The sequence below is a fragment of the Shewanella sp. 10N.286.48.B5 genome, from assembly GCF_002874355.2.
GTDB lineage: Bacteria > Pseudomonadota > Gammaproteobacteria > Enterobacterales > Shewanellaceae > Shewanella.
Genome location: NZ_MCVG02000004.1, coordinates 1 through 57,671 on the forward strand (window position 1 = coordinate 1; position 57,671 = coordinate 57,671).

The 57,671-nt window shown below is 44.1% G+C and carries 45 protein-coding genes, 1 tRNA gene and 5 rRNA genes (1 of these 51 running past the window's edge); 12 read left to right on the forward strand and 39 right to left on the reverse strand.

Features of this window, described 5'->3' with window-relative positions:
• The 9 genes from BCU57_RS18950 to BCU57_RS18990 form a co-directional block, all read right to left on the reverse strand.
• Positions 1-800: ribosomal RNA gene (locus tag BCU57_RS18950) — 16S ribosomal RNA — on the reverse strand; the annotation flags it as partial.
• A 1,179-nt stretch (positions 801-1,979) separates the two neighbouring features.
• The gene (locus BCU57_RS18955; protein WP_133149381.1) at positions 1,980-2,171 is read right to left on the reverse strand and encodes a hypothetical protein; all 192 of its coding nucleotides are present in this window, start codon (positions 2,169-2,171) and stop codon (positions 1,980-1,982) included.
• Positions 2,172-2,318: 147 nt separating this feature from the next.
• A 5S ribosomal RNA gene (rrf, locus tag BCU57_RS18960) occupies positions 2,319-2,434 on the reverse strand.
• Between the two features lie 17 nt (positions 2,435-2,451).
• Positions 2,452-2,527: transfer RNA gene (locus tag BCU57_RS18965), tRNA-Thr, on the reverse strand.
• A 43-nt stretch (positions 2,528-2,570) separates the two neighbouring features.
• Positions 2,571-2,686 (reverse strand): 5S ribosomal RNA (gene rrf, locus BCU57_RS18970).
• Between the two features lie 155 nt (positions 2,687-2,841).
• Positions 2,842-5,733, reverse strand: a 23S ribosomal RNA gene (locus tag BCU57_RS18975).
• A gap of 377 nt (positions 5,734-6,110) precedes the next feature.
• Positions 6,111-7,653: ribosomal RNA gene (locus BCU57_RS18980) — 16S ribosomal RNA — on the reverse strand.
• Positions 7,654-8,281: 628 nt separating this feature from the next.
• A complete protein-coding gene (gene secA, locus BCU57_RS18985) occupies positions 8,282-11,002 on the reverse strand; it encodes a preprotein translocase subunit SecA (RefSeq protein WP_102440221.1) in 2,721 nt (906 codons plus the stop codon).
• Between the two features lie 58 nt (positions 11,003-11,060).
• A complete protein-coding gene (locus BCU57_RS18990; protein WP_102440220.1) occupies positions 11,061-11,960 on the reverse strand; it encodes a M23 family metallopeptidase in 900 nt (299 codons plus the stop codon).
• Between the two features lie 27 nt (positions 11,961-11,987).
• On the opposite strand from BCU57_RS18990, the gene BCU57_RS18995 reads away from it, so the two are divergent.
• On the forward strand, positions 11,988-12,440 hold the full coding sequence (locus BCU57_RS18995; protein ID WP_076537966.1) for a DUF721 domain-containing protein: 453 nt from the start codon (positions 11,988-11,990) through the stop codon (positions 12,438-12,440).
• A 5-nt stretch (positions 12,441-12,445) separates the two neighbouring features.
• On the opposite strand, the gene lpxC is transcribed toward BCU57_RS18995, so the two are convergent.
• The 15 genes from lpxC to mraZ form a co-directional block, all read right to left on the reverse strand.
• The gene (lpxC, locus tag BCU57_RS19000; protein WP_076537968.1) at positions 12,446-13,366 is read right to left on the reverse strand and encodes a UDP-3-O-acyl-N-acetylglucosamine deacetylase; all 921 of its coding nucleotides are present in this window, start codon (positions 13,364-13,366) and stop codon (positions 12,446-12,448) included.
• A gap of 210 nt (positions 13,367-13,576) precedes the next feature.
• Positions 13,577-14,755 carry a cell division protein FtsZ gene (gene ftsZ / locus BCU57_RS19005; RefSeq protein WP_102440219.1) on the reverse strand — a complete coding sequence of 393 codons (1,179 nt, stop codon included), beginning with the start codon at positions 14,753-14,755 and terminating at the stop codon, positions 13,577-13,579.
• 26 nt (positions 14,756-14,781) lie between these two features.
• Positions 14,782-16,017, reverse strand: a complete 1,236-nt coding sequence (ftsA, locus tag BCU57_RS19010) for a cell division protein FtsA (protein ID WP_076537973.1) — start codon at positions 16,015-16,017, stop codon at positions 14,782-14,784.
• Positions 16,017-16,745, reverse strand: a complete 729-nt coding sequence (locus BCU57_RS19015) for a cell division protein FtsQ/DivIB (RefSeq protein ID WP_076538400.1) — start codon at positions 16,743-16,745, stop codon at positions 16,017-16,019. Before BCU57_RS19015 ends, ftsA begins: the two co-directional genes overlap by 1 nt.
• Positions 16,746-16,897: 152 nt before the next feature.
• Positions 16,898-18,364, reverse strand: a complete 1,467-nt coding sequence (murC, locus tag BCU57_RS19020) for a UDP-N-acetylmuramate--L-alanine ligase (protein ID WP_102440217.1) — start codon at positions 18,362-18,364, stop codon at positions 16,898-16,900.
• 1 nt (position 18,365) lies between these two features.
• Positions 18,366-19,454: an undecaprenyldiphospho-muramoylpentapeptide beta-N-acetylglucosaminyltransferase gene (gene murG / locus BCU57_RS19025; protein ID WP_102440225.1), complete on the reverse strand. Its 1,089-nt coding sequence runs from the start codon at positions 19,452-19,454 to the stop codon at positions 18,366-18,368.
• A gap of 8 nt (positions 19,455-19,462) precedes the next feature.
• A complete protein-coding gene (ftsW, locus tag BCU57_RS19030) occupies positions 19,463-20,677 on the reverse strand; it encodes a cell division protein FtsW (protein ID WP_102440216.1) in 1,215 nt (404 codons plus the stop codon).
• Entirely contained in the window at positions 20,664-21,989 is a 1,326-nt protein-coding gene (murD, locus tag BCU57_RS19035) for a UDP-N-acetylmuramoyl-L-alanine--D-glutamate ligase (RefSeq protein ID WP_102440215.1), read from the reverse strand. Before murD ends, ftsW begins: the two co-directional genes overlap by 14 nt.
• Positions 21,990-21,995: 6 nt before the next feature.
• Positions 21,996-23,078 (reverse strand): phospho-N-acetylmuramoyl-pentapeptide-transferase, encoded by a 1,083-nt coding sequence (gene mraY, locus BCU57_RS19040; protein WP_102440214.1) that lies wholly within the window; start codon positions 23,076-23,078, stop codon positions 21,996-21,998.
• On the reverse strand, positions 23,079-24,452 hold the full coding sequence (locus BCU57_RS19045; RefSeq protein WP_102440213.1) for a UDP-N-acetylmuramoyl-tripeptide--D-alanyl-D-alanine ligase: 1,374 nt from the start codon (positions 24,450-24,452) through the stop codon (positions 23,079-23,081).
• On the reverse strand, positions 24,449-25,984 hold the full coding sequence (murE, locus tag BCU57_RS19050) for a UDP-N-acetylmuramoyl-L-alanyl-D-glutamate--2,6-diaminopimelate ligase (protein ID WP_102440212.1): 1,536 nt from the start codon (positions 25,982-25,984) through the stop codon (positions 24,449-24,451). The genes BCU57_RS19045 and murE overlap by 4 nt, the downstream gene beginning before the upstream one ends.
• The gene (locus BCU57_RS19055) at positions 25,981-27,717 is read right to left on the reverse strand and encodes a peptidoglycan D,D-transpeptidase FtsI family protein (protein ID WP_102440211.1); all 1,737 of its coding nucleotides are present in this window, start codon (positions 27,715-27,717) and stop codon (positions 25,981-25,983) included. Before BCU57_RS19055 ends, murE begins: the two co-directional genes overlap by 4 nt.
• 10 nt (positions 27,718-27,727) lie before the next feature.
• On the reverse strand, positions 27,728-28,042 hold the full coding sequence (ftsL, locus tag BCU57_RS19060; RefSeq protein WP_102440210.1) for a cell division protein FtsL: 315 nt from the start codon (positions 28,040-28,042) through the stop codon (positions 27,728-27,730).
• Between the two features lie 14 nt (positions 28,043-28,056).
• Positions 28,057-28,998 carry a 16S rRNA (cytosine(1402)-N(4))-methyltransferase RsmH gene (gene rsmH / locus BCU57_RS19065; protein ID WP_102440209.1) on the reverse strand — a complete coding sequence of 314 codons (942 nt, stop codon included), beginning with the start codon at positions 28,996-28,998 and terminating at the stop codon, positions 28,057-28,059.
• Between the two features lie 22 nt (positions 28,999-29,020).
• Entirely contained in the window at positions 29,021-29,479 is a 459-nt protein-coding gene (mraZ, locus tag BCU57_RS19070) for a division/cell wall cluster transcriptional repressor MraZ (protein ID WP_102440224.1), read from the reverse strand.
• Between the two features lie 543 nt (positions 29,480-30,022).
• Here mraZ and BCU57_RS19075 point away from each other — a divergent pair.
• Positions 30,023-30,268 carry a hypothetical protein gene (locus tag BCU57_RS19075; RefSeq protein ID WP_102440208.1) on the forward strand — a complete coding sequence of 82 codons (246 nt, stop codon included), beginning with the start codon at positions 30,023-30,025 and terminating at the stop codon, positions 30,266-30,268.
• A gap of 28 nt (positions 30,269-30,296) precedes the next feature.
• Here the strand turns inward: BCU57_RS19075 and glpK are convergent, their stop codons facing one another.
• The 7 genes from glpK to recQ all read right to left on the reverse strand — a co-directional run bounded on the left by glpK (position 30,297) and on the right by recQ (position 41,321).
• Positions 30,297-31,778, reverse strand: a complete 1,482-nt coding sequence (gene glpK, locus BCU57_RS19080) for a glycerol kinase GlpK (protein WP_102440207.1) — start codon at positions 31,776-31,778, stop codon at positions 30,297-30,299.
• A 325-nt stretch (positions 31,779-32,103) separates the two neighbouring features.
• Positions 32,104-33,462 carry an outer membrane protein transport protein gene (locus tag BCU57_RS19085; protein WP_102440206.1) on the reverse strand — a complete coding sequence of 453 codons (1,359 nt, stop codon included), beginning with the start codon at positions 33,460-33,462 and terminating at the stop codon, positions 32,104-32,106.
• A 531-nt stretch (positions 33,463-33,993) separates the two neighbouring features.
• Positions 33,994-34,599: a 3-isopropylmalate dehydratase small subunit gene (gene leuD, locus BCU57_RS19090; protein ID WP_102440205.1), complete on the reverse strand. Its 606-nt coding sequence runs from the start codon at positions 34,597-34,599 to the stop codon at positions 33,994-33,996.
• A gap of 24 nt (positions 34,600-34,623) precedes the next feature.
• The gene (leuC, locus tag BCU57_RS19095; protein WP_102440204.1) at positions 34,624-36,027 is read right to left on the reverse strand and encodes a 3-isopropylmalate dehydratase large subunit; all 1,404 of its coding nucleotides are present in this window, start codon (positions 36,025-36,027) and stop codon (positions 34,624-34,626) included.
• Positions 36,027-37,121 (reverse strand): 3-isopropylmalate dehydrogenase, encoded by a 1,095-nt coding sequence (gene leuB / locus BCU57_RS19100; protein ID WP_102440203.1) that lies wholly within the window; start codon positions 37,119-37,121, stop codon positions 36,027-36,029. The genes leuC and leuB overlap by 1 nt, the downstream gene beginning before the upstream one ends.
• Positions 37,118-38,686, reverse strand: a complete 1,569-nt coding sequence (gene leuA / locus BCU57_RS19105; protein WP_102440202.1) for a 2-isopropylmalate synthase — start codon at positions 38,684-38,686, stop codon at positions 37,118-37,120. The genes leuB and leuA overlap by 4 nt, the downstream gene beginning before the upstream one ends.
• A 763-nt stretch (positions 38,687-39,449) precedes the next feature.
• The gene (recQ, locus tag BCU57_RS19110) at positions 39,450-41,321 is read right to left on the reverse strand and encodes a DNA helicase RecQ (protein WP_102440201.1); all 1,872 of its coding nucleotides are present in this window, start codon (positions 41,319-41,321) and stop codon (positions 39,450-39,452) included.
• 156 nt (positions 41,322-41,477) lie between these two features.
• Here recQ and BCU57_RS19115 point away from each other — a divergent pair, with 156 nt between their 5' ends.
• Both BCU57_RS19115 and rarD read left to right on the forward strand, forming a co-directional pair.
• Entirely contained in the window at positions 41,478-41,942 is a 465-nt protein-coding gene (locus BCU57_RS19115) for a thioesterase family protein (protein ID WP_102440200.1), read from the forward strand.
• Between the two features lie 194 nt (positions 41,943-42,136).
• Positions 42,137-43,033, forward strand: coding sequence for an EamA family transporter RarD (gene rarD / locus BCU57_RS19120; RefSeq protein WP_102440199.1), 897 nt, complete (start codon positions 42,137-42,139; stop codon positions 43,031-43,033).
• Between the two features lie 14 nt (positions 43,034-43,047).
• Here the strand turns inward: rarD and BCU57_RS19125 are convergent, their stop codons facing one another.
• From BCU57_RS19125 to radC, 5 genes are all read right to left on the reverse strand, one after another.
• Positions 43,048-43,572, reverse strand: coding sequence for a PH domain-containing protein (locus BCU57_RS19125; RefSeq protein WP_102440198.1), 525 nt, complete (start codon positions 43,570-43,572; stop codon positions 43,048-43,050).
• A 218-nt stretch (positions 43,573-43,790) separates the two neighbouring features.
• The gene (gene argA, locus BCU57_RS19130; RefSeq protein ID WP_102440197.1) at positions 43,791-45,116 is read right to left on the reverse strand and encodes an amino-acid N-acetyltransferase; all 1,326 of its coding nucleotides are present in this window, start codon (positions 45,114-45,116) and stop codon (positions 43,791-43,793) included.
• Positions 45,117-45,510: 394 nt separating this feature from the next.
• Positions 45,511-45,684 carry a 50S ribosomal protein L33 gene (gene rpmG / locus BCU57_RS19135; protein WP_011494790.1) on the reverse strand — a complete coding sequence of 58 codons (174 nt, stop codon included), beginning with the start codon at positions 45,682-45,684 and terminating at the stop codon, positions 45,511-45,513.
• A gap of 6 nt (positions 45,685-45,690) precedes the next feature.
• Positions 45,691-45,927, reverse strand: a complete 237-nt coding sequence (gene rpmB, locus BCU57_RS19140; RefSeq protein WP_055025225.1) for a 50S ribosomal protein L28 — start codon at positions 45,925-45,927, stop codon at positions 45,691-45,693.
• 122 nt (positions 45,928-46,049) lie between these two features.
• Positions 46,050-46,727 (reverse strand): RadC family protein, encoded by a 678-nt coding sequence (radC, locus tag BCU57_RS19145; RefSeq protein WP_102440196.1) that lies wholly within the window; start codon positions 46,725-46,727, stop codon positions 46,050-46,052.
• A gap of 226 nt (positions 46,728-46,953) precedes the next feature.
• Here radC and coaBC point away from each other — a divergent pair, with 226 nt between their 5' ends.
• The 5 genes from coaBC (at position 46,954) to folE (ending at position 52,235) form a co-directional block, all read left to right on the forward strand.
• On the forward strand, positions 46,954-48,153 hold the full coding sequence (gene coaBC, locus BCU57_RS19150; protein WP_102440223.1) for a bifunctional phosphopantothenoylcysteine decarboxylase/phosphopantothenate--cysteine ligase CoaBC: 1,200 nt from the start codon (positions 46,954-46,956) through the stop codon (positions 48,151-48,153).
• Complete coding sequence (gene dut / locus BCU57_RS19155) at positions 48,150-48,608, forward strand: dUTP diphosphatase (RefSeq protein ID WP_076538029.1); 459 nt, start codon at positions 48,150-48,152, stop codon at positions 48,606-48,608. The genes coaBC and dut overlap by 4 nt, the downstream gene beginning before the upstream one ends.
• A 34-nt stretch (positions 48,609-48,642) precedes the next feature.
• Entirely contained in the window at positions 48,643-49,236 is a 594-nt protein-coding gene (slmA, locus tag BCU57_RS19160; protein ID WP_076538032.1) for a nucleoid occlusion factor SlmA, read from the forward strand.
• A 191-nt stretch (positions 49,237-49,427) separates the two neighbouring features.
• On the forward strand, positions 49,428-51,392 hold the full coding sequence (locus BCU57_RS19165) for an alpha/beta hydrolase family protein (protein WP_413211468.1): 1,965 nt from the start codon (positions 49,428-49,430) through the stop codon (positions 51,390-51,392).
• Positions 51,393-51,581: 189 nt separating this feature from the next.
• Positions 51,582-52,235 (forward strand): GTP cyclohydrolase I FolE, encoded by a 654-nt coding sequence (gene folE / locus BCU57_RS19170; protein ID WP_102440194.1) that lies wholly within the window; start codon positions 51,582-51,584, stop codon positions 52,233-52,235.
• A 100-nt stretch (positions 52,236-52,335) separates the two neighbouring features.
• Here the strand turns inward: folE and pyrE are convergent, their stop codons facing one another.
• Positions 52,336-52,977 carry an orotate phosphoribosyltransferase gene (pyrE, locus tag BCU57_RS19175; protein WP_102440193.1) on the reverse strand — a complete coding sequence of 214 codons (642 nt, stop codon included), beginning with the start codon at positions 52,975-52,977 and terminating at the stop codon, positions 52,336-52,338.
• An 83-nt stretch (positions 52,978-53,060) separates the two neighbouring features.
• Positions 53,061-53,774 carry a ribonuclease PH gene (gene rph, locus BCU57_RS19180; RefSeq protein WP_102440192.1) on the reverse strand — a complete coding sequence of 238 codons (714 nt, stop codon included), beginning with the start codon at positions 53,772-53,774 and terminating at the stop codon, positions 53,061-53,063.
• 156 nt (positions 53,775-53,930) lie between these two features.
• Here rph and BCU57_RS19185 point away from each other — a divergent pair, with 156 nt between their 5' ends.
• The gene (locus BCU57_RS19185; RefSeq protein ID WP_102440191.1) at positions 53,931-54,995 is read left to right on the forward strand and encodes a 2-dehydropantoate 2-reductase; all 1,065 of its coding nucleotides are present in this window, start codon (positions 53,931-53,933) and stop codon (positions 54,993-54,995) included.
• 165 nt (positions 54,996-55,160) lie between these two features.
• Here BCU57_RS19185 and lgt read toward each other — a convergent pair whose 3' ends face one another.
• Entirely contained in the window at positions 55,161-55,943 is a 783-nt protein-coding gene (gene lgt, locus BCU57_RS19190; protein ID WP_102440190.1) for a prolipoprotein diacylglyceryl transferase, read from the reverse strand.
• Positions 55,944-56,246: 303 nt separating this feature from the next.
• On the opposite strand from lgt, the gene BCU57_RS19195 reads away from it, so the two are divergent.
• Complete coding sequence (locus BCU57_RS19195) at positions 56,247-57,110, forward strand: YicC/YloC family endoribonuclease (RefSeq protein ID WP_102440189.1); 864 nt, start codon at positions 56,247-56,249, stop codon at positions 57,108-57,110.
• 199 nt (positions 57,111-57,309) lie between these two features.
• Positions 57,310-57,671: the beginning of a tyrosine-type recombinase/integrase gene (locus BCU57_RS19200; RefSeq protein ID WP_102440188.1), read on the forward strand. 862 nt of this gene lie beyond the right edge of the window; 362 of the gene's 1,224 nt are visible here — the first part of the coding sequence; the start codon lies at positions 57,310-57,312; its stop codon lies beyond the right edge, outside the window.

Sequence of the window (57,671 nt, forward strand, 5' to 3'; positions counted from 1 at the left end):
ACGGGGTATCTAATCCTGTTTGCTCCCCACGCTTTCGTACATGAGCGTCAGTCTTTGTCCAGGGGGCCGCCTTCGCCACCGGTATTCCTTCAGATCTCTACGCATTTCACCGCTACACCTGAAATTCTACCCCCCTCTACAAGACTCTAGTTCACCAGTTCCAAATGCAATTCCCAGGTTGAGCCCGGGGATTTCACATCTGGCTTAATGAACCGCCTGCGTACGCTTTACGCCCAGTAATTCCGATTAACGCTTGGACCCCTCGTATTACCGCGGCTGCTGGCACGAAGTTAGCCGGTCCTTCTTCTGTAGGTAACGTCACAGCTAACGGTTATTAACCGTTAACCTTTCCTCCCTACTGAAAGTGCTTTACAACCCGAAGGCCTTCTTCACACACGCGGCATGGCTGCATCAGGCTTTCGCCCATTGTGCAATATTCCCCACTGCTGCCTCCCGTAGGAGTCTGGGCCGTGTCTCAGTCCCAGTGTGGCTGATCATCCTCTCAGAACAGCTAGGGATCGTCGCCTTGGTGAGCCATTACCTCACCAACTAGCTAATCCCACCTAGGTTCATCCAATCGCGAAAGGCCCGAAGGTCCCCTCCTTTCCCCCGTAGGGCGTATGCGGTATTAGCAGTCGTTTCCAACTGTTATCCCCCTCGACTGGGCAGATCCCTAGGCATTACTCACCCGTCCGCCGCTCGTCAGCGAATTAGCAAGCTAATTCCTGTTACCGCTCGACTTGCATGTGTTAGGCCTGCCGCCAGCGTTCAATCTGAGCCATGATCAAACTCTTCAATTAAAGTTTTGTTGAAACATTCGAAAATGTTTCGGCTCAATGAATTCTGATTTCATTTTAAAGACTCGGAAGAATCTCTAAAACGTTTGTTACATATTGCTATGAACACTCATCGTTACATTGATAATAATTTTGATTGCTTCACTCTTTACGAGAAAGAATGAGCAATTTCGATTAACTCAACACCTGTGAGTGTCCACACAGATTTCTTGTTTGATTTGTTAAAGAGCGTTGCTAATTATGTAAGAAATAATCTTTCATATCAGCAGCCATTTGACGCTAGGTCGTTGGCTTAGGGATGCGTATTCTACACTTCCCTTTGTTGGCGTCAAGTCATTTTTAAAATTAATTTAAAATGCTTTTCAACCGGTTAATTATGAAGCTTTAAAAGCGTCTTAATTAACGCTAACACCTTGAGGCTATTGGCCTGTCGCCGTGTCAGTGGATGCGCATTATAGGCAAGTTAAGATTTAGCGCAAGGGCTTTTATGCATAAAAATGAAGTTTTTAATCATTAATTGCTTAAGTACAGGATACACACTTATTACCCCCAAGGTTATCCACACAGCGAGCCAAAAAGTGGCACTCTAGGGATAATATACCAACCGCTTAAATTGTGTTAAGCCCAGTAATAGAAAAGGATAACATTCATTTTTGTGCTGGTGCCATGTAACGCTTAACTCAAAACACGGCAATGACTACCGTAAAACTATGAGCTGTGAATTTTCGAGCTTTCTAAAAGGTCATAATTTATCCGCATAAGTTCCAATGCGGCATTCAATTCTAGTTCAACATGAGGAAATTAGCATAAAAAACAATATTATTTTAAACACTGCAGCCTCAATGTTAATAGCATTACTCCCCAGCCACAGAAATAGTCATGTTAGTGCTGCTAACAGGCCAATCCAGGTAATCGTTGTTGATTAAAGTTTTTTAGCAAAGAATGTCGTTCGTAAAGAGACTATCCAGTAAGTAGAAGAGCTGAAGAGTTCTTCAGTAATAGAACACAAACACTGCACGTTGTAAGAAGATATTTTCAATGCAATAGCCTTAATTAACCGTTATATAAAAGATAAAAGCTTCAATTAATTCACCAAACCAGATCTGCTAATATTAGCTCTACTGATCTATTCCAGTTTTATTAAAACCATTAACGCAAAAAGCCCGCTACACAGTGACGGGCTTAATATTGATTAGACGATTGGCGATGACCCCATTTCACATAGACATGTCGTCCACACTGATTACCAGCAAGTTTTACTAAACATAACACCAAATAGGGATTATTCGTATTAGGCGCTTGGCGATGTTCAGCTGCGGATAAATCCTCCGCGCTCCATGTCTGCATAAAGCGTTGCTTTATAAACACAGACATTGCACCCTACTTTCACATGGCCATGTCGTCCACACTGATTTCGAGTAGGCTATTAACTAAACCTAACACCAAAAGGACTTATTTATTTTAAAATCCTAAACGAAAAAAATCCCTGACTCATAGAGTCAGGGATTATTCTAATTTAGCGTCTGGAAATGACCTACTTTCACATGGGGAGACCCCACACTATCATCGGCGCGATTGCGTTTCACTACTGAGTTCGGGATGGGATCAGGTGGTACCACAATGCTATTGTCTCCAGACAAATCTGGTTTGAAGATGGTGCTGATACCCAGAATCGAACTGGGGACCTCATCCTTACCAAGGATGCGCTCTACCGACTGAGCCATATCAGCATTATCTTGTTTCTTTTCACTAATTGAGTGAAATTAATTAGGCGCTTGGCGATGACCTACTTTCACATGGGGAGACCCCACACTATCATCGGCGCGATTGCGTTTCACTACTGAGTTCGGGATGGGATCAGGTGGTACCACAATGCTATTGTCACCAAGCAAATTCTTGCTTTATCTACCGCTATTGCAGTAAATAATAATTCGGAAATCTGATAACTCTTTCGAGATTTTTTTGAGTTCGCACTTCATTAAGCGCTATATATTCTTTCACTAAGTCTGTAACACAGCTTGTATACAAAACCCATTAGGGTTGTATGGTTAAGCCTCACGAGTCATTAGTACAGGTTAGCTCAACGCCTCACAACGCTTACACACCCTGCCTATCAACGTCCTAGTCTCGAACGGCTCTTTAGAGAGATTAAATCTCTAGGGATGACTCATCTTAGGACTCGCTTCCCGCTTAGATGCTTTCAGCGGTTATCGATTCCGAACGTAGCTACCGGGCAATGCTATTGGCATAACAACCCGAACACCAGCGGTTCGTCCACTCCGGTCCTCTCGTACTAGGAGCAGCTTCCTTCAATCATCCAACGCCCACGGCAGATAGGGACCGAACTGTCTCACGACGTTCTGAACCCAGCTCGCGTACCACTTTAAATGGCGAACAGCCATACCCTTGGGACCGACTTCAGCCCCAGGATGTGATGAGCCGACATCGAGGTGCCAAACACCGCCGTCGATATGAACTCTTGGGCGGTATCAGCCTGTTATCCCCGGAGTACCTTTTATCCGTTGAGCGATGGCCCTTCCATACAGAACCACCGGATCACTATGACCTACTTTCGTACCTGCTCGACGTGTATGTCTCGCAGTTAAGCTGGCTTATGCCATTGCACTAACCGTACGATGTCCGACCGTACTTAGCCAACCTTCGTGCTCCTCCGTTACTCTTTGGGAGGAGACCGCCCCAGTCAAACTACCCACCAGGCACTGTCCCGAACCCCGATAAGGGGCCGCGGTTAGAACATCAAAACTACAAGGGTGGTATTTCAAGATTGACTCCACTCCATCTAGCGACGAAGCTTCAAAGTCTCCCACCTATCCTACACATGTAGGTTCAATGTTCAGTGCCAAGCTATAGTAAAGGTTCACGGGGTCTTTCCGTCTAGCCGCGGGTATACGGCATCTTCACCGCAATTTCAACTTCACTGAGTCTCGGCTGGAGACAGCGTGGCCATCATTACGCCATTCGTGCAGGTCGGAACTTACCCGACAAGGAATTTCGCTACCTTAGGACCGTTATAGTTACGGCCGCCGTTTACTTGGGCTTCGATCATGAGCTTCTCCGAAGATAACCCAATCAATTAACCTTCAAGCACCGGGCAGGCGTCATACCGTATACGTCATCTTGCGATTTTGCACAGTACTGTGTTTTTGATAAACAGTTGCAGCCACCTGGTATCTGCGACTGCCGTCAGCTTAGGGAGCAAGTCCCATCACCAACAGCAGCGTACCTTCTCCCGAAGTTACGGTACCATTTTGCCTAGTTCCTTCAGCCGAGTTCTCTCAAGCGCCTTGGTATTCTCTACCCGACCACCTGTGTCGGTTTGGGGTACGATTCCTACTAACCTGAAGCTTAGAAGATTTTCCTGGAAGCATGGCATCAACTACTTCATCACCTTAGTGACTCGTCATCAGCTCTCAGCCTAATGTAAACCCGGATTTGCCTAAGTTTACAGCCTACAACCTTAAACGCGGACTACCAACGCCGCGCTAGCCTAGCCTTCTCCGTCTCTCCATCGCAGTTAGCAGAAGTACGGGAATATTGACCCGTTTCCCATCGACTACGCCTTTCGGCCTCGCCTTAGGGGTCGACTCACCCTGCCCCGATTAACGTTGGACAGGAACCCTTGGTCTTTCGGCGAGGGAGTTTTTCACTCCCTTTATCGTTACTCATGTCAGCATTCGCACTTCTGATACGTCCAGTGTGGGTTACCCCTTCACCTTCAACCGCTTACAGAACGCTCCTCTACCGCTTGCTCATAAGAGCAAACCCATAGCTTCGGTGTATTGCTTAGCCCCGTTAAATCTTCCGCGCAGGCCGACTCGACTAGTGAGCTATTACGCTTTCTTTAAATGATGGCTGCTTCTAAGCCAACATCCTAGCTGTCTAAGCCTTCCCACATCGTTTCCCACTTAGCAATAACTTTGGGACCTTAGCTGATGGTCTGGGTTGTTTCCCTTTTGACGACGGACGTTAGCACCCGCCGTCTGTCTCCCGAGTAGTACTCACTGGTATTCGGAGTTTGCAAAGGGTTGGTAAGTCGGGATGACCCCCTAGCCTTAACAGTGCTCTACCCCCAGTGGTATTCGCTCGAGGCGCTACCTAAATAGCTTTCGAGGAGAACCAGATATCTCCGAGTTTGATTGGCCTTTCACCCCCAGCCACAAGTCATCCGCTAATTTTTCAACATTAGTCGGTTCGGTCCTCCAGTTGATGTTACTCAACCTTCAACCTGCCCATGGCTAGATCACTCGGTTTCGGGTCTACGCCTTGCAACTAAACGCGCAGTTAACACTCGGTTTCCCTACGGCTCCGCTATTCGCTTAACCTCGCTACAAAACGTAAGTCGCTGACCCATTATACAAAAGGTACGCAGTCACGGTCTCAAGAACCGCTCCCACTGCTTGTACGTACACGGTTTCAGGTTCTATTTCACTCCCCTCACAGGGGTTCTTTTCGCCTTTCCCTCACGGTACTGGTTCACTATCGGTCAGTCAGGAGTATTTAGCCTTGGAGGATGGTCCCCCCATATTCAAACAGGATGTCACGTGTCCCGCCTTACTCGTTTTCATCTATGGTTAGTTTTCATGTACGGGACTATCACCCTGTACCGTTGAGCTTTCCAACTCATTCCACTAACACCCCATAGACTTAAGGGCTAATCCCCGTTCGCTCGCCGCTACTAGGGGAATCTCGGTTGATTTCTTTTCCTCTGGGTACTTAGATGTTTCAGTTCCCCAGGTTCGCCTCATAACGCTATGTATTCACGTTATGATGACCACTTATGTGGCCGGGTTTCCCCATTCGGACATCGTTAGCTCAAATGCTTGTTACTAGCTCGCCAACGCTTTTCGCAAGTTACTACGTCCTTCATCGCCTCTGACTGCCAAGGCATCCACCGTATACGCTTAGTCACTTAACCATACAACCCAAATGAGTTTCACAAGGAAACTTAATCGTTGTTAGAGCGGGTAGCCCTAACAGCTGTATCGTAACTAGCTGGTTTATTACATAATTTGCATCTCTTGCGAGTACACAAATTCGCCTTAGTTTTTAGAATATTCAAGACACTTAATAAAGTGTTTTGAGAACTCAATGTATTATCAGAAAAGGATTAATTTCCCAATAATACGATTTGTAATTAATACAACGACAGACATCATCGTATTAAATACTATCAGCTTTCCAAATTGTTAAAGAACAATGCTAACCGGCCAGCGGCGCATTTCGCTCAACTTCCGAAGAAGTTAACAAGCAATCTGTGTGAACACTCAACAAACATTAAGTTAGTCGTATAGGTAAGGAGGTGATCCAGCCCCAGGTTCCCCTAGGGCTACCTTGTTACGACTTCACCCCAGTCATGAACCACACCGTGGTAAACGTCCTCCCGAAGGTTAGACTATCTACTTCTGGTGCAGCCCACTCCCATGGTGTGACGGGCGGTGTGTACAAGGCCCGGGAACGTATTCACCGTAGCATTCTGATCTACGATTACTAGCGATTCCGACTTCATGGAGTCGAGTTGCAGACTCCAATCCGGACTACGACGTACTTTGTGAGATTAGCTAGACCTTGCGGCTTTGCAACCCTCTGTATACGCCATTGTAGCACGTGTGTAGCCCTACTCGTAAGGGCCATGATGACTTGACGTCGTCCCCACCTTCCTCCGGTTTATCACCGGCAGTCTCCCTAGAGTTCCCGCCATTACGCGCTGGCAAATAAGGATAGGGGTTGCGCTCGTTGCGGGACTTAACCCAACATTTCACAACACGAGCTGACGACAGCCATGCAGCACCTGTCTCAGAGTTCCCGAAGGCACTAAGCTATCTCTAGCGAATTCTCTGGATGTCAAGAGTAGGTAAGGTTCTTCGCGTTGCATCGAATTAAACCACATGCTCCACCGCTTGTGCGGGCCCCCGTCAATTCATTTGAGTTTTAACCTTGCGGCCGTACTCCCCAGGCGGTCTACTTAATGCGTTAGCTTGGGAGCCCAGTGCTCAAGGCACCAAACTCCGAGTAGACATCGTTTACGGCGTGGACTACCAGGGTATCTAATCCTGTTTGCTCCCCACGCTTTCGTACATGAGCGTCAGTCTTTGTCCAGGGGGCCGCCTTCGCCACCGGTATTCCTTCAGATCTCTACGCATTTCACCGCTACACCTGAAATTCTACCCCCCTCTACAAGACTCTAGTTCACCAGTTCCAAATGCAATTCCCAGGTTGAGCCCGGGGATTTCACATCTGGCTTAATGAACCGCCTGCGTACGCTTTACGCCCAGTAATTCCGATTAACGCTTGGACCCCTCGTATTACCGCGGCTGCTGGCACGAAGTTAGCCGGTCCTTCTTCTGTAGGTAACGTCACAGCTAACGGTTATTAACCGTTAACCTTTCCTCCCTACTGAAAGTGCTTTACAACCCGAAGGCCTTCTTCACACACGCGGCATGGCTGCATCAGGCTTTCGCCCATTGTGCAATATTCCCCACTGCTGCCTCCCGTAGGAGTCTGGGCCGTGTCTCAGTCCCAGTGTGGCTGATCATCCTCTCAGAACAGCTAGGGATCGTCGCCTTGGTGAGCCATTACCTCACCAACTAGCTAATCCCACCTAGGTTCATCCAATCGCGAAAGGCCCGAAGGTCCCCTCCTTTCCCCCGTAGGGCGTATGCGGTATTAGCAGTCGTTTCCAACTGTTATCCCCCTCGACTGGGCAGATCCCTAGGCATTACTCACCCGTCCGCCGCTCGTCAGCAAATTAGCAAGCTAATTTCTGTTACCGCTCGACTTGCATGTGTTAGGCCTGCCGCCAGCGTTCAATCTGAGCCATGATCAAACTCTTCAATTAAAGTTTTGTTGAAACATTCGAAAATGTTTCGGCTCAATGAATTCTGATTTCGATTTAAAGACTCGGAAGAATCTCTAAAACGTTTGTTACATATTGCTATGAACACTCATCGTTACATTGAGTAATAATTTTGATTGCTTCACTCTTTACGAGAAAGAATGAGCAATTTCGATTAACTCAATACCTGTGAGTGTCCACACAGATTACTTGATAAATTGTTAAAGAGCGTGGAATCAATTTTTCAGACTCCGCCGTTAGACGCTAGGTCGTTGGCTTGGGATGCGTATTTTACGCAATTCCTTTTTCGCGTCAAGTCATTTTTAAACTTATTTAAAAACAATTTTCAGCGTCACTTTACAGTGAACTGATTTGGCGTGTAACCCATGCTAGTGCGTGGTTTGCCGTGTCAGTGGATGCGCATTATAGGCAGATTCTGAATTGGTGCAAGGGCTTTTTAAAAGTTTTTCGCATTATTTGCGATCTTTATTATTAATCACACGTTACCCAGATTTTACCCCCAGTGTTATCCACAAAAACACTTGAGGCGACTGTTTTTTATACTATTTATTAGGTACAAAAAAGGCAGCTAAAAATAGCTGCCTTTTAAATTATTAAATATTGCGGTGTTTTAGGTCAGTTTACCGTGACACTGCTTGTACTTCTTACCTGAGCCACATGGACAAGGGTCATTACGGCCAACTTTCTCACCGTCTCTAATCACAGTTCTTGGCGTTGCTGCTTCAGCTTCTTTATTCTCTGTTAGCGATTCTGATGCTGCATGCTGGTATTCGCGTTGGATCTTGGCTTCTTCGTCACGACGACGCTGCTCCATATCATCAACATCTGATTGTGCTTGAACCTGTACCTTAGAGAGTACACTGATGACATCGTGTTTTAGTGACTCCAACATTTGTTGGAATAACTCAAATGATTCACGTTTATACTCTTGCTTTGGATTCTTTTGTGCGTAACCACGTAAATGAATACCTTGTCGCAAGTGATCCATTGCTGCTAAATGCTCTTTCCACAGACCATCTAATGTTTGTAGCATGACTGCTTTTTCGAACTGACGTAGCACTTGCTCACCAACCATCTGCTCTTTAGCTTTATATGCTTCGCTCCAGCTTGATACAATACGCTCACGTAAAGTTTCTTCGTGAAGGTCATCTTCTGTATCTAACCATTGTTGAATGGTTAGTTGAAGACCAAACTCTTGGGCAAGACGCTGCTCTAGACCTGGTACGTCCCACAACTCTTCTACAGACTGCTGTGGAATATATTGATCAATCACACCACTAACGACATCTTGTTCAATATTTGAAATGGTGTCTTCAATGCTTTCTGCGTCCATTAACTCATTGCGCTGAGAATAAACAACTTGGCGTTGATCGTTAGCGACATCATCATATTCAAGTAATTGCTTACGAATATCGAAGTTACGCGCTTCTACTTTACGTTGCGCATTTTCAATTGCACGAGATACCCAAGGATGTTCGATGGCTTCGCCTTCTTCCATACCCAGTTTTTTCATCATGCCAGATACTTTTTCAGATGCGAAGATACGCATTAAGCTATCTTCCATTGAAAGATAAAAGCGCGATGAACCCGCATCACCTTGACGGCCTGCACGACCACGAAGCTGATTATCGATACGACGTGACTCGTGACGCTCGGTGCCTAAAATGTGTAAACCACCCGAAGCAATAACTGCATCATGACGAACTTGCCATTCTGCTTTAATGCGAGCGATTTGATCTTCAGTTGGATCCTTTAATGCATCAACTTCAACTTTCCAGTTGCCACCTAACACGATATCGGTACCACGACCGGCCATGTTAGTTGCGATAGTCACTACTCCAGCGCTACCTGCTTGAGCAACAATGTCTGCTTCTTTTTCATGGAACTTGGCGTTCAATACTGAATGTGGGATCTTAGCTTGCTTTAATAAGGTCGCTAATAATTCTGATTGCTCGATTGATACCGTACCCACAAGCACAGGCTGACCACGTTCGCGACAACCTTTAATGTCTTCAATGATGGCATTGTATTTTTCTGTTGCTGTAAGATAAACCAAATCAGGCATATCATTACGTACCATTGGCTTATTAGTTGGTACCACGACGGTATCAAGTCCATAAATATGTTGGAACTCGAATGCTTCAGTGTCAGCTGTACCTGTCATCCCTGCTAGCTTCTCATATTGACGGAAGTAGTTCTGGAATGTGATTGACGCTAATGTTTGGTTTTCATTTTGAATGTTGACTGCTTCTTTTGCTTCAACAGCTTGATGTAAACCTTCTGACCAGCGACGACCTGGCATGGTACGGCCAGTATGTTCATCAACAATAATCACTTCACCGTCTTGAACAATGTAATCAACATCACGTTCAAATAAGGTATGCGCTCTTAATGCTGCATTTACGTGATGCAGTAATGAGATGTTAGCTGCTGAATACAGTGAATCACCTTCATTGAGCACACCTAGCTCAACTAACAGTAATTCAACTTTTTCTTGGCCACGCTCTGTAAAATGAACTTGTTTGGCTTTTTCATCGATACTGAAATCACCTTCACCAATCTCATCTTCTGTATCTTCTTTCTCTTGAACGATAAGGTTAGGAATAAGGGTGTTTACTTTGATATATAGCTCAGAGCTATTTTCTGCTGCACCAGAGATAATCAATGGTGTACGCGCTTCATCAATTAAGATTGAATCAACTTCATCAATCAGTGCGTAATGCAGCGGACGTTGAACTCGCTCTTGAGGAGAAAACGCCATGTTGTCGCGCAGGTAATCGAAACCAAACTCGTTGTTAGTCCCGTAGGTAATATCAGAGTTATACGCTTCTTTCTTTTCTGCTTGACCAAGGCCTGCCACGTTAATACCAACGCTAAGCCCTAGGAATTCAAATAATGGACGGTTATTTTCCGCATCACGACGTGCAAGGTAATCATTCACGGTAATGACGTGGACGCCTTTACCGGTAATACCATTTAAATATGCTGGCAGAGTTGCGGTTAGGGTTTTACCTTCACCGGTTCTCATTTCAGCGATGCGGTTACTATCAAGTACCATACCACCGAGTAATTGCACATCGAAGTGGCGCATTTCGAAAACACGTTTAGATGCTTCACGCACTGTGGCAAATACTTCTGCCATAAGCGCATCTAAGGTTTCACCATTTTCAATACGCTGACGGAACTCGTCTGTTTTTGCTTTTAGTTGTTCATCTGTCAGCTTTTCATATTCAGCTTCTAATGCATTAATTTTAGTTACAACTTTACCTAAACCTTTCAAGGTACGGTCGTTACGACTGCCGAATACTTTTGTCAGTAATTTGCCTAACATCTTAATCACTTATCTCTTGTAGGTTGAGCTCAAATGAGCGACTTAACCGAAAATGTTATTAACTCGCTTTGCGATAGACGAACTTTCTTGGATCTATTTGCTGTCCGTTTCGCAAAACTTCGTAATGCACGTGGGGACCAGTTGAACGGCCTGTGCTTCCCATACTGGCAATTTTATCGCCTTTGGCAACGACGTCACCTAGGTTTACTGACATAGATTTGTTGTGTCCATAGCGGGTTCGAAGACCATTTCCATGATCAATTTCGACTAACCCACCATATCCAAGCATATTTCCAGACCACGTTACTACACCTGCAGCAGTTGCAATAACATCGCCGCCTTCAGTGCCCGCAAAATCAATACCTTTATGCATTGTTCTACGACCATTAAAAGGGTCATTCCGTAAACCGTAGGGCGAAGATAACCAACCTTTTACGATTGGCCGCCCTGATATATAACGTTCTTCATCTATATGGAGATTAGTTGACACTGTTTCAAGTAGAGACAGCTGAACATTATTATTATCAATTCTTGATACCAACTGGGTCATATCATTTAACAGTTGGTTTATTTCCACGCCTGTGCCTATTTCACTCAATCCTCCGACACCCACTTCTGTGGCAAAGTCGAATTGATCTTCGAGTAAATTATTTTCAGCAACTTGCTGACCGAGGGCTTCGAGGCGGGTAATTTTTGCTTGCATAGAGGCGACATGAGTCACCAATGTGGCTAATTGGGTTTCTGTTGCTTGTTTGAGGCTAATGACTTGCTGCTTTTGTTGCTCGCGCAACTTTTTATTTTCATCAACTTTGGTTTGTTGCTCAGCAAAACGATCGGCACTTTGTTGATAGATGCCGGTTCCCGCTACAACTAATAGGATAGGTAGAAGTAACCAACGCTTGCTAGGATGCCAGCGAGTTACTCCGTTTCGACCTTGGATAAAAACTGTTACACTCATAGCCTAACTCAGCCATCTTATTATCATATGAAAAAGCCCCCGCAAGATCTCAGTAGCTTACTACATCAATCTGGACAATTACCGGCATTGGCTGAAAAAGCAGAACTATTAAATCAACTTAATAATTACGTAAAGCAGAGTTTAACAGGTCCTGTTGTTGAACAGCTTAAAGTCGCTAATCTTCGGCAGGGTGTTCTTGTAATTGAAACTACATCGGCTGCTTGGGCTGCTAGAATAAACTTCCAAAAGACCAAATTACTGCAACAACTTAAGGAAGAAACCCTTCCAATGCTTACCGCTATAGAGGTTAAAGTTAACCCAGGGTTAGCAATATCACCAAGCAAAACCTCAACTAATTACGCAACTATTAGCCCTGTCGCGGCAGAACATTTACAAACGTTGGCTGATCATGTTGAAGGGTCACTAGGTGAAAAACTAAAACGGCTGGCTGCATTGGCCAGCCGTAATAGGCAATCTTAACTATATTATGCGAAAGACGCTGCGCCGGGTACCATAAAGCTTAACGGTACATCGACTTCATTTTCAAAGCTGACTAACTCCCACGCTTCTTGTTGGGCTAATAACGCTCTAACCAATTGGTTATTTAAAGCATGACCCGTTTTATACGCACAGAACTCACCAACAATGGCATGCCCTGCGACATATAAATCACCAAAAGCATCAAGAATTTTGTGCTTAACAAATTCGTCCTCATAACGCAGACCATCAGGGTTAAGGACACGATATTCATCAAGCACGACGGCATTTTCCATGCTGCCACCCAGTGCTAAGTTATTGGCTCGAAGATATTCAATATCTCGCATAAAACCAAATGTTCTTGCACGGCTGATATCTTTCACAAATGCAGATGTTGAAAAATCCATAACCATATGCTGTTGACTACGAGAGATTTCTGGGTGATTAAAGTCGATTTTAAAATCCACTCTAAAGCCTTTAAATGGCTTTAACTCTGCCCATTTATCGCCGTCTTCAACACGCACAGTTTTATTGATTTTGATATATTTTTTAGCGACTGCTTGCTCTTTAATACCTGCACTTTGCAGTAAAAAAACAAACGGACTTGCACTGCCATCCATAATCGGGATTTCAGGAGCATCAACTTCAATAACTGCGTTATCAATGCCAAGGCCTGCAAGTGCTGCAAATAAATGTTCGATAGTTGAAATGCGAACACCTTCATCATTAACTAATGCCGTACACATAGTTGTTTCACGCACAAGATGAGCCTTAGCAGGAATTTCCACTGCAGGGCTTAAATCTGTACGACGAAGTACGATACCAGTATTGACAGGTGCGGGCATAATGCACAGAGTGACCTTGTTGCCGGAATGAAGCCCGACACCAGTACTCTTCACCATCTTTTGAACAGTTCTTTGAAAAATCATTCAGTTACCCGTTTTAATCACTTTAAAATAAACATTCATGCGCTATATATACTGAGTTTACCCAGCAAGCTGAGGCGGTATACTACCATAAAATTGCCTTTTCACAAAAAAAGTACCATTTAGTGGTTTTTAATACGCCTCTACTTACACAGGCAACATTTTATCAACATCTTATGCATTCAACATTCTAACTTTACTACCAAACTGTAATTAATCAGCTTGTTTACGTAAAAATGCTGGGATATCTAAATAGTCACCATCTGCGCGAGCTGTTGGCTGTGCTACTGGTTGCTGAGCAGGAACAGCATTACCTGTTGGTGCAACATAATTTGTTGCCGCAACTTGCTCTTCAACTGGCTCAGCTTTAACTTCAATTGGTGCAGGCTCTGGGCGTGAAACTGGTTTTGTCACTAATTGAATATCAGGCTTTTTCTCTGCGCCGATACCTGTAGCAACTACAGTTACGCGTAGCTCTTCGCTCATTTCAGGATCAATTACTGCACCGACTACTACTGTTGCGTTATCAGATGCATAAGCTTTAACGTGGTTACCCACTGTTTCTAGCTCTTCAATACTGATATCTAAACCAGCGGTGATATTCACCAATACGCCACGAGCGCCAGCAAGATCAATATCTTCTAGTAATGGACTAGCCACAGCAGCTTCTGCCGCTTCTTCAGCGCGATCATCACCAGTTGCAACGCCTGTACCCATCATGGCATTACCCATTTCAGACATAACCGTTTTAACGTCGGCGAAATCCACGTTGATTAAACCAGGACGAGTAATTAACTCAGCAATACCCTGCACTGCGCCTAGCAATACGTTATTAGCTGCAGCAAATGCATCTAATAATGATGTACCACGGCCCAATACTTTCAATAACTTTTCGTTAGGTATAGTAATCAATGAATCAACATGCTTTGCCAGCTCTGCAATACCTTGCTCAGCAAATAACATGCGTTTTTTGCCTTCAAATGGAAAAGGCTTTGTGACTACAGCAACGGTTAAAATGCCTTCTTCACGGGCAATTTCAGCCACAACAGGGGCTGCACCAGTACCGGTACCACCGCCCATACCTGCGGCAATAAAGATCATGTCAGATCCTTTGATTGCTGCACGAATGTTTTCTTTATCTTCTTCTGCCGCTTGACGACCAACATCAGGGTTTGCTCCAGCACCTAAACCTTTGGTGACATCACGCCCCAATTGAATAGTTGAACCAGCACCTGACTTACGTAATGCCTGAGCATCCGTGTTAGTTACGATAAATTCAACACCTTCGATGCTGTGCTTTACCATATGTTCGACTGCGTTACCGCCGCCACCACCGACGCCGATGACTTTAATCACCGCTTCGTCGTTATGAGTGTCCATGATCTCAAACATAGTCTGATCTCCGTTTGTCTGCGTTATTAAAATTCACCCTTAAACCAGCTTTTGACCCGATTCAAAAGACTGGTAACCCCTTGACGTTCAGGACGTTCGAACTGACGTTCGATTACGCGTCTGGCGCCGTAATGAAGCAAACCTATTCCTGTAGCGTAAATAGGTTGATCTACATATTCATTTAATCCTTTAACTGGTAGCGGTGATGCAACCCTTACTGGCATGCCAAATGTTGCTTCAGCAATATCCACCGCGCCGGTAATCATTGATGTACCGCCTGTTAACACGATCCCTGCAGCAATTTGATCTTCTAAACCACTGTCAGTTAATTCTTTAAGCACTAATTCAAATAGCTCTTGATACCTTGGCTCGACAACCTCTGCTAACGTATGACGTGACATACTGCGAGAAGGTCTGCCACCAACTGAGGGGACTTCAATGCTATCTTCGCGACTAACCATAGCGCTTCTGGCGCTGGCAAACTGTACTTTGATTTGCTCTGCATGGGTCAGCGGTGTTCTAAATATTTTAGCTATGTCACTACTGACTTGATTGCCTGCGACTGATATCACTGCGCAATGCCTTAGTGCACCGTTGGTATAAACCGCAATATCTGTGGTGCCACCACCGATATCAACAATACACACGCCTAAATCTTTTTCATCATTGGTCAGCACTGAGTCAGCTGATGCAATACCTGCAAACACCAAGTCATCAACAGTTAGGCCGCAGCGCTCAACGCTCTTAGTAATATTTTTCGCCATGTCGTTAGCACAAGTAACGATGTGCGCTTTGGCTTCCATTCGCATACCCGACATACCAATTGGGCTTTTTATCCCGTCTTGAACGTCAATTGAGTATTCCTGTGGTAACACATGCAAAATTCTTCGCTCTGTCGGGATTTTCACCGAACGAGCTGTATGGATGACATTGTCCACATCTTCTTGGGTAACTTCTTCGTCATTAATTGACACCATGCCGTTTTCGTTTTGGCAGGCGATATGTTTACCTGAAATACTTAAATACACTGATGATACTTGGCAATCGGCCATCAATTCAGCTTGGTCTAATGCACGTTGTACACTTCTTACAATCGAATCCAGATCATTTACGCCGCCCTTGTCCATACCACGAGAAGGGTGATTACCTAAACCAACCACGCTTATCTCGCCATCTGGCAGTACTTCGCCAATAATAACTGCGACCTTAGATGTACCGATATCTAAGCCTACGATAAGATTTCTTTCCTGATTCTTGGTCATTAATGTCGACTCTCTGTTTTAGTATCATCCCAGCCAACTGCGACACCTGTGTCATAGCGCAAATCAATTGTCGCTATTGGCTTTTTATTTTGTATTATTTCAGGGTAAACATTTATAAATCTTTGTATTCTAGACATCTTATCTTCTCGACCTAATTCAAGAAGAATGCCGTTATCTAATGTTGCATGCCAAGCATGGCGTGGGCTTAAACTTAAACTTGCTAAGGTAAAGCCATTAATACTTAATAAATCTGCTAATTGCTGATAGCTAGTTAACACTTCAGCTGACATATCCTCAGGACCTGACAACATAGGCAAGGCATTAATCATGGGATGGGCCTGGGCTTTAAACGCTTCACCGTCCACATTAAGCCAATCATTGCCATTCCAATGCGCTACCGCTTGTTGCTCTTGCAAGTTCACTTTCAACTTAGCTGGCCATTCGCGTCTGACTGAGGCGCGATATACCCAAGGTAAAGCCTCTAAAGCGTGCTGCACTTCAACCACATCGGCACTAAAAAAGCTGCTCTGCATCAAGGCCTGTAGCGCCGCTTGAATATCTGCGTCACTGGTATATAAACGCTCGCCGTGAATTGCTACGGCCTCAATGGGCAAGGCATCTGCATCATTAAGCAGCGTATTTAACTTTAAACTGGCCCAGACAATGGTCATTAACACCATGAGCAAAAACAATAACCCGGTATACAAGTACCAGTTGATTTCACTCAAATGGCTTCGTAACTGACGGGCTTTATCACTCCACGCCACGGTTACTGTAACTCCACAATGTACAATGTCACTTTCATTGGCCAATTCACCATTATATCTAGCATACCGATTGTAATAAAGTATCTATTTTACAATCATTTATAGTGCAAAAATTACTCACCACTTTTAGCATTGTTTAAATTATCAAAACCTAAATTGGTTGTAGCTAGCAATTTGGACAAAGCGCCGATATTACCTGCACCTTGGGTTAGCAATAAATCACCCTCTTGCAATACGTCAGGCAATACATCGGTTAATAGCTCAGGTGAAGCCACAAATATCGGTTCCACTTGACCTCTTAAACGGATAGAGCGACATAAAGCGCGTCCATCTGCACCAGGAATGACACTTTCGCCAGCGGCATAGACATCCAGTAATAGCAGTCCATCTACCTGTGACAGCACCTCGATAAAGTCATCATATAAGTCGCGAGTACGGCTGTAACGATGAGGCTGATAGGCCATCACTAAACGCTTATCTGGCCAACCTGCTCTAGCGGCTTTAATCGTTGCCAATACTTCACTTGGGTGATGACCGTAATCATCAACTAGCATCACCTTGCCATTAGCGGTATCAAACTCGCCAAGATGCTGAAAACGTCTCCCAATGCCTTCAAAGTCAGCAAGGGCTGTTACAATCGCTTCATCATCTATTTCATCTTCTGATGCCACTGCAATAGCAGCAAGCGCATTAAGTACATTGTGTTCGCCAGGTAGATTTAACACGATATCTAAATCATCACGGTTTTTACGGCGCACGCTAAATTGGCTTTGATGACCAACTTGCTTGAAGTTAAGCGCCTGTACATCTGCTTGCTCACTGAAACCGTAAGTCACAACCTGACGGCCAACTCTTGGCATAATCTCTTGGATCACTTCATCATCAATACACATCACCGCAACACCATAAAAAGGCAGGTTATGTAAAAAGTCGACAAAGGTTGTTTTCAATTTTTCAAAATCGCCGCCATAGGTATCCATATGATCAGCTTCAATATTGGTAACCACACTCACCATTGGCTGCAAATGCAGAAAGCTGGCATCACTTTCATCGGCTTCTGCAATCAAATAACGACTAGTGCCTAAACGCGCATTAGTACCAGCACTATTTAATAAGCCGCCAATCACAAATGTCGGATCGCGCTCAGCTTGGCCATAAACACTGGCAATTAAGCTAGTTGTAGTGGTTTTACCGTGCGTGCCTGCAATGGCTACACCATGGCGATAACGCATTAACTCAGCAAGCATTTCAGCACGGCGCACTATAGGAATGCGGCGCTGCTTCGCTTCAATGATTTCTGGGTTCTCGTTGTTAATAGCCGTTGACACGACCACCACATCCACATCAACCACGCTTTGCGCCTGATGGCCAATAATAATCTTAGCGCCTAAACTGGCTAACCTTTGTGTCACTGTGTTTTCAGCGATGTCAGATCCACTGATGTGGTAGCCTTCATTCACTAATACTTCTGCAATTCCACCCATACCAGCACCGCCAATACCGACGAAATGGATTTTCTTAATCCGTCGCATTTCTGGGATCATGGTGCGTAATTGGGCGTACTTTTCTGTCTTGGTCATGTCAATCCTTTCGTGCTAATTCAGCACAAATACTCGCGACTCGTTGGGTTGCATCTAATACAGCAACACTTCTGGCTTGATGTGCCATCTGTGAAACAACTTGTCGGTTTTCAGCAAAGAGGGTTAACTTCTCAGCTAAATTATCTGCATTTAATATGGTTTGCGGTAATAAAAATGCCGCTCCCGCTTCAACTAATACTGAAGCATTTTTAGTTTGGTGATCATCCACAGCATGTGGATAAGGCACCAAGATACTGCCGCGTCCTACGGCTGCCAGCTCTGATACGGTTAATGCACCAGAACGGCAAACAACCACATCTGCCCAGCGATAAGCCGCTTCCATATCATCAATAAACTCAGCTACATTGACGCTAGCAGCTTGACCTTTATCTTGATAAAGCGCTTTTACTTTCGCTTCATTGCCTTTGCCCACCTGATGCCAAACGGTCACCGAATGATGCAGGCTAATATGCGCCACAACAGCTGGCATAACATCGTTAAAAATTTTGGCGCCTAAACTGCCGCCCACCACTAATACTTTTAAGGCTTCATCTTCAGCAAATTTGGCGCTTTGTCCTAACTCAAGTAACTCTTGACGAATAGGGTTACCGACCACCTCCGCTTTAACTGCGGGCAAAAATGTATTGGGAAATGCACACAATACTTTGCTGGCAATCTTAGATAACAACTTGTTGGTCATTCCTGGGATGGCATTTTGCTCATGCAGCACCAGTGGAATGCCTGATAATTTAGCCGCAACCCCGCCAGGGCCACTGGCAAAGCCACCCATGCCTAAAATAACATCGGGCTTATATTCATTAATAAAGGCTTTTGCCTGAATGATTGAACGTAAAATTTTAAAAGGCGCGGCTAATTTTCGAATAATGCCATTGCCTCGCACCCCTTTAATATCGATAAACTCAATATCAAACCCATGCTGAGGCACTAACCTTGCCTCCATTCTGTCGGCCGTCCCTAACCAACGAACTTGCCAACCTTTATCTGCTAACGCTTTAGCTACCGCTAATGCAGGGAACACATGTCCACCTGTACCGCCCGCCATTACCAATAATTTCGGTGCGTTGGTCATATTAGGGCTCATTTTTTTACTCTCCCTTGCACCGCTTGAATCAAACTTATTCGCCGTTCATGGTCGATGCGGATCAATAACATCGCTGCGGCTGTCATCACCCACAAACTACTGCCACCATAACTAATAAAAGGTAACGTCAAGCCTTTAGTCGGTAACATACCGATACTGGCGCCAACGTTAACCACTGTTTGGAAACAAATCCAAATACCAATACCGTAGGCTAAATAACTTTCAAACGGGCGTTGAATACTCAAACATAAATTGCCCAATCGAATGGCTCTAAATGCCACAAAAAACAATACTGTTAATACACAAACAATACCTACGAAGCCTAACTCTTCACCAATCACGGCAAAGATAAAGTCGGTATGCGCTTCAGGCAGGTAAGATAATTTTTGAATACTATTACCTAAACCTTGACCGAATAAGTCACCACGGCCATAAGCCATTAATGACTGAGTCAACTGATATCCGCTACCAAATGGGTCTTCCCACGGGTCCATAAATGAGGTTACCCGCCGCATCCGGTAAGGCTCAAAAATCACCAAAAAGATAAACGAGCCAATACCAAAAAACATCAACACTAAAAAGTCTAAAATCCGTGCACCAGCAAGAAATAACAGACTTACAGTGCAGACGAACAATACCACTACGGTACCTAAATCTGGTTGCGCTAAAATCAATACTGCGAATAAGGTAAATACGATAATAGGCTTAATAAAACCCCTACTGTTCTCCCTTAATTCACCATGACGACGGACTAAATATCCCGCCATGTAAACAATAAACACAAACTTTGCGATTTCAGCCACTTGAATTCGCACCGGTCCAACACTTAACCAGCGCGTCGCGCCATTAACTGTGGTTCCGACAATCAAGACTGCAACCAGCATCAGTAACACAGCCAGCACCAAATACGCGCTATAGCGTTCCCAGGTTTTCATTTCTATATTGAGCACAGCGTAAGCAATCACGCCACAACCCATTAAATACGCCACATGACGATAAATAAAATGAAATGGGTTATCTGTCAGTTTTTGCGCTTCTGGCATTGAGGCAGACATCACCATCACAAAACCAAATGCAATCAAGCCCATTACCGCAACCAATAAACTGCGGTCATATAGCTGCTCACTAGGCCCACTCTCAGACAAGATATTAGGCCACGGCCGCTTGAGGACTTGTTGGAATAAGCTAAGTTGCTGCTCAGCCTTCGCCATCGGCAATTTGCTCCACTAATTGCTTAAAGTCATTGCCGCGTTCCATAAAGTTTTTGTACATATCAGTACTCGCACAAGCTGGTGACAACAATACGATATCGCCTGAGAACGTTATTTCTACGGCTTTATTGACCGCTGCAGCAAGATCGCTGACCTGAATACTATCAGCCTTTAAAGCTGCGATTTTTGCACCATCTTTACCAAAGGTAATTAATTGAGTGACGTTATTGAGCGACTCCCTCAGCTCTTTAAAGTCTGAGCCTTTACCGTCTCCGCCAGCAATCAGTACTAAGTCACCTAAATGATCACTTAAGCCATTTAATGCCGCTACAGTTGCACCAACATTAGTCGCCTTAGAGTCATTTATATAGGTAACGCCTTGCTTAATACCCGCCATTTCACAACGATGTTCAAGACCTTTAAAGTTGCTGGCAACCTCGGTCATAAACTTTTTATCAATACCGCAAGCATCGGTTAGTGCCATAGCAGCAAGTAAATTGGCGTGATTATGACTGCCGATTAAACTGACCTCATGCAGATTCATGATTTCACTTTCACCGTGGAAAATCTTGCCATCAGCAATCCCCCAAGCATCGCCTTCAGGTACACCTAAACCAAAGGTATTTTGGTTTGTTGGCTCATCAGGAAATGTCAGTGGGTCATCACGGTTAAACATCACAAAGCGGCTTTGTGGATATAAGCGTAACTTAGCTTCTCTATAAGCATGCAGATCATGATATCTATCCATATGATCTTCACTAATATTAAGGCAGGTTGCCGCCACACAATTTAAGCTAAAAGTGGTTTCCAGCTGAAAGCTAGATAGCTCCAATACAAAAATATCCGCATCGGTTGCCAGTAAATCTAATACAGGAATACCAATATTGCCGCCAACAGCGACCTTTTTACCGGCTGCTTTTAATATGTCGTAAACCAAGGTAGTCACAGTGGTTTTACCGTTTGAGCCAGTAATCGCTACCACGCAAGGTGACTTTTCAGCAACCGCACGGGCAAACAGCTCCACATCGCCAATCACTTCAATACCCATGTCCATCGCCGCGCGAATTTCCGGCGTATCAATAGCGATGCCTGGACTGACAATAATTTGCTGCGCCTGCACTAAAGAGCGGCACATAAAGCCACCAGTAATTAGTTCAACCTCAGGGAACTCTGCTGCCAGAGTATCGCTTCCAGGCGGCGTTCTGCGGCTATCCATCACCAGTGGGGTAATACCTTGGGACATTAAGTAGCGCACAACAGAAATACCTGTTGCGCCTAATCCCAATACGATGTGTGAATAGCATGTTTGCATTGCTAACTACCTTAACTTAAGCGTTGCCAGCCCTAGCATGACTAGGAATAGTGAAATAATCCAAAAGCGCACAATCACTCTTGGCTCCGGCCAACCTTTTAATTCGTAATGGTGGTGAATAGGTGCCATTCTAAAAATCCGCTGACCGCGCAATTTATATGAACCCACCTGTAAAATCACCGACACCGTTTCCATCACAAAAACGCCGCCCATAATCACCAATAACACTTCTTGGCGGACTAACACTGCAATGGCGCCCAATCCTGCACCTAATGCTAATGAGCCTACATCACCCATAAACACTTGCGCTGGGTAGGTGTTAAACCATAAAAACCCTAAACCAGCCCCGACTATCGCGGTACATACAATCACTAGTTCACCAGCATCCGGCAAGTGTGGAATATGTAAATAACTCGCAAACTGTGCATGACCTGATAAATAGGCAATCAATGCAAATGCAGCTGCTACCATAACAGTTGGCATGATAGCTAAACCATCAAGACCATCGGTTAAGTTAACCGCGTTACTGGCACCCACTATGGTGAAGTACGCAAGAACAATATAAAGCAGTCCAAGTTGCGGCATCACATCTTTTAAAAATGGCACCACTAGCTGGGTTTCACCCGGCAGCGTTGCCGAGCTATATAAATAGATGGCTACCGCTAATGCCGCTATGGATTGCGATGCATATTTCCAGCGAGCAATCAGACCTTTAGAGTCTTTTTTTACCACTTTCAAATAATCATCTAAGAAACCAATCGCGCCAAAAGTACCTAATACAAATAGCATGACGATGACATATCGATTTGATAAATCACCCCATAATAAAACACTGACAAATATGCCTGCCAAGATCAGCAAACCACCCATTGTAGGGGTGCCACGCTTACTAAAATGTGACTCTGGGCCGTCATTTCTGACCACTTGGCCAATTTGTAATAACTGCAAACGTTCGATCAATTTAGGACCAAACCACAAGCTAAAAATAAGCCCTGTCATCAAACCTAAGATCGCTCTAAACGTTACATATGAAAAAACATTAAACCCGCTATAAAATTGGGTTAAATACTCAGCTAAATAAGCCAGCATCTACACAAACTCCCCACGCCCATTGGCATCCAACAACACTTCGACTACAGTTTCCATTGCTGCGCTTCGTGAACCTTTAACTAAAATAGTTACCTCACCCGATAACTGATTTACTTTTTTAATCATTGCCTGCGCGACGGATTTTGAATCACTAAAGTGTTCAGAACCAAAGGCTTTGCTGGTTTCAGCGCTTAGCTGTCCGCAACAAAACAAGGCATCAATACCCGCTGATTTGGCTTGTTGGCCGACCTCGGCATGCAAAAGGGCGCTATTGTCGCCCAATTCACCCAAATCTCCCAGCACTAAACATCGAAAACCTCGAGTTTGTTTTAACCAGTTAATCGCAGCGTCCACTGATGTTGGGTTGGCATTGTAACTATCATCAACCAGTAAAATACGCCCCAGCTTGTGCGGCACCATTCGCCCTTTTACTGGCGTTAGGCTTGAAAGCCCGTTAATAATATCTTTGAGGGCGACGCCTAATGCAGTACAAATGGCGCTGGCAGCTAAAGCATTACTGACCTGATGCTCTCCTGCTAAAGGAAGCTGCACAAAATGGGACTGGCCAGAAACTTCTAAATTAAAGGCATAACAACCACTTGCATCAGCTTTAAGCGCTAATGCTTTAATATCTGCATCTGTGGTGGCTACTTTAGAAAAACGCAGCTGCTTAAATGCGGCTGATTTTTGCGCCATAAACTCAGCAAAGTCATCATCGGCATTGATAATGGCGGTGCCATCTGCGCTGAGGTGGTTAAAGATTTCCGACTTGGCGTGAGCCACGCCTTCAATTGAACCAAAACCTTCTAGGTGTGCATGGCCGATATTATTTACCAGCGCCACCTGAGGCATCACCAAAGATGAAGTATAGTTAATCTCGCCTTGATGATTGGCGCCCAGTTCAAAAACGCCATATTCATGCTCTTGGGTTAATCGCAATAAGGTTAACGGTACCCCGATTTCATTATTAAAATTACCGGCGGTATAAAGCACGCTATGATGCTGGCTTAAAATAGCTGCCACCATTTCTTTTACTGTAGTTTTGCCATTTGAGCCCGTCAAAGCGATGGCTTTAGGGGTTACCTTAGCGCGCACTAACGCGCCGATTTCGCCCATGGCTATTTGGCTATTTGCCACTATAATTTGCGGAATATCAAGCTCAAGCTGACGTTCAACCAATAAGGCTTTAGCGCCATTATCAATGGCGGTTTTTGCAAAGCTATGGCCATCAAAACGTAAGCCTTTTAACGCCACAAATAAGGTATTGGCTTGCATCGCTCGGCTATCACTGCTGACATCATCAATACAAATGTCATCGCCCACGAGCTTGCCATTAAGGGTTTGCGCCAGCTGTGAAAGCATCAGGGCAATCATAAGCGCTCCTTTAATGCCATGTTAGACGTTGGCTGAGTGAGTTCGATAGCCAGTGCTCTTTCATCATATTCAGTTCTGATGCCATTGGCCTCTTGATAGGTTTCATGGCCTTTACCTGCAAGCAACACAATATCGCCTGTTTGAGCCAGTGAAGCCACGGTGTTAATTGCTTTAATGCGATCAACTTGTGTTAGTGCACGCTCAGGAAATGCCAAACCCGCTAATACATCCTCAATAATGGCCGCAGGATTTTCACTACGAGCATTGTCACTGGTGACCATCACAGTATCAGCAAACTGCTCGGCCGCTTGGGCCATTAAAGGCCGCTTGCCTTTATCTCTATCACCGCCACAACCAAAGACACACCAAAGCTTGCCTTTACAATGAATCCGCAGCGCTTTTAACGCTTGTTCGATAGCATCCGGAGTATGGGCATAATCAACTACCAAGGTGGGCCCCTTTGGCTGATTAAAGCGCTCCATGCGACCAGCAACGGGCGTTAATAGTGGCACTAATTCAAGTAACTCTTGCATGTCATAACCTTGCAAATACAAGCCACTTAGGGCTGCCACAAGGTTTGCTAAGTTAAAGTCACCCAATAAAGGCGAAACAATGCGTCCGCGTAGTGCTAAAGTCGTTTTTTGGCCGCTGTGATTATCCAGGTGTGGGTAAACAAAATCACACTGCACACCAGCATCATTGAACTGCATATTGTCAGTATAAAATTGCGCCGTTTTATTGGCGCTAATGCTAAAGCCATAGATGGAATCTGTTGTTAGCTCATCGAACCATTGCTGACCAACACCATCATCAAGATTAATCAAACCATTTTTGACGCAGGAAAAGGTGAACAGACGCTTTTTAGCTGCGCCATAAGCATCCATATCACCATGGTAATCAAGGTGATCACGACTTAAATTAGTAAAAATAGCAGTATCAAAAGGCACGGCTTCCACTCGGCCTTGCACTAAGCCATGACTGGAGACTTCAATGGCGCACACATTGACCCGTTCGGCTTGAAATTGGTGTAATTGACGGATCAAAGTAATGGCATCAGCAGTGGTATTGCCACTATCGATTAATTGACCCCAAACACCATTGCCCAATGTACCCATGACTGCAGCTTTTTGCTGTTTAAGTGATACCAATTGCGCAATAAGCTGGCTAACAGAAGTTTTACCATTAGTTCCCGTAACCCCAATAATCGCCATTGGTGAATGATTAACCGGATACAACTGCGCTGCAACAGCCGAAAGCTGCCGAGTTAATTGAAAAAACGATATCAGCACCGCGCCATTATCTTGGTATTCAACTTGACCATGTTCATCAGGGTTATCGGTATGAATTAACGCCCCCACTGCACCACTTTCAATGGCTTTACTGATAAATTTACGGCCATCAACCTTGTGGCCTGGCAAGGCGACAAATAAACCACCTTGGGATACTTGGCGGCTATCAAGGCTCAGCGTATCCACTGACTCAACGCCAGCATAATGAAACCAGGGTGCTAATAAATCACTAAGCAGCATTATTCAGCCCTCTTAGCAATGGCGGCCAATTTAACTTTTTCTTGTTCATTTAATGGTTCTACATTCAGCATCTGTAACGCACCAGACATAATTTTTGCAAATACGGGGCCTGCCACATCGCCACCGTGATAACGGTCGCCTTTGGGTTCATTAACCACAATAGAAATAGCTAAACGGGGATTATGCACTGGCGCAACCCCGGCAAACAGTGCGACATAATCATCACCGTAACCACCGGCGACAGACTTACGACTAGTACCCGTTTTACCCGCAATAGGATAACCATCAATATGGGCTTTGGTGGCGGTGCCGCCACGTTCAGTTACCCCTAGCATCATTTCCATGACATCTTGGGCGACTTGCTGTGAAATAACTTGTTCACCTTTAGGTGCTTGTTTTAGCTTTAAAATTGATACTGGATACAAGACACCGCCGCTACCTAAAGTGGCATACATTCTGGCTAATTGCAGTGGGGTGGCCGTTAAACCATAGCCATAAGATAAGGTCGCGCGTTCAAAGTCAGACCAACGACGACGATCATGGATAAGGCCGGCGCTTTCACCTGCTAAGTTAATTCCTGAATAATTACCCAAGCCCATTGACTGGTAAGTCCCCAATAATTCTTGCACCGGCATCGATAAAGAGACTTTACTGATCCCCACGTTACTAGACTTAACCAAGATTTTATCTAAGGTCATATTGCCGTAATTAACCGTATCACGCACTTGACGGCCACCAACACGCATCCAGCCTGGTGAGGTGTTAATCATATCATCACGTTCAACAGTGCCCGCTTGCAGCGCAGCTGCGACCACAAAAGGTTTTACAGTGGAGCCCGGCTCAAAAGTATCGGTTAAGGCGCGGTTGCGCATGCGGTGAGATTGTAAGTTTTCTCGAGAATTGGGGTTATATGACGGTGTATTCACCATCGCCAGTACTTCGCCGGTGTGTACATCAAGTACCACCACTGAGCCTGAAGTGGCTTGGTTTATTTCTGTGGCGCGTTTTAATTCGCGATAAGCTAGCTGCTGAATGCGTTGATCGATACTCAAGACTAAATCATTTGAGCTCTCGCCTTCTTCCACCATATCTAAACGCTGTACTACTTTACCATCGCGGGATTTACGGACTTTTTGTTTTGAAGGGGTACCAGTAAGCCAGCTATCGTAAGCACTTTCGATGCCTTCAATGCCTACATCATCAATATTAGTTAAACCCACTAGCTGGGCGGCAGTTTCACCTGCGGGATAATAGCGGCGTGATTCAGACTTTAAATAGATGCCAGCAATTTTCAGTTGCTTGATGTATTCCGCTACCGCAGGGGTCACTTGACGCTTAAGGTAAATAAAGCGCCTTTTAGGGTCGCGCTGCACCTTACTCACAATCTCATCAACTGGCTCATGTAAAATATCTGCCAGCGCTTTCCAGCGGCGCATATCTTTAAATGCATCTTTATCGTGGGATATTTTAGGATCAGCCCACACAGCTCGTACTGGCACACTCACTGCCAGCATTTCACCATTTCTGTCGGTGATTAGGCCGCGCTGTACTTGATTACTGGTGGTGCGTAAGGTGCGCATGTCACTTTCGTGACGTAGTTTTTCAGGCTCAATAATTTGAATATAGGCGGCACGGGCAATTAACGCAGTAAACAGCAGCAGCACAAAACCCACCACAACGAATAGTCGCCATGGGATCAGTTCAGGGTTTAATTTACGTTTAGCTTGTCTGCTCATTATTCCTTTCTCATTGCAGCCTTATAACCACTTCTTCTTTAGGTAGTGGTCGCACCATTTTTAAATCTTTAGTGGCGATCCTTGTCACTCGACTGTGTTCTGACTTAGATTGCTCTTCCAGCAACAAGTTGCGCCATTCAATATCTAAACGATCACGTTCTTGTAATAGCTGATCTAATTGCGAGGTCTGTTTTCGGGTCGCATAGCTGGTATACACCACACTCATCGCATTGCCGACTACAATTAGCGTCAGCAATAATATCCACTTGTGCTGCCAAATATCGGCTAACACAATGCGGGATAAATTGATTGATGACGGTGCCAATATAACCTCAGTAATTAATAATCAAGTCGCTGCGCAACGCGCAACACCGAGCTTCTTGCTCGTGGGTTTTGTTCAATTTCGACATCAGAAGGCTTCATCGCCTTACCAATGGCTTTTAACTTTTTAGATTTATTAATTTCAGCTTCAGTGATGGGCAAGCCATGAGGTACGCTTTCACCTTGGCTATGGCGACGAATAAAGCGCTTCACCATACGATCTTCTAATGAATGGAAACTGATCACCGATAAACGCCCTTCTGGGGCCAGTACCGACACAGCACCTTCAAGGGCTTGATCAATTTGCTCTAATTCACTATTGATATAAATTCTAATCGCCTGGAACACCCGCGTTGCAGGATGCTTATTACGCTCTTTATTTTTAGTAATTCGGGCAATAAGGTCAGCTAAATCTTTGGTTCTTAAAAAGGGTTTTTCATCTCGATCAGCAGCAATACAGCGAGCGATGTGACGCGAGTTTTTCTCTTCGCCATAGGTTTTAAATACCCAAGCCATATCTTCAATTTCAGCTCTCGCTAACCACTGAGCGGCCGTTTGACCCTGGCTGTTATCCATACGCATATCCAATGGACCATCACGTAAAAAACTAAAACCACGCTCAGCATCATCTAATTGCGGTGAAGACACGCCTAAATCCAATAACACGCCATTGATTTTGCCTTTCAAACCTAACTCAGTAACGTATTCGGCCAACTGGCCAAAGCCACCATGCACAATTTGAAAGCGGGGATCATCGGCGAACTGTTTAGCCGCTTCAATGGCTTGCGGATCTCTATCGATGGCAATCAAGCGGCCGTTTTCACCGAGCTGACTCAGCACATGCCTTGAATGACCACCACGACCAAAGGTGCCATCAATATAGATGCCATCCGCTTGGATATTTAAACCATCAACGGTTTCTTGTAGCAGTACAGATAAATGGGCAAATTCTTGGCTCATCAGACTCTTCTTAATTAATTATTTATAATGAAAAATTAGCTAATCTTTCATGGCTAGTGAGATCTTCTGCTTGAATTAGCTGATGACTTTCGTCCATCTGCAACTGCCAAGCGGCTTCATCCCACAACTCAAACTTATTCAGCAAACCCACCAGCATGGTTTTCTTTTGCAGGCTGGCAAACTGTCTTAATGCGGGGGGAACGAGCGCACGACCATTACCATCTAACTCACATTCATGAGCGTGGCCTAATAATCTTCGTTTCATGGATCGTTCAATGTGATTGGTGTCTGACAGCTGCATTAGTTTTGCTTCTATCAGTTCCCATTCATGGATTGGATAAATCAATAAACAAGCTGATTGGATATCAACGGTGATGACGACAATGCCACTGTGCTCAACACGCAAGGATTCTCGGTATCGCATTGGTATTGCGATCCGTCCTTTTGCATCCATATTTATCGCACTGGCGCCCCGAAACACGATCATTAATCCCTATGATTTGTTATTAAAATTCCCACAAAAATCCACAATTCCCCACAACCCTTAAGTTTAGGGACACAACACAAGTATTGTCAAGGGATGAGAAGATTAATTAAATCCAGTTCTGAAGCGGGTTCGCAGCAAATTTGATTTAATTTGTTCTAGGTGGAGGAAAGTGGATTTTATGGGGCTAAATGAACGAAACCATACACATAACAACGACTCTATCGAGTAAAATGTGACTAAAATGTGCTAAAAATTGACCATTATCATCTTAAAATGACAATGCCCACTGTATCAAAGTTATATCTTGTATAATAAATATTCACTCACGATGTGAGAAAAACCAGTTCAACAAATTTTATTGCTGCCTTGCGCTTTTAAACCTAAGCAAATTCCAAACTTTTAATATTGCCTTTACGCTAAAACATCCTCAAACAAGGATGACTGCTGGCGTCATATATTCAAACCATTAGCCGCTCAATTTACAATCAAAGCGGCCGATAACAAGATATACTGAATACAGCCTTGAAGGAGGTAATAATGAACCTAGATATTCTCTATGCTGTGACTGCCAGACCGCCAAGGCAGGTTACCACGCCTAAAAAAGAGGTGAAAAAAGTCACTGACTCAGCTGTTATCAGTGCTAATAGCCATGAAGCGCCGCAAACACAATTGCCACCAGCGCCATTAACCAGAAAACAGCTTGCTCAAACCAACAACACCGATGATGCAAATCCGGCCACTAACGACGATACAAACTTCAAGCATATTGATATTGAAATTTAGTCGTTTACCAGTGATTTAAAAATGCCCTTTAGCCGATGGTTTTCCTCACCGCCTTTTTCCATCCGCGATACAAATCCTGACGACAGCTATCATCCATTGCTGGTGAAAAATGCTTATCAGCCACGGCAATGTTTTGTAACTCTTCTGTAGACTGCCAAAAGTTAACCGCAAGACCTGCTAAAAAGGCTGCTCCCATGGCTGTGGTTTCAGTCACTTGCGGACGGATCACATCAACATTGCTGATGTCGGCTTGGAACTGCATTAAAAACTCATTCGCCACTGCGCCACCATCAACGCGGATTTGTTTAAGTTCGACCCCTGAGTCTTGTATCATTGCCTCGAGTAAATCCTTGCTTTGATATGCAATGGCTTCTAACGCTGCGCGAATAATATGGCTACGATTAACCCCGCGGCTAAGTCCGACAATCGCGCCTCTGGCATCCGCTTCCCAATACGGAGCGCCCAAGCCGACAAAGGCTGGTACTAAATATACCCCATTGGTGTCGTCCACTTTATTGGCAAAGTATTCAGTGTCATGAGCATCTTGGATCAAGCCCATTTCGTCCCGCAGCCATTGGATCACCGCGCCGCCCATAAATACTGCCCCTTCAAGGGCATAGTTAACCTTTAAATCAGCGCCTATAGCAATGGTGGTTAATAGGCCATGATCCGAAACCACTGCCTTATCACCGGTGTTCATCAGTAAAAAACAGCCTGTGCCATAGGTATTTTTGGCCATTCCAGGTTCAAAACATAATTGACCAAATAATGCCGATTGCTGATCGCCTGCCATACCCGCCACGGTAATATCGCCACCGACAATGCTGGTTGAACCGTAGACCGCACAAGAGGGTTTCACTTCAGGTAACATCGAAGCCGGAATACCAAAGGCCGTTAATAACTTGTCATCCCACTGCTGCTGATGGATGTTAAACAACATGGTCCGTGAGGCGTTGGTGGGTTCAGTAACATGTACTTTGCCTTTTGTGAGCTTCCACACCAGCCAGGTATCTATGGTGCCAAATAACAACTCACCGGCCTCGGCCTTTTCTCTTGCACCTTCAACATTATCTAGAATCCACTTGATTTTTGAGGCGGAAAAGTACGGGTCGAGCACCAAGCCTGTGGCGGATTTAATATAAGCTTCATAACCATCGGCTTTGAGTTGCTGGCATATACTTTGGCTGCGACGACACTGCCACACAATGGCGTTATAAATCGGCTTGCCGGTTTTTTTATCCCACACTACGGTGGTTTCACGTTGGTTGGTGATGCCCATAGCGGCAACATCATCACCGCTAATACCTGCTCGAGATAGCACTTCAATCAATGATGAACTTTGAGATGACCAAATCTCCATTGGATCATGCTCGACCCAACCGGCCTGAGGATAAATCTGGGTAAACTCACGCTGCGCTACCGCAACCATGTTGGCTTTATGGTCAAATACAATGGCACGAGAGCTGGTTGTGCCTTGATCTAATGCAATAATGTATTTCTTAGCTTGCATATCACTATCTCATATTATTTATTTTAGTTTGTTCACATAAACTGAAAGTAGTGAATCAACTACCCGTTTATTTATGTGATTTATCATGCTTTACATTGCAATGCTTGTGCTGTCATCACAGTTATAAGGGTTTATTCTACCTAGACATGCTATGTCACTTTGGGGTAAAGCCAGTAAGCACCTAATAACTTAGCATATGACGATGGCTTTACTTCATACTTTGGCTTGTCAAATATAGCTGGCGTATCGATATTAGTCTTATGATTTTCAAATAACAAAAAGCCCCGCAATTGCGAGGCTTTAAATGTATTAATAATACTGTCGACTACATTTTGTAGCTAAACTGCACACCTGCTAACCACACATCGGCTTCAACATCACCGCTGTAGTTCACAGACGCTAAACCTAATAAGTCTTGAGTCTCATCAATTGGTGCATCACCAATGCCTTTGATGTAAGTGATGGCAAAATCAACCGTAAGGTTTTTACTGGCTTGATAACCCGCACCGGCACTAAACCATAAACGATCTGAATCTGGGATTGTTGTGGAACGGTATTCGTCTTGCGCAGCACCTTGATCTAGTGCCATACCGCCACGAACTAACCACTTGTCATTGAGCTGGTAAGTGGTACCTAGTGCAAAGCGCCAGTTATCTTTGAAGTTTTCTTCTTTAACTAAATCAGACTCCAATGGTAAACCCGTTGTTGAGTCAATTGGCTTAGTTTCGCCAGGGAAGTATGCTACCAACTCATCAAAAACACTCCACTGAGTCCAGTTAACGCTGGCGTGCATGGCCCAGTTTTCAGTTAATTGGTGATGAGATGCAAGCTCTGCAAAAGCAGGGATCTCAATCGGTAAGTAACCTTCAATACTAACATTTTGACCACCGTCATAAAGTAGCCCAGACGCATGGCCGTCCAGTTCTAGCTCTACCCCACTGTGATAAGCAAAACCTAAACGGTGCTTGTCATTAATCTGCCAGCTAGAACCAATTTTCCAACCGATGGCGATATCATCACCTTCCATGTATTTAAGACTTGTGCCAGCAGCCGGAAGCATAGGTGCTAAATCAGGCAACTGAGCTTTAATACCATCAATCCAACCTGGCATTGATGCGCCAACATTACCTTCACCGTAAACAATACGCAGACCCGCACCAATGCTAACCGCATCATTGATTTTATAGCCAATGTTTGGGTTAAATTCTACGGTGGTGATTGCAGTATCATCACCAAATATCGCTGCTGAATGAGTTGCATCCAATTCTGTCGCTAAGCCGTAATTTGAATGAAAAGCCAGGCCCCAAGTCCAGTTATCGTTTAACTGATTCGAGTAATAAAAATTTGGGATAAGCGCATCACCGGCAAAATCGATGGCGTTGCTTGGGATAACAATTGGATCAGCCCCTAATAAAGGCGATGAAATACTGGTTTCACCCAGCACATCAACATTAGGCATAATATAAATAGCACCTGCAGACAATTGGCGACCTTCAAGGTAAGTCAACATGGCAGGGTTTTTAGTTTGGGCGCCAGCATTATCCGCCATCGCAGCTTCACCAGCAAAAGCACGGCCTAAACCTGTAGAAGAATATTCAGCTAATTGAAAGCCTGCTGCACTTACTTGAGTCGTTGCCCCTAACAGCATGGCGCTTACTGCCACGGTTAATAATTTCTTTTTCATCATTTGTCCCCGGGTATGCAAATTTATTATTTGCTTAATCTCTTACATCATTAGAGCAATAGCTCAATTTGAAATCGGGGCAAGTGTACTGATGCAGAATATATTTACAACTAAATGCCTAAAAACAGAAGAAATAACTACCTTTTCGGTGTTTGCAATATTTTTAAGTGACAAGGATCACACACCAAGCGAGAAAAAAGCGTCAATTACACTAATTGATTCGCTGAAGCATATTAAAAATAGTTAACCAAAATATTTTTAATATTGATATTCAACAACTTACTAAAGAATATACAACTCACAAACCTGCGCTGAATTTTATAGTTTTTTTAACTACCGATATAAACCGCCAAATCTTATGAATAAATAAACCAATAAATACAATGTGATATATAGTAAATTATTGTTGAGACACATAAAAAAGCCTTCTAGGGTTAGCTAGAAGGCTTTATTTAATACCACGTTGGTACAAGTGTAAGCTTAAATGTTAATCGCCAATGTTGAACTTACAATTGACTCGTCACTCTTACATCAGCCACGCCAAGCAGGAATATTGGCTTCATAGTCGCTAATTGCCGCAGCAAATTCCAGCGTTAAGCCGATGGCATCTAAACCATTAAGCAGCTTGTGCCTTGCTGACTCTGCCAATGAAAAGCTAAATGTACTGCCTTGTGGTGACGTTACAGTAAGAGCTTGCAAATCAACACTGATTTCAGCTCCTTCTTGAGCATCAACTTCAGCCATTAATTGGCTCACTTCCGCTGCGGTTAACTTCACAGGTAATAAGCCATTGTTAATGGAGTTACCGTAAAAAATATCTGCAAAACTTGGCGCGATAATCACCCGTAGCCCAAAGTCAGCTAATGCCCACGGTGCATGTTCTCGACTTGATCCACAGCCAAAGTTTTCTTGTGCTAGCAATATAGACGCGCCTTTATAACGCGGTAAGTTAAGTGAAAAAGTCGGGTTAGGCTGCTCGCCCGCGTCATCTAAATAACGCCAATCATGAAATAAGTGCACCCCAAAACCATCACGAGTGACTTTTGATAAAAATTGCTTCGGGATAATTTGGTCGGTATCAATATTTGCGCTATCTATTGCAACCGCTAAACCCGTATGTGCTGTAAAAGCTTGCATCTGTTTCTCCTAGTGGGTTGGCAATTAATAAGGCTTACGAATATCAACAAAGTGACCGGCAATCGCTGCAGCTGCAGCCATAGCAGGGCTCACTAAGTGAGTTCGACTGCCACGCCCTTGGCGACCTTCAAAGTTACGATTACTAGTAGATGCACAGCGATCGCCAGCCTCTAAACGGTCATCGTTCATTGCCAGGCACATTGAGCAACCAGGCAAGCGCCATTCAAACCCTGCCTCTAGGAATATTTTATCTAAACCTTCCGCTTCTGCTTGCAGTTTCACCTGTCCAGAACCCGGTACCACAATAGCGGTGACGCCTTCGGCCACTTTACGGTTTTTAGCATGATGGGCTGCGGCACGTAAATCCTCAATACGGGAGTTAGTACATGAGCCAATAAAGACTTTATTAACCGCAATATCCACCATATTGGTGCCAGAAGTCAGGCCGATATACTCAAGCGCTTTTTCCATGCTGTCACGCACAGTTGCATTGGGCTCAGACTCAGGGTTAGGCACTTGTGCATCAATAGATACCACTTGGCCTGGATTAGTGCCCCAAGTTAACTGCGGCGCGATTTCTGCAGCTTCAAGTACCACTTCGGCATCAAATACTGCATCAGCATCCGTTTTAAGTGCGGTCCAATCTGCAACTGCTTGCGTCCAAGCATCAGCTTTAGGGGCAAATTCACGACCTTCAAGATAATCAAAAGTAGTTTGATCAGGTGCGACCATGCCAGCTTTGGCGCCCATTTCAATGGCCATATTACATAAGGTCATGCGCCCTTCCATTGATAAAGCTTCAATGGCTTCGCCGCAAAACTCAACCACGTAACCGGTACCGCCATCCATACCCAAACGGCCAATGATAGCCAATACAATATCTTTAGCCGTAATGCCCTCAGCCACATGACCACGGACTTCAATTTTCATGGTTTTAGCTTTTAACTGACGTAACGTCTGGGTGGCTAACACATGCTCAACTTCAGAGGTGCCAATACCAAATGCTAATGCGCCAAAAGCGCCGTGGGTTGCTGTATGTGAATCACCACAAACAATCACAGTACCGGGCAAGGTAATACCAAGCTCTGGCCCCATGACATGGACTATGCCTTGATTTGGATGATGGATGTCATATAGCTTCACGCCAAATTCTTTACAATTTTGCGCTAGGGTTTCCACCTGAATACGCGCCATTGGGCTCATGGCATCAAGGCTAGCACTTAAGGTCGAAATATTATGATCCATAGTGGCAAAGGTTTTTTCAGGGGCGCGTAATTTACGACCCGCTGTTTTTAAACCACTAAAAGCCTGTGGTGATGTCACTTCATGAACCAAATGACGGTCAACATAAACAATCGGCGCTTCTGAGTCAGGTGATGCGACAATATGGGCACCCCATACTTTCTCATATAAGGTTTTTGCTGCCATTAGACACCTTCCTTAATAGCATTAGCGATATAGTCACCCATTTCACTGGTTGATTTTGCATTATGACGCTCATCGCTACTTAATAGCTCACCAGTTAAATAGCCAGCTGATAAGGCTTTACCTACTGCGCGTTCTATCGCACTCGCGGCATCTTCAAGCTTTAAGCTATGGCGTAGTAATAAGGCTGCAGATAGAATTTGCGCCACAGGGTTAGCAATGCCTTGACCTGCGATATCAGGTGCACTACCACCAGCAGGTTCATACATACCAAAACCGCTGCTGTTAAGGCTTGCTGAAGATAATAGCCCCATTGAGCCGGTTAACATGGCAATTTCGTCTGACACTATGTCACCAAATAGGTTCGAACACAGCATCACATCAAATTCATTTGGGCGACGTAATAATTGCATGGTGGCATTGTCGATGTAGATATGTTCAAGCTCCACATCAGGGTAGTCTTTAGCCACTTCTTCAACCACTTCACGCCATAACACTGAACAGGCTAATACGTTAGCTTTATCTACTGAGGTGACTTTTTTGCGGCGACCTTGAGCAGACTGAAACGCAATTCGGGCAATACGCTCTATTTCACGACGGCTATAGCGCATGGTATCGAAGGCTTCTTCATCCAGGCCTTCGCCTTGACGACCTTTTGGCTTACCAAAGTAAATGCCACCCGTTAATTCACGCACACATAACACATCAAAGCCACGTGAAGAGATATCACTTCGCAATGGTGACATATGTTCAAGCCCTGCGTGTAATTTTGCCGGACGTAAATTACAAAACAGTTCAAAGTGACCACGTAGCGGTAATAATGCGCCACGCTCTGGCTGATCATTGGGGGCTAAGTTTTCCCACTTAGGCCCGCCAACACTGCCGAATAAAATGGCATCTGAGGCTTCACAGCCTTTTAAGGTTGCATCAGGCAGCGGGCAACCATGGTTATCAATGGCAATACCACCCACATCGTACTCAGCATATTCAATGTCCAGCGCAAATCGGGCTTCAACTTCATTAAGCACTTTACGTGCCTCAGCCATGACTTCTGGCCCAATACCATCTCCGGCCAATACAGCTATTTGATAACTCATACTCCACCTAACTCCCTTTCTTTATGAATCTGTTGTTTAAAATCAGCCACTTTATCGGCGCGATAGGTTAAGTTCATGACATGAACTAACGCTTGAGCCGATGACTCGACAACATCTGTTGCCAAGCCGACACCATGGAATGTTTGCTGATTGTATTCAGCTGTAATATCCACTTGGCCTAAGGCGTTTTGCCCTTCGCCTTTAGCGCTTAATTTGTAATTAGTAATATTGATGCTGCGACCAGTTGCACGGGCAATAGCATTGTATGCCGCATCGACTGGGCCATTACCGGTTGCCGCTTCGGTTATTTCTTTGTCATCAACCACTATACGCACCGTGGCAGTGGCTACACCTTCAGTTGAATCTGAGTGCACCATTAAATGTTGCAGTGAGTACTTATCATCATCTTGAGATTGCGCTTCGATAAACACTAAGGCTTCAAGATCATAATCAAATACCTGGCCTTTTTTATCTGCCAATTTCAAAAACTGATCGTAAAGACTATCCATATCATAATCGGTTTCTTTATAGCCCATTTCTTCCATGCGGTGCTTAATCACGTGGCGACCTGAGCGCGAAGTCATATTCAAGTTATTACGATTAAGGCCAATGCTTTCAGGCGTCATGATCTCATAGGTATTTTTAGCTTTTAGCATGCCATCTTGGTGAATACCCGATGAATGCGAAAATGCATTAGTCCCCACTACCGCTTTATTAGCCTGAATCGGCATATTACATAGCTGGCTTACAAGGGATGAAGTGCGGTGAATTTCTTTGGCATTAATGTTGTTTTCAAGCCCGAGTAAATTCTTGCGGGTTGCCAAAATCATCGCTATTTCTTCTAATGAACAATTACCAGCGCGCTCACCAATACCATTAACCGTACATTCAATCTGGCGAGCACCATGCTCAACAGCAGTAATTGAGTTCGCTACCGATAAACCTAAATCATCATGACAATGCACCGAAATCACCGCTTGATCGATATTCGGCACTCGGTTAAATAAGGTTTGAATAATGCCGCCAAACTCACTTGGGACGGTGTAACCCACGGTATCTGGGATATTAATGGTTCTAGCACCCGCTTTAATAGCTTCTTCTACCATACGGCAAAGGTTATCAATGGGGGTACGCCCAGCATCTTCACAAGAGAACTCAACATCGTCAGTAAAGCGGCGGGCATATTTAACCGCACTCACTGCCATTTCTAATACGTCATCAAATGAACGCTTTAATTTGCTTTCAACGTGAATGGTTGAGGTTGAAATAAAGGTATGAATTCGAAACTGATCAGCAACAGATAATGCTTGCGCTGCGGCATCGATATCTTTTTCTAATGCACGAGATAAGGCACACACTCGGCTATTTTTAATGGTTTTTGCAATGGTTTGCACTGACTGAAAATCACCAGGCGATGACACAGGAAAGCCCACTTCCATAACATCAACACCTAAACGCTCAAGAGCCAATGCAATTTGCAGCTTTTCTTTAACCGTTAAACTGGCTGCTAACGCCTGCTCGCCGTCTCTTAATGTGGTATCAAATATTATGACTCTATCGGACATCTTTTTCTCCATCGAACCTGGTTATTCACGTTAAAGTTTGTTCGCTTTGCTAATGGATTTGAGTGCTTTGCTCATTTAGTTCATTAGACTTTTTGTTTGTTATATAAATCAATCAGAGGCAGAAACAAAAAACCCCGCGGCTATTAGCGCGGGGTTTGTGAATACTAGTAAACTTATTTAGCTTGTAACACAAAGGACTCCGCGCAAATATTGCGTAAGAGAAGAAGGAGACCCAGTAAAATGTTACCACTATAAATATTCATTTTATTTAACTAATTATTCTGCGATTAATTTATCTATACCCACTTTTTATCCTGACCAGCTGGCTGTGTCAACCCCAATTTATTCATCTTTTGTGCAACACTGCAGCTTAAAAGCCTGATTTACTCATCGCTTTTAAGCACAAATAAATCCCCACATGCCCGTACACTGCTGTTTACACGTAATTTATCGTTTATTTTTGACTTTATTAATATGCAAAAAAATGGATTTGAAATTTCTAATATTAATCTGTTTAAAGGAAGGCTTTAGTTATATCTAAGCACAAAGAAGCTTAGCTCTTTACGAGGCTAAGCGAGGAAGATAAACCATGACATGCTTGTTTTAAAATGCAAACAGACTAGGGCAATCAAAGCCATCAAATGATTAGGTAGGAGTGTTTATAAGGAACTAGAACCAGCATTAGCGGCTAAGTAGTCACCGCCAATGCTGCAGATAAGCAGGTTAAGCTAAAGCAATTAACATAGCCTTGAAGACGAGTGAGTTAATTCTCAATCAAATACTGACTAATTTCATCAAGAAAATCACCGCCGAAGCGACTTAGCTTTCGCTCACCGACACCATTTACTGCCAGCATTTCACCGGCACTGGTGGGCACCATCGCCGCCATTTCCGCTAAGGTGGCATCATTGAACACCAAGTATGGTGGCACATCATGTTTTTCAGCCAGTTCACGGCGCAGTAGCTTGAGCCTGGCAAACAATTTACGATCATATTGCTGCGGTGCACGTGATGAACTGGTGCGGCGCTTAGTAGTCACTAATTGAATGCGAGGTTCAGCTAGCTGTAAGCTGGCTTCCCCGCGTAATATTGGTCGTGCTGATTCATTTAGCTTTACTGAAGAGCCGCGAGTAATATCTTGGCTCGCTAAACCTAAATGAATAAGTTGCCTAATCACACTGAGCCAATATTCATGACTGTGATCTTTACCAATGCCCCAAGTGGACAGCTTGTTATGGCCGCGATCCATCACGTTGGCGGCTTTTGAGCCCCGCAATACATCAATGACTTGGTTAACACCGAAATATTGATTGAGTCTAAAAATGCACGACAGCACTTTTTTGGCATCTTCGCTGCCATCATAACGCTTAGGAGGGTCGAGACAAATATCACAGTTACCACAAGGTTTTGAGCCACTTTCATCAAAGTAATGCAGTAATACTTGTCGACGGCAGGTTTGCGCTTCAGCAAAGGCTGCCATGGTATTCATTTTATGTAATTCAACGTCTTGCTGTGGGCCAGGTTCTGATTGCTCAATCAAGTGCTTAACGCGGCCTATATCGGCAGGATCAAACAACATATAAGCTTCGGCATCTAAACCATCACGGCCGGCACGGCCTGTTTCTTGATAATAAGACTCTACACTTTTGGGGATATCGTAATGCACCACAAAGCGGACGTTGGATTTGTTAATCCCCATACCAAATGCCACAGTGGCGACCACAATATCGATTTTGTCTTTTAAAAACTTATCTTGAATCGCGCCACGCTCTTCTTGGGTCATCCCCGCATGATACGCCGCTGCACTAAAGCCTTGCAGTTTTAAGCGATCGGCAACTTCATCGACTCGCCTACGGCTACTACAATAAATGATGCCATTACTGCCCTTTTGCAATTGTAAAAACTGTTTGAGCTGGTTAGCGGCATTAAGTTTTTCAACCACGGTATAGCGAATATTGGGGCGATCAAAACTGGAGAGTAAACAAAAAGGACTGATTTGAAGGCGCTGACAAATACTTTCACGGGTGGCCTGATCGGCCGTCGCGGTTAACGCCATCAGTGGCACATACGGGAACAACTGTTTCAGTTGGCCAAGGGCGGCATATTCAGGTCTAAAATCATGACCCCATTGACTAATACAGTGAGCCTCATCAATGGCAAACAGTGAGATTTGTAACTCATGCATCCGCTCGATAAAGTCAGGCCGCAGCAAACGCTCTGGTGATACATAAAGCAGTTTAATTTCGCCTTTGTGTAAGCGTTTTAAAATCTCAACGGTTTCATCGCGGGGTAAAGAGGAATTCAAATATGCGGCGGCAACACCTGACTGAGTCAAGCTATCAACTTGATCTTTCATTAACGAAATCAGCGGCGAGACCACAATGGTTAATCCCGGGAGGATCAATGCTGGCAACTGATAACACATACTCTTACCGCCACCGGTTGGCATAATCACTAGGGTATCTTGGCCACTTAAGGTCTGCTCAATGATCTCACGCTGACCTTCGCGAAAGTCACGATAACCAAAGATTTGCTGTAATTGCTGTCCAAGCACATCTTCCACAACTGGGGTTGCTGAGACAATCGCTTGCGCTGGAACTTGAGACTCGACTGGGCTAGAAATAAGATTATCCATTAATAGGGCTTGAGATCAGATGCAGCATTTTAAAGCACTGAGGCGAAGATGTCTGCACACAAACCGCAACAGCTCAAATATGCAGCATTGATTTTACCAAAGGGATTAGGCTAGATTAAATGCTCTACAATAATAACGATAGAAATTAGGCTGCATATGACTACGGATGTCCAACTACAAGCATTAAAGCAAGTCGCTGAAATATTTGACCAACATGTGCCATTTCATAATTTACTCGGCTTAGAGATAAAGCGCTATGACGAAAATGGTGTCGAAGTGGTGATAAAAATGAAGCCTGAGCTTATTGGTAATATTCATCAAAATATTTTACACGGCGGAGTGACGGCAACCTTGCTCGATGTAGTTGGCGGGCTGACCTGTTTTGCCGGCTTAGTATCAAGCAGAGACGACTGGACCTTGGAGCAATTACAACAACGTCTAACCACCTTAGGCACTATTGATATGCGGGTTGATTTTTTGCGCCCTGGACGTGGAGAAATATTTACTGGCACTGGTTGCGTCATTCGTTCAGGCAATCGGGTGTCAGTCTGTCGCATGGAATTACATAACGAACAAGGTACCCATATCGCCTTCGGTACTGGGACCTATATGGTGGGTTAACTTATTAGGACTAAATCCATAAAAACCAACATAAACATAAACTTAAAACATCTTAGCTTGCCGATTTATACCAACTGCGATAATGCTGAGGCTAATTAGTGGATCTTATTGAAAAATGATCCAGCTATTAGCTTGAGAGATCGGCAAAGGCAACCTACAATCGCCCTCTCTTTGTCAGTTGTTTGTGGAAATTCATGCAAGATATTGAAACACGTAAAGGCATTATCCTCGCCATTTGTGCTTATTGCTTATGGGGCATAGCACCACTGTATTTTAAATTACTGGCTGATGTGTCAGCCTTCGAAATCTTGGCTCACCGCGTGGTGTGGTCCTTTATCTTTATCATCATTTTAATGCAGTTTATTGGCGGATTTTCACGCCTAACACTGTTATTGAAAAAGCCAAAACAATTACTGGTGTTGGCGCTGACCTCGGTACTGATTGCACTTAATTGGCTGATTTTCATTTGGGCGATCAACAACGGCCACATGCTCGATGCCAGTTTAGGTTATTTCATTAATCCACTATTTAACGTATTGCTTGGAATGGTATTTTTATCTGAGCGGTTACGAAAATTACAGTGGTTTGCGGTGGCGCTTGCCTGTATCGGGGTGCTCATCCAGCTCATCTCCTTTGGCTCTATCCCATTGGTGTCTTTAGCGCTGGCAGCATCATTTGGTTTTTATGGTTTATTACGTAAAAAAGTCAACATTGATGCTAAAGCGGGTTTATTGGTTGAAACCACTATTTTACTGCCTGTGGCATTAGCTTATTTAGCCCTAACGCTTGATACCGCATCGGCAAATATGCTCACTAACGATATTGGAATGAACTTAACCTTAGTGGCCGCAGGTATTGTTACCACCATTCCACTATTGTGCTTTGCAGGGGCAGCCATTCGTATCCCATTATCCATGCTAGGTTTTTTCCAGTATATTGGCCCAAGTATCATGTTCATGTTGGCAATATTTTTATTCAAAGAGCCTTTTGATATTGAAAAAGGGGTCACATTTGGCTTTATTTGGAGTGCATTAGTGTTGTTTACCGCTGATATGGCGCTGCAGCGCCGTCGCCGCTTAAAGCAAAGCTAATAGCTATCGCCTTTTCAATGCTTCATTGCCGCAATGGCTTTCATTGCGGCCTCGTTATCCTCTAGGGTTACTAGCATTACATAGCCTCTAGTGGTTGGCAGTAGCAAGGCATCGTCCCTTGTGAGTGACACCAGCGCCTTATCGCCGTTTTTAAGGGTAAACCATCCTAGTGAGTATCCGGCAATGCCTATGCCGTTTGTACGCCACTGTGGCGTTAATTCTAATTCAGTTGTTAAGTCCACTACTCTCACTTGCTGCCAAAGTAATTCATCCGTGTTGAAATCCTGACTGTAAAGGGGGATCGATAACGTCAAAGGCTTATTGTCAGGCTTTAGCGTCAACTGGCTATTATTGGTTTGATACAGGGTCCATGAGAACAGCATAAACAGGAATAAAATAATCCCGTAGCTAACATACAACGCAGTGCTCGGTAATTTCTTTACCCAAATCAGCGCCGTTAGCCCTACTAACCCAACCAGCACCCCGACAAAATTGAACATGCCGTGACTGCTTAATCCTGCTAATGCTATTTCAGTCATTTTTCCTACTTAGTGATGTGTTTTTATAAGGATACATCTTTATTCATTTTTCAATATTATCATAATCTTCATAACATGCTGACCGGCATAGTTTTATCACCCCAAATCTTGCCTAAAAATCAGTAACCATGATGAGTTAACATCTGAAATACACAAAAATGCCACCGTAAAGTAACCTCCACGGTGGCATTGCTATAACGGCACAATCGCAATACAGCTTACAAGTCCAACGCCAGAACTTTTGAATTGCGTTGGAAGTTATACAGCTTCTTTTTTGCGTTAGGCAGCTGTTCAACATCAACAATATTAAAGCCGAACTCCAAGAACCAATGAATACTGCGGGTGGTTAAGGCAAACAGTTTCGAATAACCTCGAACCCGTGCTTGGCCAATAATATTGTTCAGCAACACACTGCCTCTGTCAGCATCACGATAGTCTTGATGCACCACTAAACAGGCAAACTCACCGGCATTGTCTTCTTCAAAGGGATATAACGCCGCGCAGCCAATGACTAAGCTATCGCGCTCAATCAACATAAACTGCTCAATTTCCATTTCCAGCTGCTCACGGGAGCGGCGCACTAGCACCCCTTGCTCCTCTAATGGGCGAATAAGGTCTAATACTCCACCGATATCGCCAATGGTGGCGCGTCTTAAGCGCTCAGCGCTTTCAGTAACAATTTGGGTACCAATACCTTCACGGGAGAACAACTCTTGTAGCAAAGTGCCATCTTCAAGGTAGCTCACCAAGTGACAACGTGGAATGCCATTACGACAAGCATCAATACTGGCCTTTAAAAATGCCATGGTGCCCACACAGGATTTACCCGCCGTTTGCATTTCATCCAAGATGGACTGCGCGCCATTTGGCATCAGCTCAGCAATCACCTCGCCGTCTTTGCCCAAAATGCCGTGGGTATTACTAAAACCAATAATTTTGTCGGCTTTAAGCTTTATAGCCACTTTGGTGGCCACTTCTTCGGCGGTTAAGTTAAAACATTCGCCAGTGACAGAAACCGCAATAGGCCCCATCAATACAATACAATTTTTTTCCAGCTGGCGTTCAATACCTTGAGTATCAATACGGCGCACTTTGCCCGTTAGGCAAAAATCCACCCCGTCATCGACTCCCAAAGGCTGAGCAATAACAAAGTTGCCACTGACAAGGTTGATTTGTGCATTTTGCATTGGGGTGTTGCCAAGGCTCATTGACAGCCTTGCTGTAATATCAAATTGCACTGAGCCTGCAACTTGTTTAATCACTTTTAATGAGTCTTCATCAGTAATGCGCACGCCGTTGTGATAACTCGGTTCAATACCCGCACTGTGCATGGCGCTATCAATTTGCGGCCTTGCGCCGTAGACCAACACCACTTTAATCCCTAAGGAGTGCAACAAGGCGACATCGTTTAAGATGCCTCTAAATTGATTATGCAGCAGGGCTTCGCCGCCAAGCATGACAACAAAGGTTTTTCCGCGATGAACATTAACGTATGGCGCTGAATGGCGGAAACCATCAACCAGCTCTGTGGTTCTTAAAGGCACATTAACCCCTAAACAAATAATCAATCAGAACAGTCAGTGACAAAACCACCAACAAATATAATTACGCAATAATATTGCATTTAAATTCACTTTAAAAGCATTTTATCGCATTAGTAATAGTTTTAGACCATAAATAGTGCCTATAAAGCAGTAAATAAGCTCACATAACCGCCAAATAGTTCAAATGGCGTTTATGCATAAGGCGGCAATATAGCGTCAATAAGTGAATAATGAAGACAAATAAGCGTAACGACCTCTATCACTGTAAGGCGTTGTTTATAAAGCAAGAGAAAAGCATAACTGATTGAAATTGATAACGCGGAGATCTGGATTACATTTTTGACAGGCAAAAAAAAAGCCCCATAAAGGGACTTTTTTAAAAGAACAAAATCAATTACTTGATTTTAGCTTCTTTGTACATAACGTGCTGGCGAATAACTGGATCAAATTTCTTGATTTCCATTTTTTCAGGCATGTTACGCTTATTTTTTTCAGTAGTGTAGAAGTGACCAGTTTTAGCACTAGATACTAATTTGATCTTCTCACGATTACCTTTAGATTTAGCCATTTTCTATTATACCTTCTCGCCGCGGGCACGAAGTTCTTTAACAACAACTTCAATACCTTTTTTGTCGATGATACGGATACCTTTGGTAGATACACGTAGTTGCACGAAGCGTTTTTCTTCTTCTAACCAAAAACGGTGGTTTTGTAGGTTAGGTAAAAAACGACGACGAGTCGAATTTTTAGCGTGCGAACGGTTGTTACCAACCATAGGCTTCTTGCCAGTAACTTGGCATACTCTTGACATGTCAATCTTCTCCAAAAACAATTTTAAAACGCTCGAGCATTTATGTGCCTCGTGTGGCCGTCGCCCGAGGCACAAAGAGGGCGCATTTTATACACGATAACAAAAATAAGGTCAAGCGTTGTTTAATTTATCCACCCGCGTTCAGCAAAAGAAACTATCTCCTGATCGCCTACAACCATATGATCTAAAAGAGAAACATCGATAGTAGATAAGGCTTTTTTTAATCTGTCAGTAATTTGCCGATCTGCCTGACTTGGCTCTGCAATGCCAGACGGGTGATTATGACACACTATGACTGCCGCAGCTTTTTTTTCCAACACCAAGCTCACCACTTCACGTGGGTAGACTGATGCAGAATTAATCGTTCCGCGGAATAATTCTACAAATTGAATCACTCTATGTTGGCTATCCAACAATAGTAATGCAAACACTTCATAGGATCGGTCTGCTAATTGTCTCATTAAATAGTCCCGAGTTAAATCAGGATTTACCAAAATTTGCCCTCTACGCAGATTTTCTTGCGAAATTCGCTTAGAAATCTCCGATGCCGCCTGTAATTGGGCATATTTTACCGGCCCAACACCCGACAATTGGCAAACTTGACTACGCGGTGCACAAAATAAAGCCCTTAATCCGCCAAACTGACCAATCATATCTCGGGCAAGATCGACCGCATTTTGACCTGCTATGCCATTTCGCAGTAAAACCGCCAGTAACTCGGCATCCGATAAATGCCCTGCACCTAAATGTAATAATTTGTCTCTTGGCCCTTCTCCTTCAGGCCAGTCTTTAATCGCCATAAACACTCCTTGTTTAATGTCATCCGTGATGGGGGCACTCATACTTGTATGAGTAAGTTATAGATAGTGGGTAGCAATAACTTTTTGTAAATAGCGAGTTGTGACCCTTAGTTGTTGTGACCCTTAGCACATCATTATGGTCTATATTTTTAATTTCGGATCATCATCCTTATTTAGATTGTGATATCTTAGCCGCAATATCGCGATGAGCAGGATTGAGCAAAACATGCTGACAAATAAAAAAGTCCTTCTAGGCATAGGTGGTGGTATTGCTGCCTATAAAAGTGCCGACTTAATACGCCGCCTTAAAGAGCGCGGTGCTGATGTTCGTGTGGTCATGAGCCAAAGCGCCATGGAGTTTATTACCCCACTGACAATTCAAGCGCTATCAGGTCATCCTGTGGCCTCAGATTTACTCGATCCAGCAGCTGAAGCCGCAATGGGACATATTGAGCTCGCCAGATGGGCTGATGTGGTTATCGTCGCACCAGCGACAGCTAACCTCATTGCGCGTATTAATGCAGGTATGGCAGATGAACTGTTAACCACCACCTGCCTTGCTACTGAAGCGCCAATTATCGTTTGCCCAGCCATGAACCAGCAAATGTATCGCAACCTTGCAACCCAAGAGAACCTTGCCAACATTAAACGTAAAGGCATCACCGTTTGGGGGCCTGCCAGTGGCGATCAAGCTTGTGGCGAAGTCGGCCCAGGTCGAATGCAAGAGCCCTTGGCCATTGCTGAGCAACTGGTGCAGTATTTCGCCCCAGCTGAAAAACCATTAAACGGTTACAAATTGATCCTGACTGCGGGCCCAACCCGTGAAGCAATCGATCCGGTTCGATACATCTCTAACCATAGCTCAGGTAAAATGGGCTTTTCATTAGCCGCAGCCGCAACCCAAATGGGCGCTGAAGTCACCCTCATTAGCGGCCCTGTTAATCTGGCCACACCTTCAGGCGTTAAGCGCATCAATGTCGAATCAGCACAACAGATGTTAGATGCCGTCATGGAAAACATTGAAGACCAAGCTATTTTTATCGGCTGCGCTGCAGTGGCCGATTACCGCATCGCCACCGTCGCTGAATCTAAAATCAAAAAGTCGGCTGAGCATATGCAACTTGCGCTCGTTCGCAATCCTGATATCTTAGCCAGCGTTTCAGCGCTAAAAAATCGACCTTTCACTGTAGGTTTTGCTGCAGAGACCGATAAGGTAGAAGAATATGCCCGTGGCAAGCTTGAACGCAAAAAATTAGATCTTATTGCTGCCAATGACGTATCAATTGCAGGTCTAGGGTTTAACGCCGATAACAATGCGCTGCAGGTGTTCTGGAAAGACGGTAGTGAAAAACTACCCGCAACAGACAAACTGACACTGGCAACGCAATTACTTACTTTGATAGCAGCAAAGATTAAAACATCATGAAAACACCTGTAGAACTTAAACTTCTCGACTCGCGTATTGGCAGCGAGTTTCCTTTACCTGCTTATGCCACCCCAGGCAGTGCAGGTATGGACTTACGTGCCATGATTGATACCACTATGGTTATCGAGCCAGGTGAAACCGTATTAATCCCAACTGGCATAGCTGTACATGTTGCCGATCCAAGCTTAGCTGCCGTGATCTTGCCTCGCTCAGGCTTAGGTCATAAACATGGCATCGTATTAGGCAATTTAGTCGGCTTAATTGATTCAGACTACCAAGGCCCCTTAATGGTGTCTTGCTGGAACCGCAGCGATAAAGCCTACAGCATCGAAATAGGCGATCGTTTAGCGCAGTTAGTTTTTGTGCCTGTAGTACAGGCGCAGTTTACCTTAGTCGATGAGTTTGATACCTCAGAACGTGGTGAAGGTGGATTTGGTCATTCTGGCACCAAATAACCTTTACAAGTAGTCACAATCCTAGGAATAAATAATGGCGGCTAGCCCAAAAATAAATCGTCGTGAGCACATTTTACAGTGCCTTGCGCATATGCTGGAAACCAGCCCTGGTCAACGTATTACCACTGCTAAGTTGGCAGCTGAAGTTGGTGTTTCAGAAGCGGCGTTATATCGCCACTTCCCAAGTAAAGCGAGAATGTTTGAAGGCTTGATCGAGTTTATTGAAGATGCGATTTTATCGCGCTTGAATATCATCATGGATGAAGAAAAAGACACCATGAAACGTTGTGAGCTGGTACTGCAACTCTTACTGGTGTTTTCAGAGCGTAACCCGGGGATCTCACGGGTGCTCAATGGTGATGCACTTTTAGGTGAAAATGAACGTTTACGCAGCCGCATTAGCGCACTGTTTGCCAAAATTGAAACCCAAATCAAACAAATACTGCGTGAAAAAACCCTCCGTGAAGGCAAAGGTTTTAATATCGACGAAGCCATACTTGCCAACCTACTGCTTGCAGTAGCAGAAGGGAGAATCGCTCAGTTTGTGCGTAGTGAGTTCAAACAAAAGCCCACTAAGCACTTCGATGAACAGTGGCAGTTTATTCAGCAGCAACTGTTGAGAAGCTAACCTATTAGCATTGCTAATATCGCTTATTATGGTCGTTGAATTAACACAAAACAACAACATATCTAAAACGCACTTCGGTGCGTTTTTTATTGCCGATAAATTGTATTTGTTAATTAAATGTCGTACTTTGGCTTTAGTTTATCGATAGCTATCGATAAATATTACCACTACAAAAATTAACAAGGATGTTTATGAAACACACTGCTGTTATTGCAGCCTGTCTGCTGGCCTTTATTCCCTCAATATCTCATGCGGCATCATTATCTGATGCGAGCCTTTTCAGTAAAGGGGCAAAGTTTAGCGATGTCAAAATTTCTCCAGAAGGTGATTACCTCAGTGCATTAACTAGCCACAATGGGAAAAAAACCTTAGTTATTTTAGAAACAAAAACCAAAAAGCTGCTCAATGCGCTCAACTTTCCAGGTAATGCCGAAGTCGGCAATTATGTATGGGCAAACCATGAACGTATTGTGCTACAAAAAGTCTATTTAAAAGGTTGGTCCGACATTCCACAATATTATGGCGAATTATTTGCTATTAACGCTGATGGCTCACGCAAAAAATACTTATTTGGCTATAACAGTGGCGAGCAACAAACCGGTTCCCATATAAAGAAAAACACCGCTATTAATGCCACTGCATTCATACTTGATCCAATGCCAGAAAACAATAAACACATGCTGGTCAATGCGATACCATGGAGCAGTGCGCTTTCGAGAGGTTATGATAGCCTTCAAGATGTATATCGTGTCGATCTCTATACTGGTAAAAGACGCAAAATCGTTACCTCTCCCATAGGTAAAGCTAGCTTTTTAACCAATCATACAGGCGAAGTAAAATTTGTAGCTGGTATCGATAGTCAAAATAAAACCCAAATATTTTATCGCCATGAAGGCGATTGGCTGAACAGTAGCAAGCTTAATCTTGGTTTGACTGATTTTTATCCCATTTCATTCGCCAATAACCCTGACACCATTTTTGCCGCAGGCAGAGAAGACAATCACACCTTGGGGGTGTATAAAATTGATTTAACTAGCGGCGAAAAGCAACTGGTTGTTCAAGATGAAGATGTTGACCCAAGCAACTATTGGATTAATAAAAAAACCAAACAGCTTTATGCCGTCGAATTCGATAGCGGATATCCAACTTATGCCTTTGTAGATAAACAAGATCCCCACTCCAAACTAGTTAAACAATTGCTGGCATCACTACCTGGACATCAAATCCAAATAGTCAGTGAAACTAACGACGCTAAACTCGCTATCATTAAAGCCTTCAACGATCGCAACCCTGGTGATTACTACTTATTTGATACCGAAAACACCAAACTTGAATATCTTTTATCTGAAAAAAGCTGGCTAGACCCTGATGCCATGGCTGAAGTTAAACCTATTAATTTCACCAGTCGTGATGGTAAAACGATTTCAGGCTACCTCACCTTGCCCGCAGGTAAAGAAGCCAAAAACCTACCACTGATTGTTAACCCCCATGGCGGCCCACATTATATCCGCGACAATTGGGGTTTTGACCCACAAAATCAGTTACTGGCGAATCAAGGCATGGCGGTATTACAGGTTAACTTTCGAGGTTCAGGTGGTTTTGGTGGACAATTTCAACAAGATGGTTATCAAAAGTGGGGCTCTGAGATTCAATACGACATCATTGATGGCACCAAATATGTAGTTGACCAAGGTTTTGCAGATAAAGATCGCATTTGTATTGTGGGCGGCAGTTTTGGCGGCTACAGCGCCCTACAAAGTGCCATTATTGAGCCTGATTTATTCAAGTGCGCCATTGGCTTTGCCGGTGTTTACGATTTAGAAATGATGTTTGAAGAAGGTGATGTACAAGAATCTCGAAGTGGCACTAGCTATTTAAAAGATGTGCTTGGGGAAAACCCTCAACAACTTAAAGCCATGTCACCCGCCTTTAATACCGATAAGCTTAAAGCCAGCTTATTACTCGTTCATGGCGGCAATGATGAGAGAGCACCCATTGAGCAGTTAGAGTCATTAGAAAAAGGCTTAAAGCAGCACAAATACCCTTATCAAAAACTAGTCATGGATGATGAGGGTCATGGCTTTTATAATGATGAACATAGAGCCAAATACTACAATAAGATGTTGAGTTTTTTGAAAGATAATCTCAAGTTGTAATTTTGTCGCCTCACACCAAAGCCGATACTTGACTAAAAAGGTCGGCTTTTTTTATTTCAATAATATTAATTTGACCTAAATCACGTTATTATCCCGTCCCTGATCTTTGATGCAGCGCTTGCCCATAAAGCGTTAACGTCATTTTTAGCATACACTCATTAAGTATTACCCCTGTGGTTGGAGGATAAGATGGCACTAAGTGAAGCCGCGTTGAAAGTTAAAGCAGCACTAACTGAACAAGGGCTTGAAACCCCAATGCTGCCTCAAACTTACACAGCAGAAGAGCGTAAGCAGAAAATTGAGCATCATATGAAAGAAATCCTGACATTAATGTCGCTGGATTTATCGGATGATAGCTTGATGGACACCCCACGCCGCATTGCCAAAATGTATGTTGATGAGATTTTCTCTGGGCTTGATTACCAGAACTTCCCTAAAATCACCGTCATCGATAATAAGATGGGCGTTGATGAAATGGTGCGAGTGCAAGATATCAGCCTCACCAGTACCTGTGAGCACCATTTAGTGACTATTGATGGCTATGCCACCGTGGCCTATTTACCGCGCACTAAGATTATTGGTTTATCGAAAATCAACCGCATTGTGCGCTTTTTTGCCCAGCGTCCACAAGTGCAAGAAAGACTGACCCAGCAAGTGTTAGTGGCATTACAAACCTTGCTTGAAACCAAAGATGTGGCGGTAAAAATGGATGCGGTGCATTACTGCGTTAAATCCCGTGGCGTTATGGACTCAACCAGTTCAACCACCACCACAGCGTTAGGTGGGGTGTTTAAATCAAATCCTGCTACCCGCGCTGAGTTTTTACATCAGTCTAAGTGCTAATTAAATACTATTGATTAGAAGATGGTAATTGCACAACCAAACACAAAAAAGCCAGACATCATGTCTGGCTTTTGCTTTCTCGCTATTAATACAAAACAGATTAAATACCGTATTGCGCTCGATAAGCACTCACTGACGCTAGCTCTTTTTCCATGCCAGGTTTTTCAGATAAATAGCTAATCAAGTCAGACAGCTTAACGATAGACACGATGTCACAGCCAAAGTCACGCTCAACTTCTTGAATAGCTGATAACTCGCCTTTGCCTTTTTCTTGTCTGTCTAGGGCAATCAATACGCCTGCAAGGCTTGCATCATGGGCTTCAATGATTTCCATCGATTCACGAATTGCGGTGCCCGCGGTGATCACATCATCCACTAACATCACTTTGCCAGCAAGTTCACTACCCACTAATGAGCCGCCTTCACCATGAGTTTTCGCCTCTTTACGGTTAAAGCAATATGGCACATCTTTATCATGATGATCGCACAAGGCAACCACTGTGGTCGTTGCAATTGGAATGCCCTTATAAGCAGGGCCAAACACTAAATCGTAATCGATACCAGAATCAACTAATGCAGCAGCATAAAAGCGACCAAGACGTGCTAAATCACGACCCGTATTGAATAAACCCGCATTAAAAAAGTATGGGCTAGTACGGCCTGATTTCAGGGTAAACTCACCAAAGCGTAATACCTGACGCTCAAGCGCAAATTCAATAAACTCACGTTGATATGCTTTCACATTATCTCCTTTATACTGTTATCATTTTTTGTAGAATACATTTTAAAAAAGGGCCCTAATGGGCCCTTAATTCAAATCAATTTTTAGCTTAATGCCGCTTTCTGAATGTCCACGATTTCGCGGATGCCGTGCTTGGCTAACTCAAGTAAGCTTAATAGCTCTTCATGACTGAATGGCTCGCCTTCAGCAGTACCTTGGATCTCAATCATCTTACCAGTTTCTGTCATAACAACGTTCATGTCAGTTTCAGCAGCGCTATCTTCGATATATTCTAAATCGCAGATTGGCTCACCTTTATAAATACCAACACTAACAGCAGCAATAAGGAACTTAAGCGGGTTAGTTTTTAAAATACCTTTACCACGAGCCCAGTTCAGCGCGTCAACTAATGCAACACAAGCACCAGTAATCGCTGCAGTACGTGTTCCGCCGTCAGCTTGAATCACGTCACAATCGATAACGATAGTGTTTTCACCCAATGCTTTCATATCAACAGCTGCACGTAATGAACGGCCGATTAAGCGTTGGATTTCTTGAGTACGACCAGACTGCTTGCCACGAGCAGCTTCACGTTGCATACGGCTATGAGTCGAACGCGGAAGCATACCGTATTCAGCAGTTACCCAGCCTTGGCCTTGGCCTTTAAGAAAACGTGGTACGCCTTCTTCAAAACTGGCAGTACATAAAACTTTTGTGTCACCAAATTCAACCAACACCGAACCTTCAGCGTGAGCTGTAAATTGACGAGTAATCGTAACTGGACGAGATTGTGCAGGTGTTCTGTCGCTTGGACGCATATGCATTTCCTATAGTGTGGAATTGATGACTTAATTTCGCAGCATATTATAGTGACTTGTTTCAGTGGATGCCACGCTTAACAAAACCCTTATTGGATTTTTATTAACAAAACGGCACACTGAGGGATTAAATATTGTTTAAATGATGTGAGACACATGAAAATTGCCATCTTTGGTGCCGGCTCAACAGGCTGTTTTTTAGCAGGCGAACTCAAGCTCGCTAAGCTTGATGTCAGTGTTATTTGCCGGCCACGGATTAAACACAGCATTATTGAAAATAACGGTATTCGGCTTACCGACTATCAAGGCTTAGATCAACGCGTCATGCCAGATGCACTGATGACCGATATCAACCAGTCTGTTAATAAGAGCCGTAATAAAAGTGATAATAATAGCGGCGATAATGAGCAAATAACGCAATTCGATGTCATCTTTGTCACCCTAAAATGCCACCAACTCACCAGCATCATCGATGACTTATTAGCAATATCAACCCAGCAAAGCGCCATCGTATTAATGCAAAATGGCCTAGGTAGCCTTGAAATCCTTCAGCAAGCCTTTAAAAACCGCAATCAAGTAAGGCAAATCTTTCAGGGCATCACCCCGTTTAATGTATTGCAGCAAGACAACGCCAGCTTTCATAAAGGCACTGAAGGGGTATTTAGCTTCGAAACATGCCTGCAAACTCACGCCATTGACACCGCGATGAACAATGCACAGGCAAATATCAGCTGCACATTAGCAACCGATATGACGGCCATTATTAATGGTAAATTACTGCTCAACCTCAATAACGCCTTAAACGCCATATGTGATGTACCGATAAAGCAGCAATTAAGCCAGCGCAAAACCCGAAAACTGCTGGCCATGGCAATGCAAGAGTGGCTTAAGGTCTGCAAACAAGCACACTTACCACTGGCCCAATTCACCAAAGTTAAACCCCGCTTGCTACCGCTGATTTTATCGCTACCTGATAGCTTATTTACCTTGATAGCAAAACCCATGTTGTCAATCGACCCGCACGCACGTTCATCGATGTGGCAAGATATACACGCACAGCGCCCCACAGAAATTGATTACCTAAATGGCGCAGTCGTAAAGCTTGGGCTCAACCACCAAGTGGCAACCCCAGTAAACAGCGCCATAGTCGCAGGAATTAAAAAATTAGAGCAAGGCAAGACAATCAGTATCGATGAGATTTACCGCATGATCCGAGCTTAACTCGCACCTATATAGCGCCAGCACTTACAGAAAGTTAGCCCTGATATACCGCTAGCATTGCTTTCAGCTAGATACAAAAAAGCCGAGCTCATCACTGCATGCAGCAACCAACTCGGCTTTTTAACGCCTTAAAACAATTAATAGTCGTAAATAGTCTCGCTAAATCTACTTAGTCTTTTTAATCATAGGCAGCACCAACAGCGCCACACCTACCACTAAAAATGGAATACTCAATAATTGCCCTGCACTCATGGTCCAATCTGTGGCATAAGCGGCTTGCTTAACCTTGACCATTTCGATGGCCCAACGTGCGCTGAATACGCTACACAAGAACAGTCCAAAAATAACCCCGTGCTTTTGTTTTAAGTTGGTAAATTTATACACAGCAAACAAAGCAATAAAGATAACTAAATAGCTAATGGCCTCATATAACTGCGCCGGATGGCGCGGCAGCATATCAATACGTTCGAAAATAATGCCCCACGGTTTAGTGGTCGGTAGCCCTATAATCTCTGAATTGGCAAAGTTTGCCATCCGTACAAAAAAGCCAAATATCGCTGTCGCAATGGCTAAGCGGTCAAGTAAAAACAAAAACGGCATATCGGTTTTACGCTTGTAATAGTAAAGCGCTAAAATGGCACCTAAACCGCCGCCATGGCTGGCTAAACCGCCTTCCCAAATGGCCAAAATCTTCATTGGATTGGCAAAATAATAACTTGGATCGTAAAAAAAACAGTGCGCTAAACGGGCGCCAACAATAATCCCCACCACACAATAAGTCAGTAGATTATCTAGCGATGCGACATCTAAACCTTCTTTTTTGTACATGTGCTTCATAACTTGAAAACCACTGGCAATGGCTACCGCAAACAAAGCCCCATACCAATGTACTTGTAAACCCATAAATGAAATTAATACTGGGTCGAGATTCCACACAAAATGGTCCAATTGACTACTCCAAACATTAACAACCACTCACGCAGCAGGCGTGAGCAAATAATTGCCGCTACTATAAACAATTCATCGGCTTAATTCGATGACTATGGTCACCACAGCAGACTATTTCCATGATAGGTAGACGACACTCGTACCTTAATCGCAATGCTGTGACTGATAAAAGCCGCTTAAGTTGCACACTAACCAGTATAAATAGCTCAAAAGCCAGTTGATAAAACTTGCTAAGCTTTGACCTTCACAATCAGCAGACTATAATCGACACACTATTACGTTGCTAATTAATCAGGGTTCACAATGATCCAAAGTATGACCGCCTACGCTCGCATTGAGCACAAAGCCGAATGGGGCACAGCCTCGTGGGAAATCCGCTCAGTCAATCAACGCTACTTAGAAACCTACTTACGCTTACCAGAGCAAATGCGTAGCCTAGAGCCAGTATTGCGCGATCGCCTACGTAAACGCTTAAACCGCGGCAAGGTTGAGGTCAACTTACGTTATGAACTATCAGAGTCTGGCAGCAGTGAAATGCGCCTAAACCAAGACTTGGCCAAGCAACTACTTAACGCAGCAGAGTGGTTAAAGAAAGAATCTAGCCATGGCGAGCTTAACTTAGCCGACATTCTACGCTGGCCTGGTGTGATGTCTGGCGCAGAGCAAGACATGGGCGACATCAATAAAGACTTACTGGTGGCTTTTGATGGCGCTGTAGCGCAATTTATCGAAGCTCGCGGCCGTGAAGGTGAAGCAATCAATACTATGTTGCAAACCCGCCTAGACCAAATTGTTGAACAAGTGGCCATCGTGCGCGAGCACATGCCAGCCGTGATGCAATGGCAACGTGACAAGCTAACCAACCGTTTAGCAGAAATCACTGGCGAACTTGATCCTGCTCGTATGGAGCAAGAAATGGTGCTACTTGCACAAAAGATGGATGTCGCAGAAGAAATGGATCGCCTTGATGCACACGTTGCAGAAACGCGCTTAATCCTCAAAAAAGGTGGCGCACAAGGCCGCCGCTTAGATTTCATGATGCAAGAATTCAACCGTGAATCTAACACCCTAGCGTCTAAGTCAATCAGCGCAGAAGTCACCGCCGCAGCGGTAGAACTTAAAGTGCTTATTGAGCAGATGAGAGAACAGATCCAAAATGTTGAATGATATCCAATAGAGTCCAAACAAAACCTTTTACTACTGATTTTAAAGGATTTAATTAAATCTCAGTCCAAAGAGGTCCATTAATACCCACCACTTACCAACGCTAAATGGTGGGTGATATGGTGAGTAACTTAGTATATAGTCAATACATGGTGGTGGGTAAATAACCCACCCTTGTATTTGACTGGAGACTAAGGGCTTTATGGGAAAGTTAACCGCAAAGGAAGTTGCAGCAAAAACCAAAGGAGAGCCAGGCCGATTCGCTGATGGTGAAGGTTTATATTTTGTCGTGCCTAAATCCGGCAAACCATTTTGGATGCTCCGCTACACGGCCAACAAGAAACGCAAAGAAATGACACTGGCTAAATACAGTGATCTTTCATTGGCAGATGCACGTGCCGAAGCCGCAATTAAAATGAAGCAGTTTCGTGATGGTCTAGATCCTCTAGTCGCCAAGAAACGCGCCGAACAAGCCGAAATAAAAACCGTCGATGCTCTCTTTGCTGATTGGCATCTAGGCAATATCAAAAGACTCAAACATCACGAAATCCCCGAACGTATCTA

Bases quoted from the DNA above. Each gene is read 5' to 3' on its own strand.
- BCU57_RS18955 (WP_133149381.1), bottom strand. From the start codon at position 2,171: ATGTCTGTGTTTATAAAGCAACGCTTTATGCAGACATGGAGCGCGGAG.
- secA (WP_102440221.1), bottom strand. From the start codon at position 11,002: ATGTTAGGCAAATTACTGACAAAAGTATTCGGCAGTCGTAACGACCGT.
- BCU57_RS18990 (WP_102440220.1), bottom strand. From the start codon at position 11,960: ATGAGTGTAACAGTTTTTATCCAAGGTCGAAACGGAGTAACTCGCTGG.
- BCU57_RS18995 (WP_076537966.1), top strand. From the start codon at position 11,988: ATGAAAAAGCCCCCGCAAGATCTCAGTAGCTTACTACATCAATCTGGA.
- lpxC (WP_076537968.1), bottom strand. From the start codon at position 13,366: ATGATTTTTCAAAGAACTGTTCAAAAGATGGTGAAGAGTACTGGTGTC.
- ftsZ (WP_102440219.1), bottom strand. From the start codon at position 14,755: ATGTTTGAGATCATGGACACTCATAACGACGAAGCGGTGATTAAAGTC.
- ftsA (WP_076537973.1), bottom strand. From the start codon at position 16,017: ATGACCAAGAATCAGGAAAGAAATCTTATCGTAGGCTTAGATATCGGT.
- murC (WP_102440217.1), bottom strand. From the start codon at position 18,364: ATGACCAAGACAGAAAAGTACGCCCAATTACGCACCATGATCCCAGAA.
- murG (WP_102440225.1), bottom strand. From the start codon at position 19,454: ATGACCAACGCACCGAAATTATTGGTAATGGCGGGCGGTACAGGTGGA.
- ftsW (WP_102440216.1), bottom strand. From the start codon at position 20,677: ATGGCGAAGGCTGAGCAGCAACTTAGCTTATTCCAACAAGTCCTCAAG.
- murD (WP_102440215.1), bottom strand. From the start codon at position 21,989: ATGCAAACATGCTATTCACACATCGTATTGGGATTAGGCGCAACAGGT.
- mraY (WP_102440214.1), bottom strand. From the start codon at position 23,078: ATGCTGGCTTATTTAGCTGAGTATTTAACCCAATTTTATAGCGGGTTT.
- BCU57_RS19045 (WP_102440213.1), bottom strand. From the start codon at position 24,452: ATGATTGCCCTGATGCTTTCACAGCTGGCGCAAACCCTTAATGGCAAG.
- BCU57_RS19055 (WP_102440211.1), bottom strand. From the start codon at position 27,717: ATGAGCAGACAAGCTAAACGTAAATTAAACCCTGAACTGATCCCATGG.
- rsmH (WP_102440209.1), bottom strand. From the start codon at position 28,998: ATGAGCCAAGAATTTGCCCATTTATCTGTACTGCTACAAGAAACCGTT.
- BCU57_RS19075 (WP_102440208.1), top strand. From the start codon at position 30,023: ATGAACCTAGATATTCTCTATGCTGTGACTGCCAGACCGCCAAGGCAG.
- glpK (WP_102440207.1), bottom strand. From the start codon at position 31,778: ATGCAAGCTAAGAAATACATTATTGCATTAGATCAAGGCACAACCAGC.
- BCU57_RS19085 (WP_102440206.1), bottom strand. From the start codon at position 33,462: ATGAAAAAGAAATTATTAACCGTGGCAGTAAGCGCCATGCTGTTAGGG.
- leuD (WP_102440205.1), bottom strand. From the start codon at position 34,599: ATGCAAGCTTTTACAGCACATACGGGTTTAGCGGTTGCAATAGATAGC.
- leuC (WP_102440204.1), bottom strand. From the start codon at position 36,027: ATGGCAGCAAAAACCTTATATGAGAAAGTATGGGGTGCCCATATTGTC.
- leuB (WP_102440203.1), bottom strand. From the start codon at position 37,121: ATGAGTTATCAAATAGCTGTATTGGCCGGAGATGGTATTGGGCCAGAA.
- leuA (WP_102440202.1), bottom strand. From the start codon at position 38,686: ATGTCCGATAGAGTCATAATATTTGATACCACATTAAGAGACGGCGAG.
- recQ (WP_102440201.1), bottom strand. From the start codon at position 41,321: ATGGATAATCTTATTTCTAGCCCAGTCGAGTCTCAAGTTCCAGCGCAA.
- BCU57_RS19115 (WP_102440200.1), top strand. From the start codon at position 41,478: ATGACTACGGATGTCCAACTACAAGCATTAAAGCAAGTCGCTGAAATA.
- rarD (WP_102440199.1), top strand. From the start codon at position 42,137: ATGCAAGATATTGAAACACGTAAAGGCATTATCCTCGCCATTTGTGCT.
- BCU57_RS19125 (WP_102440198.1), bottom strand. From the start codon at position 43,572: ATGACTGAAATAGCATTAGCAGGATTAAGCAGTCACGGCATGTTCAAT.
- rpmG (WP_011494790.1), bottom strand. From the start codon at position 45,684: ATGGCTAAATCTAAAGGTAATCGTGAGAAGATCAAATTAGTATCTAGT.
- rpmB (WP_055025225.1), bottom strand. From the start codon at position 45,927: ATGTCAAGAGTATGCCAAGTTACTGGCAAGAAGCCTATGGTTGGTAAC.
- radC (WP_102440196.1), bottom strand. From the start codon at position 46,727: ATGGCGATTAAAGACTGGCCTGAAGGAGAAGGGCCAAGAGACAAATTA.
- coaBC (WP_102440223.1), top strand. From the start codon at position 46,954: ATGCTGACAAATAAAAAAGTCCTTCTAGGCATAGGTGGTGGTATTGCT.
- dut (WP_076538029.1), top strand. From the start codon at position 48,150: ATGAAAACACCTGTAGAACTTAAACTTCTCGACTCGCGTATTGGCAGC.
- slmA (WP_076538032.1), top strand. From the start codon at position 48,643: ATGGCGGCTAGCCCAAAAATAAATCGTCGTGAGCACATTTTACAGTGC.
- BCU57_RS19165 (WP_413211468.1), top strand. From the start codon at position 49,428: ATGAAACACACTGCTGTTATTGCAGCCTGTCTGCTGGCCTTTATTCCC.
- folE (WP_102440194.1), top strand. From the start codon at position 51,582: ATGGCACTAAGTGAAGCCGCGTTGAAAGTTAAAGCAGCACTAACTGAA.
- rph (WP_102440192.1), bottom strand. From the start codon at position 53,774: ATGCGTCCAAGCGACAGAACACCTGCACAATCTCGTCCAGTTACGATT.
- BCU57_RS19185 (WP_102440191.1), top strand. From the start codon at position 53,931: ATGAAAATTGCCATCTTTGGTGCCGGCTCAACAGGCTGTTTTTTAGCA.
- BCU57_RS19195 (WP_102440189.1), top strand. From the start codon at position 56,247: ATGATCCAAAGTATGACCGCCTACGCTCGCATTGAGCACAAAGCCGAA.